Below are 55767 nucleotides of genomic sequence, written 5' to 3'. Positions count from 1 at the left end.
AAAAATTCAGGGCTGGGCTGGGTCACGGCGGAATATGGCATGCTGCCCCGCGCCACACATACACGAATGCGCCGCGAAGCAAAGAACGGCCAGTCGGGACGCACGCAGGAAATTCAGCGCCTGATCGGACGCAGCCTGCGCGCCGGTGTCGATCGTGTTGCGCTGGGCGAACGCCAGATCCAGATTGATTGTGATGTCATTCAGGCCGATGGCGGCACCCGCTGCGCGTCGATCACCGGTGGCTGGGTCGCCCTGAAACTGGCGGTGAATCAGTTGATGAAGGCGGGTCTGATCACCGCTGATCCGCTTGTTGATCCGGTCGCTGCTGTTTCCTGTGGGATTTACGCCGGTCAGGAGGTGCTTGATCTGGATTACCCCGAAGATTCCGAAGCCGGGGTCGACGGCAATTTCATCATGACCGGCGGCAAGCTGGTCGAAGTGCAGATGTCAGCCGAAGGCGCCACATTTACGCGCGGACAAATGGACACGCTGCTTGATCTGGCGGAATCCGGTATCACCGATCTGAACCGGATCCAGATGGAGGCCGTGTCTTGAGAAAATTCGACGGCGACCAGTTGGTCATCGCAACCCATAATACCGGCAAGCGCGACGAAATCGCGGACCTGCTGAAAGATTATGGCGTGACGTTGACCAGCAACGCCGATCACGGTTTGCCTGAACCGGACGAGACTGAAGACACATTTGCCGGCAATGCCCGGATCAAGGCGCATGCCGCGGCCAAGGCCACCGGGCTACCCGCGCTGGCCGACGACAGCGGGTTGGAAATCGCCGCCCTGAACGGTGCGCCGGGTGTCCTGACCGCTGATTGGGCCGAAACCAAATCTGGCCGCGATTTCCAGATGGCGATGCAGCGGGCGTTCGACGCATTGGAAGCCGTCAGCGCGCCATCTCCCCGCACTGCGCGGTTCTGCTGCACCTTGGTGCTGGCCTGGCCCGATGGTCACGACGAAGTGTTCGCGGGTGTCATGCCGGGCCAGATTGTCTGGCCCGGTCGCGGGGATCAGGGACATGGCTACGATCCTATTTTCCAGCCCGATGGCCATGAGTTGACGTTTGGCGAGATGGACCGTTGGGAAAAAAACCGGATCAGCCACCGTGCCGATGCGTTTCAAAAACTGGTGGCGGGCTGTTTTGACTGAAGATTGGCGGAACGGCGGGTTCGGTCTGTATCTGCACTGGCCGTTCTGTCAGGCAAAGTGCCCCTATTGTGATTTCAACAGCCATGTTGCGACCCGGATCGATCAAGATCGCTGGGGTCGTGCTTACATACATGAAATCAAACGGTTAGGCAAAGAAACACAAGGTCGGGTGCTACAATCCGTGTTCTTTGGCGGCGGCACGCCATCAATGATGTCGGTCCGACTAGTCGATGACATTCTGGCCACGATCCGCGCGACATGGCCGATCGCGAACGATATCGAAATCACGCTAGAAGCAAACCCAACCTCGACCGAGGCGGACCGCTTTGCGGGCTATCGTGCTGCGGGCGTCAACCGTGTGTCTCTTGGGGTGCAGGCCTTGAATGATGCCGACCTACGCCGACTGGGTCGCATGCATAGTGCGGCAGAGGCTTTGGCTGCGTTTGATATCGCGCGGACGACGTTTGATCGTGTCAGTTTTGATCTGATCTATGCGCGGCAGGATCAAACGCTAGCGCAATGGGAAACCGAACTGACCACCGCGCTCTCAATGGCGGTCGATCACCTGTCGCTCTACCAGCTGACGATCGAGGACGGAACGGTGTTTGGCGAGCGCGATGCATTGGGCCAGTTGCGCGGCCTGCCGAACGACGATCTGGGCGCGGACCTGTATTTTGCGACGCAGGCAATATGCGAGGCTGCCGGATTTCACGGATATGAGACGTCTAACCATGCGCGGATCGGTGCCGAAAGCACGCACAATCGGATCTATTGGCAGTCTGGGGATTACGTCGGGGTCGGACCGGGCGCGCAGGGCCGACTGACGTTGGACGGTGCGCGTTGGGAAACATCAACGCCGCTGGCACCGGGCGCATGGCTGGCGCAGGTCGAAAACCAGGGGCATGGGGAACTGCCGCGCGAACCCATTGGGCGTGCCGACGCACTGACAGAGATGTTGCTGATGGGCCTGCGCCTGTCAGAAGGCGTTTCGCGGGACCGTTTGCGCGATGCTGGCTATGAAAATGGCAACCCGCAAGAGACTGAACTGCTAGAATTGGGTCTGATTGCGCAAGATCCTGAACGCCTGCGCGTATCCGCCGAGGGGCGTCCTGTGCTGAACGGTATCCTGCGATCGCTGCTGGCCGACTAATTGCCTGCCAGCTGACGCATCAGATCATCAAGTTGGTTCAAGTCACTGTAACGAATGGTCATTTTGCCACTTTCCTGCCCGGCATCCTGATCAATGGACACTTGCATCCGGATTGCCGCTGACAATTCACGTTCCAAGGCAATTGTATCAGCATCCTTGCGCGGACGGGTCCGTTCACGCGCAGGCTTATCATCGGTGTCAGTTATCTTTTTCGTCAGACGTTCTGCATCGCGGACCGAAAGACCTTTTGCCATGATCTGGCGTGCCAGTTCGGTCGCCTTTGGATGACCGACGAGTGTTCGCGCGTGCCCGGCGGTCAGTTTACCCTTTCCAAGCCAATCCAGCACGTCTGATGGCAACGAAAGCAGACGCATCTGGTTGGCGATATGGCTCCGGCTTTTGCCAAGTGCTGTGGCTAGTTGTTCTTGGGTGTGTCCGAACCGATCCATCAACTGCCGATAACCCGCGGCCTCGTCTACCGGGTTGAGGTCAGCACGTTGAATGTTTTCGATGATCGCAATTTCAAGAACTTCAGTGTCATTGAAATCACGGATCAGGACTGGAATGTCGTGTCGGTTGGCCATCTGCGAAGCGCGCCACCGACGTTCGCCAGCGACAATCTGATATTCGTCGGTCGCGCCCGGTTGAAGCCGCACGATGAGGGGCTGGATCACGCCCTTTTCACGGATCGATTCCGCAAGTTCCGCCAGTGCATCATCGTCGAATGTGCGACGCGGCTGATCGGGATTTGGATGGACGCGTTCAATAGGAACATAAAGATCGGCACGCGGCGGCACCTCATCGGTGTCTGTTTGCGCCGGTTGCACATCTGCCATCAACGCAGAAAGACCACGGCCAAGACCACGGGTTTTAGGAGGTTGAGACATCAAGACACCTTTTTCAACGGGGCTTTGGCCTTGGCCAGGATTTCAGTCGCAAGCTTACGATACGCAACACTGCCAGCCGACTGACTGTCGTATGACAACGCAGGCATGGCAAACGATGGTGCCTCACTTAACCGGACATTGCGGGGAATGACCGTATCAAAAACGAGCGCACCCAAATTCTCACGAGCGTCCGCTTCGACTTGCTGGGACAGGTTGTTCCGCCGGTCGTACATCGTCAATACGACGCCCTCGATCCGTAGGGATTTGTTCGCTGACTGGCGGACTTCTCTGATTGTCAGCATCAGTTGAGACAGCCCCTCAAGCGCGAAAAACTCGCTTTGCAGTGGTACGATGACAGAGTGTGATGCGACCATCGCATTAACTGTCAAAATGTTGAGCGATGGCGGGCAATCAATCAAGATATAGTCAAACCGAAGCTGATCCATCGGTAATTGCCGCAACGCATCAAACAGCAGAAAGCTTCTTTTTTCGTTCGATATAAGTTCAATATCGGCAGAGCTGAGGTCCGTCGTTGCTGGTATGATCGACAGATTTGGAACCGTGGTCTGCTGAATCGCCTGATCCGGCGTCGCGTCACCCAAGATGAAATCGTACGTGGTGACCTGCCGCGCGTAGGGCGATACGCCAAGTCCGGTTGACGCGTTACCTTGGGGATCGAGGTCGATCAACAGGACGTTCTGATCGAGTTCCGCCAGCGCAGCGCCTAAATTGATGGTCGTCGTTGTTTTTCCGACGCCACCTTTTTGGTTGGCGACAGCGATAATTTTGGCGGTTTTTGGTGTGTTACGGTCAGGCACGCCGAATATCCTTTACAACAATGACCTGCCCGTCTGAATCAGTCAGACTAGGGTAGATCTGATGTCTGAAGTGCCACGCCTTTTGTGCATCCTCAAGTTCTGTTTCAAAATGCCGGCCTTTTGGCAGAATTGCCGTGCCTTCGGGCACCATCAGTCCAGATGCAAACGCCAGCAAATTCGACAAAGGCGCCAGTGCGCGGGCTGTCATACAGTCGGCGGGTTCGGCTGTCGTCTGTTCAATTCGTTCGCAAAATACGGTGGCATTTAACGACAGGGTGCAGACTGCAGTCCGCAAAAAAGCGGCCTTACGCTGATCACTTTCGATCAGTTGGAAATGTAACGATGGCTGTGTCTCAGCTTTGGCGATAGCCAAAACGATGCCGGGGAACCCGCCACCACTTCCAATATCTGTCAGCACCTTGGCGTCCGATGGGATATGTGGCAGAAGTTGCAGGCTGTCATCCACATGCCGTGTTTTCAAATCATTAATTTGAGATTTTGAAACAAGATTTATTGTCCTGTTCCACTTGATCAAAAGATCGGAAAACGCGGTCAAACGAGCAGATGTTTCACGTGAAACATCTGGCAGTTCAAAATCAGATGGCACGACGTAGCTCTTTTTTCTGCAAGGTCCCTTTGATCAGCAGAAGCGCTGCGGGAGTCATACCCTCAATTTGACTGCATTCATGTAGGTTTGTAGGACGCAGACGGGCAATTTTGGTCTTCAACTCATTCGACAAACCGGACAAATCGTCAAACGACATGTCCGATGGGATCAACAAATTTTCCGCAGCTTGTAACGCATCAATGTCCCGTTGCTGGCGTTTCGCATAATGGGCGTACAAGGCGTCGTTGCGAACCTGGGTGCCAATCAATGCGTCGATTGATTTAGCGCCGGGTACAAGCGTCCTTACCGTCTCAAATCCACAATCTGCGAGCGACAAGGCAGACAACGCAGTCCGCGCACCGGACCCAGAAGATAAGCGGACGCCGACGTTGTTCAAATCCGACGGCGTTAGCGTAACCTTTTCTAAGATATTTCTTGCCTTGTCGATCTCGTCCAGCTTATCGCAGAATCGCATCCAACGTGCATCTGATACAAGCCCAAGTTTTCGACCGATCGGAGTTAATCGCCGGTCTGCGTTATCCGCGCGAAGAATCAGCCGAAATTCCGCGCGCGAGGTGAACATCCGGTAAGGTTCTGTGACGCCCCTGTTTACCAAGTCGTCAATCATCACGCCGATGTAGCATTCACTCCGGCTGAAATAATGAGGATCACGTCCCAGGCTGCACAACGCGGCGTTCGTACCAGCGACAAGACCTTGCGCAGCCGCCTCCTCATACCCAGTGGTTCCGTTAATTTGCCCTGCAAGGTACAAACCGACGCAAGTTTTCAAAACCAGCGAAGGCGCCAGACTTCTGGGATCGACGTAGTCATATTCGATTGCATAGCCTGGTTGTAAAATCTCGACCTGTTCAAGCCCAGCGATTGACCTGACATAATCGTTCTGTACATCTTCTGGCAACGACGTACTGATCCCGTTCGGGTAGATCACATCGGAATCCAAGCCCTCTGGTTCCAGAAATACCTGATGCGAGGATTTATCCGCAAAACGCGTCACCTTATCTTCGATAGACGGGCAGTATCGCGGACCAACACCATCAATATGGCCGCCATACATTGCTGATCTTGCCAGATTGTCCCGTATGATTTGATGGGTGCGGTCGTTTGTATGCGTGATACCGCAAGCAATCTGCGGCACCTTCAAGGTGTCAGACAGAAAAGAAAAAAGCGATGGGTCGATGTCGGCATGCTGCATGTCCAGCGACGACCAATCAACCGTCGAAGATCGCAAGCGTGGTGGCGTTCCGGTTTTTAGTCGCCCCAGCGGTAGATCAAAGCTGCGCAGCTGTTGTGCCATCTTTTGTGACGCCGCATCACCCATTCGCCCGCTTGGGAATGACCGGTCCCCAATGTGGATAAGCCCGCCTAAAAAGGTACCCGTGGTCAAAACCACAGAATCCGCGACCAACTGGTCTATACCGTCAACTTCTGCCCCGGTAACACGCGTACCGGACATGATCAGTTGTGTGACTTCTCCGGTGATCAGGGTCAGATTAGCCTGCCCTGCTATCACCGCCTGCATCTCTTTTTGATACAACACGCGATCAGATTGAGTCCGTGGTCCCTGCACCGCTGGACCCTTCGTGCGGTTCAGTAGCCGAAATTGAATACCGGACGCGTCAGCAACCTGCCCCATAGCACCGCCTAATGCGTCAATCTCACGAACAAGATGGCCTTTTCCCAGGCCGCCGATCGCGGGATTGCACGACATAACGCCGATATCAGTGGATTTCATCGTAATCAGCGCGGTCTCAACGCCCAGACGTGCGGCAGCAAGCGCAGCCTCGCAGCCCGCGTGTCCGCCACCAATGACGACGACCTGATAATGTTTCACGTGAAACACCTACTTTCCGATGCAAAAACTGGAGAAGATTTCCCCCAGAAGGTCCTCTACATCTACGCGCCCAACGATGGAGTCAAGCGCCCTGACCGCGATCCGCAGATCTTCTGCCAGAAAATCAGCTGGTGCGGATTGCGCGATGGCGTCTTTCACTATTTTCAATTGCGTTTGGGCCAAAATCATCTGAACGCGATGACGTTCCCGTATGGCCATGCCCGCGTTGGCTGCGCGCTTCGAAAGCTCCGCTCCGATCTGGTCGATCATTTCTGTCACGCCGTGCCCATCGAGCCCAGAAACGCCGAGCGGCGGCTGCGACTTGCCCAGAAGGACAAGATCGCCAGCTACGGGCGCAAAGGGCGTCTGACGGTCCATGTCCGTCAAAAAAACACGAAGATCAGCAGCCTCCGCGCGCTGCCGGGCTAGATCGACCCCCAGTTTTTCGATCACATCTTTTGTCTCACGAATCCCGGCGGTATCCAGCAGCGTCACCGGCAAGCCAGAAATTTCCATACGGACTTCGATCACATCGCGCGTGGTCCCGGCAATGTCAGAGGTGATCGCCGCCTTTCGGCCCGCAAGCCGGTTGAGTAACGTCGATTTTCCGATGTTCGGTGGGCCAACAATAGCAACCTCGAACCCTGACCGCACACGTTCCGCCGCACCCGACCCCGCAATCTGACGTGCAAGCCCGTCTTCAACCGAAGACATCAATGACAGCACTTCGGGGTAGACATCGACGGGCACGTCTTCGTCAACAAAATCAATCGTTGCTTCGATCAAGGCAGCAGCGCGGATCAGCTTTGCCCGCCATTCATTGGCAAGGGCACCCAGTTCACCACTGAAAACACGAACCGCTTGTTTGCGCTGCGCTTCGGTTTCAGCGTCGATCAGATCCGCCAGACCTTCGACTTGCGCCAGATCCAGCCGTCCGTTGTCCAACGCCCGGCGGGTGAATTCGCCCGGTCCGGCGGGAACAGCGCCCAATTCAGAAAGACGACGACCGACCGCACCGACAATAGCGATGCTACCATGGCAATGCACCTCGACGACTGACTCACCGGTGAAGCTGTGACCCTTTGGAAACTGCAGAACCAACGCTTCGTCCAACAGGTCGCCGGTATTATCCAGCAATCGGCGGACGCCGCGATTTTTTGGCACGTCCGACATCAAACCAGACGCAATCGTGACCGCGTCCGGCCCGGACAGGCGCAAGACAGATACACCGGCCCGCCCCGGTGCAGACGCCAAGGCAAAGATCGTATCCATAGTCAAGCGCCTGATATTGCTAGGTATTCATCGAGTCAAAGAAATCTGCGTTGGTCTTGGTCTGCTTCAACTTGCCAATCAGGAATTCGATTGCGTCGGTTGTGCCCATCGGATTCAGGATGCGGCGCAGGACATAGGTTTTTGCTAGGTCCGTTTTGCCAACCAGCAGCTCTTCCTTGCGGGTGCCGGATTTCAGAATGTCCATCGCCGGGAACACACGCTTGTCCGCAACCTTGCGATCCAGCACAATTTCAGAGTTGCCCGTACCTTTGAATTCTTCAAAGATCACTTCATCCATGCGGCTGCCTGTATCGATCAACGCAGTTGCAATGATCGTCAGCGAACCACCCTCCTCGATGTTACGGGCGGCACCAAAGAACCGTTTTGGGCGCTGAAGTGCGTTCGCGTCGACACCACCGGTCAGAACCTTGCCCGATGATGGGACAGTCGTGTTGAATGCACGGCCCAGTCGCGTGATCGAATCCAGCAAGATCACGACATCGCGCTTGTGCTCGACCAGCCGTTTCGCCTTTTCAATCACCATTTCCGACACGGCGACGTGACGCGTTGCGGGCTCGTCAAACGTAGAAGAAACCACCTCGCCTTTCACGGATCGCTGCATGTCGGTGACTTCTTCTGGACGTTCGTCGATCAGCAGTACGATCAAATAGCATTCCGGGTGATTGCGTTCGATAGAATGGGCAATGTTCTGCAACAACACGGTTTTACCGGTACGCGGCGGTGCCACGATCAGGGAACGCTGACCTTTGCCGATAGGCGAAACAAGGTCGATGATCCGGGCAGACCGATCTTTCTTGTCATGCTCAGCGTCGACTTCCATCTTCAGACGTTCATCGGGATAAAGCGGCGTCAGGTTGTCGAACGCGACCTTGTGCTTGGTGCGTTCGGGATCTTCAAAGTTGATCATCTCAACCGTGTTCAACGCAAAATAACGTTCGTTGTCGTTTGGTTCCTTCATCGTCCCTTCGACGGTGTCGCCGGTGCGCAACGAATACTGCCGGATCATATCGGGCGAGACATAGATGTCATCGGGACCGGGCAGATAGTTTGCTTCTGGCGAGCGCAGAAAACCAAAACCGTCCTGCAGCACTTCCAGAACGCCATCCCCACCGATCAACCACTCTTCGTCGGCACGTTCACGCAGGATGGCGAACATCATGTCGCCTTTGCGCATCGTGGATGCGTTTTCAATTTCCAGCTCTTCAGCCATGGACAACAGGTCCTTGGGGCTTTGCGCCTTCAGGTCGGCAAGGTTCAGACGATGTTCGGACATGTTCAAAGGTTCCAGTCGCCAGCAAGTGGCGTTTCAATAGCACAGCGTTGGGGATGCGTTGATACCCGGACGGGTGACGCTTTGGCGCAGTTAAGCGCGGTCACCTGAAAAGTCAACGCAGCCTAGAACGGCTTGACGATAATCGCGACAACCGCAATCACCATCAGGATCGTCGGCGCCTCATTCGCGATGCGATAGGTGCGACCGCTGCGTGTGTTGCGACCTGCAGCAAAATCCTTGCGGCGCGCTGCCATCCACATATGTGCCACCGTCATGGCGATCACGGCTAGCAGCTTGGCCCAGCCCCAGACTGCGCCAAAATCAAGTCCACCCATTCCGATCAACAAAATACCACAGACCCAGGCGGTAATCATGGACGGGTTCATGATCAGACGCAAAAGCTTCTGTTCCATGATCTGAAATGTCTGGTCCAGCTCTGATCCCGTTTTTGCGCGTTCAGCATGATAGACGAACAGACGCGGCAGATAAAACAACCCGGCCATCCAGGCGATCACGGCGATCACGTGCAGTGACTTGATCCAGTCGTAATATGGTATGAGCCAGTCCATCGTTTATCCCCTGTCCGGTCTGCGCCCTTCTTTAATAAATAAGTAAAGAAAAGATAGATGATGATTATGTAGTGCGCCAAGAATCTGGGGATGGATTTTTTGCCCGCAGACTTATGCACAGGCCATAAGTCGACCCGTGCGAGAGATGGCGGGCCAGTTTTTTAAAAATCATATGTTATTCAGTAATTTAACGTCTATAAAAGTGTTACGTAGATGTTAAGAACGACTTGACTCTGCAAGATGCGATCAGTTGCGCACAGCGAAGATTTATCCCATTCACAAGAGGATGATATTCATGAATGATGATTTCTGTCCCGCGTTCGCCCTGCCGTGTCCGGGTCCTGCACGGGGGGTGTCGCCGCCGCCCGCATCCCGCACCTAATGTCCCAGAGTTATCCCCATGTCCGCTAACCTGATCCTTGCCAGTGGTTCTGCGATCCGCGCCACACTGCTGCGAAATGCCGGTGTGCCGTTCGATGTCGTGAAACCACGCGTTGATGAAGACGCGATGCGTCTGTCATTACAACAGTCCGACGCGACACCTCGTGATATTGCGGATGCGCTGGCCGAAATGAAAGCGTCCAAGGTGTCTGCGAAACAAGCGGGTGCATTGGTCATCGGGTGTGACCAGGTGCTGGCACATGGTACCGCGATCCTGTCAAAACCCGAAACGCCAGAACAGGCGTTGTCCCAGTTGCAGTCCCTGCGCGGCCAGCGGCATCAGCTTTTATCGGCGGCAGTCGTGTATCTGGATGGCGCTCCGCAGTGGCGGCATGTGGGTGTTGTACGGATGCACATGCGTGACGCCAGCGACGCCTATCTTACGGACTATGTCAGCCGCAACTGGGAGGAGATCCGACATTGCGTCGGTGCCTATCAGCTAGAGGCAGAAGGGGTGCGTCTCTTTGAGCGCATTGAAGGGAATTATTTCGATGTCCTTGGTCTTCCGCTGCTTGACCTCTTGTCATATCTGACGCTGCGCGGAACACTTGCCGGATGAACGTTCCTGCTATTCCTCTTGCCGGCGTGATCGGGTTCCCGATCGGCCAATCAGCGTCCCCGCGGATGCACAAATACTGGCTGGCCCGTTATGGGCTGGTGGGCGATTATGTCCCGCTTGAAGTCAGCGAAAGTCAGCTTCGCAACGTGATCCAAACGATGCCGCAGATGGGGTTTGTCGGCGCAAACGTCACGATACCGCATAAAACTGCCGTGATGCAGATTGCAGACCATCTAAGCGACCGCGCCATTCTGGTCGGCGCCGCCAACACGCTGATTTTCCGGCCTGACGGAAAAATTCATGCCGATAACACCGACGGTTACGGTTTCATGTCAAACCTGCGTCAGGGCGCCCCGCACTGGAATGCGAAATCCGGACCGGCGGTCGTGCTGGGTGCTGGTGGCGCCGCACGGGCGATCATCGTCGCACTTGCAGACGCCGGCGTGCCGCAAATCCTGCTTGCCAATCGCACCCGTCCCAAAGCAGAAGCGCTGCGATCTGAATTCGGCACCCGGATCAAGGTCGTGGATTGGGTCCAGGCCAACACGGCGTTGGAAGATGCTAACCTGCTGGTCAATACCACCTCGCTGGGGATGATCGGGCAACCGGAACTGCGGTTGTCGCTGGATTATCTGTCACCATCAACGGTTGTCACCGATATTGTCTACAAACCGTTGCGCACGCCGCTGCTGGAACATGCGGCCGCGCGCGGCTGCGTGACGGTCGATGGTTTGGGCATGTTGCTGCATCAGGGCGTGCCGGGTTTTGAACGCTGGTTCGGCCAGCGACCAGAGGTTGACGACGCGCTGCGTCAGGCCGTTCTGGAATGACCTATCTATTGGGCCTGACAGGGTCCATCGGAATGGGGAAAAGCACGACGGCAGGTATGTTCAAGGATATCGGTGTCCCGGTCTGGGACGCCGATTCAGCGGTTCACGCGCTTTATGCTGTCGGCGGAGAGGCGGTCGCGCCGATTGCCGATCGGTTTCCAGATGCCGTCGTGGATTGTGCGGTATCGCGTCCGGCGCTGAACACGATCCTCAAAGCAGATCCCGGCGCGCTGTCCGATTTGGAACGCATCGTGCATCCGTTGGTCGCCGCGGATCGTGCCGCGTTCATCGCGGCCCAGGATGCAGACCTATTGGTGTTCGACATTCCGCTGTTGTTTGAAACCGGTGCAGATGAATGGCTGGACGGCACATTGGTCGTGACCGCACCTGCCGAAGTTCAGGCCAAACGGGTGCTGGCCCGTCCTGGCATGACGCGGGCGCAGTTCGACATGATCCTGTCCCGCCAGATGCCGGATGCCGAAAAACGTGATCGTGCCGATTTTATGATACAGACCCTGACACTGGACGACACGCGCCGCGCGGTGCAACAACTGGTGCGCGATCTGACAGGCGGAAAAACAGGGGCTCATCATGCGTGAAATCGTTTTGGACACTGAAACAACCGGGTTCGAGCCTGCCGAAGGTGACCGTATCGTCGAAATTGGCGCCGTTGAGCTGATGAACCATATGCCGACGGGACGGACGTATCATCAATATATCAACCCGCAGCGATCGATGCCGCAGGGCGCGTTCGAAGTGCATGGGCTGGGCGATGATTTTCTGCGCGACAAGCCGGTGTTCAAGGATATTGCACAGGATTTCGTTGATTTCATCGGGACTGCCAAACTGGTGATTCACAACGCCAAATTTGACATGAAATTCCTGAATGCTGAGCTGGGCTGGGTCGGGCGGCCGTTGCTGCCGATGAATCAGGCTCTGGATACGCTGGACATTGCGCGCAAGCGTTTTCCGGGATCGCCTGCTTCGCTGGATGCGTTATGCCGCCGGTTCGGCATCGACAATACATCGCGCACGCTGCACGGCGCGCTGCTTGATTCCGAAATTCTGGCAGAGGTTTATCTGGAACTGATCGGCGGACGGCAGCCCGATCTGGTGTTGCAGGGCAAGACGACGCAAAGCAGCGATTCCAAAGACACGGTCTGGCGCGCCTATCCGCGTGAAACGTCGCTGGGGTCGCGGATTACTGGTGAAGAAACCGCCGCCCATGCCGAATTTATCGAACGGTTGGGCGACGGGGCTTTGTGGAAAAAACTGGCCTGACGGATCAGTTGACCGGTTTGTTTTCGGCTTCTTTCTTCTGCGCTTCGACGCGGGCGGCCAGTTGCGCACGGTACAGGGCGACAAAATCGATCTGTTCCAGATTCAATGCCTGAAACCCGCCTTCGCGTGTCATGTTCGCCACGATCTGGCGGATATACGGGAATGTCAGGCGCGGGCATTCGATCAGCAAAAACGGATGCATCTGGTCGTCTGGCACGCCTGCGATCTGAAACACACCGGCATATTCCAACTCGAGGATGAACAGCGGTTCACCGGATTCCTTGGTTTTGGATGTGATGTTCAGCTTGGTCAGCACTTCATACTGGTTTTCAGCACCGCGTTTGCGGGCGTCGACGTTCACCTGAACCTGAATTTCCGGAACTGCGTCGCCCTTGATCCCCTTTTGGGCCAGAATATTTTCGAACGACATATCCCGCACGTATTGCGTGATGATGCGGTTGGATACCTGCGGCGTTTGCTGCGCTGCATCACCGGTGGCGTTGGATTCCGGCGTCGTTTCGGGTGTAGCGGCCATGTAAACTCTCCATCATGCTAGGTTGCGGACGGCATAGCAGGGCGCAGGGCCGTGCTCAATGCTGCGTCCAGCCGGATGGCGGATGCGTTGGTTTCTTGTCTGTATCGACAGACGTGTATTCACCATCGATCACGGTATCGTCAGGGTGTCCGTTACGATGCGGTTCCCGTCCCTGCCCCGGGGGTGTTCCCATTTCGAACCGCTGGACGTTGATACGCGATTTGATCGCCAGAAAAACGCGGTGGCGCACACCGGGGATCAACAGGGAAAATCCGACGGCATCGGTGAAAAACCCCGGCGTCAGCAGCAGGGCCCCTGCAAACAGGATCATTGCGCCATTGGCCAGCGGTTCTGACGGGTCCGAAAGCTGCGAAAATGATGACCGCAAGCGGTTCAGTTCACGCGCGCCCTGCGATCTGACAAGCCAGCTGCCCAGAAAAGCCGTCATGACGACGATCAACAATGTCGGCCACAGGCCAATCGCACCGCCGATCTGAATGAACAGCGCAATTTCGATCAGCGGGACGGCGATGAATGCCAATAGTAGATACATCTTCGGTCCTTTGGTCACAGGGGGCGACCATAGGTGGACTTGGCCGCTGCTGACACCTACATAAGAACAGACCAAAAAGTTACCAGCTGCGCGCAGCGAGAGGACACAATGAACGGACCCATTATTCAGATCCTTGTTCTGGCAGGCATCGCAATTTTTCTCGTCCTGCGTTTGCGTGGCGTGCTTGGCACGCGGGAAGGGTTTGAAAAGCCGCCAATCCCGCAGGAAAAAGCCGCCCCAAAGCGTCCCGATTTCGAAGTCATCGAAGGTGGACCCGATCGTGATATTATCGACCATGCGGACGAAGGCACATCAACGGCCATCGCATTGGCCGACATGAAACGGATCGACCCGTCGTTCAACGTGGGTGAATTTCTGTCTGGCGCACGTCAGGCGTATGAAATGATCCTGATGGCGTTTGAACGCGGCGATCTGGACGAGGTCAAACCGTTCTTGTCCGAAGACGTCGAAGCCGCGTTTACATCGGTGATCCACGAACGCGCCGACAAGGGTCTGACGGTCGATGCCTCTTTTGTCGGGATCAGCGACCTGAAACTGAAAGACGCCGCATTGGATCGTGACACGAACGAAGCAGAAATGACGATCCGTTTCGGTGGCGAACTGGTCTATGTGGTACGGGATGACGGCGGTGACATCATCGACGGTGACCCCAATGCGATCAAAAAGCAAAAAGACGTCTGGACGTTCGCACGTGTCATGGACAGTGGCGATCCCAACTGGCGTCTTGTCGCGACCGAATGATCGGCGGGCTGGCGCGGGCCGTTGCCGCGTCCCTGACGTTAGTGGGGGCGGCAATGGCTGAACCGACCTTTACCATTTTGGACTATGCCGATCTGGATGGATGGGACGCCGACGATCATGTCGCGGCGTTGGACGTTTTTGTGCAGACCTGCGGCGACATCCCGCGCACCGACTGGGCGCAACTTTGCGCCTTTGCCAAAGATGGGCCAGCGGCGCGCGATTTCTTTGAAACGTTCTTTAAGCCGGTTCTGATCGAAGACGGCAGCCCGATGCTGTTCACAGGCTATTTCGAACCTGAATTGTCCGGGTCGCTTGTCCCGTCCGGCAGGTATCGGCATCCGATCTATGCCTTGCCGTCCGATGGATCGGAAACACGGTTTTCCCGCCGCGAAATCGAAGAAGATCAACCCTTTGCCGGGTTGGAAATCGCCTGGCTGTCCGATCCGGTCGATCTGTTCTTTTTGCAGGTGCAGGGGTCTGGCCGCATCAGGTTGCCCGACGGGCAGACCATCCGCGTTGGTTATGCGGGAAAGAACGGACGCGATTATACCTCTGTCGGTCGGACGCTGGTGGAACGTGGTGTGTTCACGCTGGATCAGGTGTCCGCATCGACGATCCGCGATTGGGTGCGCAGCAATCCGGACGCAGGCCAAGAGTTGTTATGGCAAAACGAATCCTATGTCTTTTTTCGTGAAGTATCTGAAGTGCCGTCAGATCTGGGGCCACTGGGTGCAATGAACCGGTCGATCACGACGTTACGGACGATCGCCGTCGACCCCGAAATCACCATTCTGGGCGCGCCCGTTTGGATCGAAAAGGATGGCCTTGATCCGATGCGTCGCCTGATGATCGCGCAGGATACCGGGTCCGCGATCAAGGGCGCGCAGCGCGCCGATATTTTCTATGGCACCGGGCGCGCTGCCGGTCAGGCTGCCGGGGCAATCAAGGACGGTGGCCGGATGGTGGTGTTGATGCCCATCGACTATGCCCTGTCCAAAACCGAACCCGATGTTGTGTTCTGATGCGGCGGCCCCGCAACCTGTCCAAGGAAGAGCGGGCGATGTGGGATCACGTGGCCCGCAAGACGGACGCGCTGCATCCCGAACATCAACAGCCTGCGCCGACACCTGCCCCCAGCCCCAATAAACAGCCGCCAGCACCGCGCGCGCCCATGCCGGATTTTACCGTGGGGATGAAGGCCGATGTCACGCGGCCCCACGATATTCTGCCGCCCCTGCGCGAACGGTTGCGCAGTGCGCCCGTGCGCATGGACGCCAAGAATTTTATGCGGATGAAATCTGGCAAGCTGAAACCCGAAGGACGGATCGACCTGCACGGCATGTACCGTGACGAAGCCTATCCTGAACTGATCACGTTCATTTTGAATGCGCAGACGGCAGGCAAACGGTTGGTGCTGGTCATCACGGGCAAGGGCCGTGCCGGCGATGATTGGACGGGCGGGCGCGGCGTGCTGCGGCGTCAGGTGCCGCAATGGCTGCAACTGCCCCCGCTAGGCCCGGCTGTGCTGGAAGTGCGGCCTGCCCATCTGAAACACGGCGGCGATGGTGCGTATTACGTCTATCTACGCCGTCGCAAGTGATCGTGCGGCCCGCGTGACGCCGATGGTGGCCAAAGCGGCGGCCACGGCGAAAAAGATGGCGTAACCGATCATTTGCGCAGGGAAATCAACGCCCCAGTCGATCAGATATCCCGATACACCTGGCCCGATGGCGGACCCGAATACCATGATGGCGGCGGCGGCGGCCTTGATCGCGCCGATATGGCGGGTGCCATAGAATTCGGCCCAGAACGCGCCCGGCAGCGTGGATTGCAGGCCCTGCCCGATCCCCATGATCGCCATGCCAACGGCCGCTATGCCGATCCCCGGTGCCAAGGAGATGATGACAAATGACAGGGCGAACGGCAGCATATAAAGCGGCACGATCCGCGCGGTGCCGAACCGGTCAATGGCCCAGCCGGTGCCGAAATTCGCCCCGATAGTGACCAATGTGAACAGCGGAAACAGCGCCACGAACGCGGCAAGGGTCCAGTCTTTGACCTCTGACAGGTGGACTTGCTGGAACCACAATGCGGTGCCCCATGCGGGCGGCCCCAGCAACGCGGGTACCATCAGCCAGAACAGCGGATGACGCATCACGTCCAGACGGGTCCAGTGACGGTTGTCCATGCCCGCCGCCTGTTCATCCTGCGCCAGTGACTGCGGGGTGCGTTCCTGTCGCAACAACAGAACAATCAGCGGGATGGTGGCAACCACGATAACCCCGGCGATGACCCAAAGCGACCGCCAGCCGGTTGTTGCCAGAAGTGCGACAAAGACGATGGGCAGCACGGCTTGCCCGACGGCAAACCCCATGGAAGCGACGGCCAGCGCCTTGCCCCGGCTAGCGACGAACCAGCGCGCCATCGACACAACGGCCAGATGGCTGGACATGCCCTGCCCGAACAACCGCAGGAAAAAGATTGCGGGGATCAGCAGCAGCGCATTTGGAACTGCCGCCATGAAGAAACACGCCGCCGCCAGCCCGGCAAAAACGACGGTGGCGATGACCCGCACGCGAAAGCGGTCCACCAGCGTACCCGCCCAGACCATCGTGCCAGCCGATGCCAGCGTGCCAATGGTATAGATCCCGCCCCATTGCCCGTCAGTCAGGGCAAAATCCGTCATGATTCCACCCGCAAAAAGCGAGATAAAGAACGTCTGTCCGTAAGACGATGTCAGCGTCAGCGTGAAGCCTGCCAACAGAAACAGCCAGTTGGCGCGCAGAAACGATAAAAAAACCATGCGCCATACGTCGCGCCGTGACGCGGGAAAGAAAAGCCCTAAAGCACGTAGCGCGACAAATCTGTGGACCTTGCCATTTCGCCCAGATGCTTTTCGACAAAGGCCTCGTCGATGGCGATTTCGTCGCCGCCACGGTCGGGTGCGTTGAACGACAGATCCTCGAACACGCGTTCGATCACGGTGTACAGCCTGCGGGCACCGATGTTTTCGATGCTTTCGTTCACCTCTGCGGCGATTTTGGCCAGCGCTGCGATGCCATCCGTGGTAAAGGTGACGGTGACGTTTTCGGTTTTCATCAGCGCGGAATATTGCAGGGTCAGCGCGTTGTCGGTTTCCGTCAGGATACGGACGAAATCGGATTCGGTCAGGGCGCGCAGGTTCACGCGGATCGGCAGGCGGCCTTGCAGTTCGGGCAGCAGATCAGATGGCTTTGCCACATGAAACGCGCCGGATGCGATGAACAGGATGTGGTCCGTCTTGATCGGGCCGTGTTTGGTGCTGACGGTTGTGCCTTCGATCAGGGGCAGCAGGTCACGCTGCACGCCTTCGCGGCTGACGTCGCCGCCGCGTGCTTCGGATTTTGCACAGACCTTGTCGATTTCGTCCAGAAACACGATGCCGGATTGTTCGACGGCTTCCAGTGCTGTCTTTGTGACGCTTTCGTCATCCAGCAATTTGTCGGCCTCATCCGCGATCAGCAATTCATAGCTGTCTGCGACGGTCATCCGCTTTTTCACGGTGCGCCCGCCGCCCATTTTACCGAACAGTTCGCCCAGATTCATCATGCCGCCCATCCCGCCGGGTTGGCCGGGAATATCGATCCCACCAAGCGGGTTAGAGGTATCCTTGATCTCGATCTCGATCATCGTGTCGTCCAGCAGCCCGTCTTTGAGCTTTTTGCGGAACATGTCGCGGGTGCCTTCACGCGCGCCGTCACCGGCGATGGCGTTGATAACGCGATCCTCTGCCGCCTTGTGGGCGGATGCCTTGACGTCCTCGCGCATGTGTTCGCGGGTGTCGATGATCGCGGTATCGACCAGATCGCGGATGATCTGTTCCACGTCCCGCCCGACATAGCCGACTTCGGTGAATTTTGTGGCCTCGACCTTGATGAACGGTGCGCGGGCCAGTTTGGCCAGACGCCGGCTGATTTCGGTTTTGCCGACGCCGGTGGGACCAATCATCAGGATGTTCTTTGGATAAACTTCGTCCCGTAGATCATCGCCCAGCTGCTTGCGCCGCCAACGGTTGCGCAGAGCGACGGCAACGGCACGTTTGGCTTCGGCCTGCCCGATGATAAAGCGATCCAGTTCGGACACGATTTCGCGTGGGGTAAGGTCTGTCATGGCTGCCTCCGGCAGATTTTGAGTATTTCGGGCAAGATGATGAAAATGTCAGTCTGCCGTGACTGTTTCGATCGTCAGGTTGCCGTTGGTGTAGACGCAGATGTCAGACGCGATTGCCATTGCCTTGCGCGCGATGGCTTCGGCGTCCAGATCGCTGTCCATCAGGGCACGACCGGCGGCCAGTGCATAATTGCCGCCCGATCCGATGGCGGTCACATCGTGTTCCGGTTCCAGCACATCGCCCGCACCTGTGATGACATACAAATCGGTGCCGTCGCTGACGATCAGCATCGCTTCGAGCTTTTGCAGATATTTGTCGGTGCGCCATTCCTTGGCCAGTTCGACGCAGGCGCGTGACAACTGGCCGGGCGTCGCTTCGAGCTTTTTTTCCAGCCGTTCGAGCAGGGCAAAGGCATCCGCCGTGGAACCGGCAAAGCCAGCCACGACATCGGTGCCTTCGACAGCAAGGCGACGGACCTTGCGCGCCGTGCCCTTGATCACGGTCTGGCCCAGACTGACCTGACCGTCGCCCGCGATGACAACCCGGCCACCCTTGCGCACGCCGATGATCGTCGTGCCGTGCCAGCCGGGGAATTGATCGTTATCCATCGTGTCATCCTGTCGTCTATGTGTTGGGGATTATATGGTCGGACGGTTCGCGCGCGACAACCCCGGCACTTGAATGTGGCCTTGGGGTAGGTCAAGTTTATGTCATGGATCAACCGGGCGACGTCGTATTCTACCTGGACCCCGGGTTGCTGCAAAGCGCGCGGGCTGGAAAGCATAATTTTCTGGGTCTGGTAGCAAATTGCCTGACAGACGCAGGTTTGCGGGTGTGTCATGAACCCAATTCGCCAAAGGCCCGTAAAGAGTCAGCCCAGCGGCCGGGGTATTCGCTGTTTCATATGGACGAACCGGATCATCCGCGCGCACTGACGCTGCGCCGCAATTATTATTACCCGTTCTGGCAAATTGAAAATTCGGCCCGGCGCTGGGAATGGACGGTCGCCCTGACAAAGTTTCAGGGCGCCACTATCGACCGGACCGAAGCGGCGCGGTTTTTTAATTTCTGGCGCAAGCGGCTGTTTCCGGGGTTGGCACCTGACAGCACCAAACACGGGCCGCTTTACATGCCTTTGCAAGGATTGGTGCGCGAACATCGATCATTCCAGACCTGCAGTCCCATCGAAATGGTCCGCCGCACCGCCGACAGATTTCCGGACCGGGACATCATTCTGACGCTGCATCCCAACGAACGCTATTCCACCGGGGATCACGACGCGCTGCAAAAGCTGGAAGATGCCTATGACAACGTCAGCATCAGCGCGCGCCCGATGGAAAGCATCCTGCCGGGATGTTCGGCGGTGGTGACACAGAATTCATCGGTCGCACTGTCGGGTTTTCTGTTTCGCAAGCCCGCCGTGCTGTTCGCGCAGATCGATTTTCACCATATCGCGGGCAATGTCCCCCAAGACGGTGAAGACAAGGCGTTCAAGACATTGGATCGCGTGCCAGATTTCGAAGGGTATTTCTGGTGGTTCCTGCAGCAGATGTCGATCAATGCAGGCCGCCCCGAAGCCCCGGAAAAGATCGCGTCCACCCTGCGCGGTCACGGCTGGCCGGTTTGACCGTCGCACCGTCGGCCCCGCAAAAAACAGGCCGCCCCGATCCGGGACGGCCTGCGATCATCACACCTGTACAGTGGTTCAGATGGAATCTTCGATCCAGCTTTGGATGGCGGCCTTGGGGGCTGCACCGGCCTTGTTCGATACGACTTCGCCGTTTTTAAAGACGAACAGGGCGGGGATGCCGCGCACGCCCATCTGTGCCGGGGAATTCGGGTTTTCGTCGACGTTGACCTTTACGATTTTCACGCGGCCTTCCATTTCGTTCGACAGTTCTTCGAGTGCCGGGCCGATCTGTTTGCAAGGGCCACACCATTCTGCCCAGAAATCCACCACGACGGGGATATCGGACTGTTTGACTTCGGCGTCGAATGTGGCGTCGGTGACGGCATGGGTTGCCATTGGACTTACTCCTGGGGTCAGTGTCAGGGATGGAACCTATGAACGCCCACGCCCCGCGTCAAGCGACAGACTGGCGTGACAGGGCGGTCCGCGCCGCATCGGTCGGCACATCCATCAGCGTCGCGGTCGCCGTCCACAGGATCGCCAGCTTGATCTGATGTGCAGGATAGATCAGCGCCAGCGCGTCGGCATACGCACCCATCTGCCGCAACAGACCTTCGGGAATGTGTGCGGGATCGTCGGGAACCAGACGGTTCGTTTTGAAATCAACCGCCGTCACGGTGTCGTTTGTGACGATCAACCGGTCGATGGTGCCGTTGATCCGGCGACCGTCCAGACCGGGCAGGGCGGCGGTGATCCCGACCTCTGCCAATGTGCCGTCAAAGACATGCGACAGATGCGACGCGTCCAGCAGCGCCAGCGCGTCGTCGACCAGCCCGTCCGTCGGCACGTCGTCGGCACCGGGATAAGACGCCAGCAGGGTTTGCCCGACCGCGCGGCGGTCGTTGGCGGGCTGTGCGGGCAGATGTTCCAGCAGCAGATGCATCAGGGTGCCGCGCATCATGGCCGTGTCCACGTCATCGTTGGACGGATCGCCGGGCAGAATTTTTGCACCGTCCATCTGTGACGGCGACAGCGTCGGCACCCGGATCGCGGGCGGGATCGGGCCAAGCGTCAGTGGCGGCGTGTCTGGCATAGCGTCGTGGGTGGCGGCTCGCATCGTACCGCTGCGCCAGTCACCATTGCAGACGCGCTGGATCGCCAGATCACCCGCCTGATCCAGCGCGGCACCAGCATGTTCCATGCCTTCGGCGACCAGATCGTACCAACCTGTGCCGTCCTTGCCGGGTTTGCCTGCAGATCCAACGATCAGCCATTTTTCCGCCCGCGTCATTGCCACATATAGCAGCCGCAGTCGTTCGCGCGCCTGTTTGTCGGTCAGGGCATCCAGCCGGGATTCAATGGCGGGGGGGATATCAGCCTTGATCGGTTTCCACAGCGGCGGCTGCCCCGGCAGGACGTCGCCCCGGATCAGTTCGGCACGCTCCTTGGCGTCGGGTAGGATCACGATGGGCGCTTCCAGACCCTTTGCGCCATGGACAGTCATCACCCGGATCTGATCGCCCTGCGCGTCGACCTGCCGCTTGATCGTCAGATCGTCGGCATCCATCCAGCCGATGAAACCTGTCAGACTGGGTACGCCGTCGCGTTCATAGGCCAGCGCCTGTGCGAGCAGAGCGTCGATCCCGTCCTCTGCCTCTGCCCCCAGACGGGCAAGCAGTTTGCGGCGTCCGTCATGGCGCACCAGCAACCGCGCGATCAGATCATAGGGCCGCAGGAAATCGGCGCGGTCCAGAAGACCGGTCAGCACATCATGGGTCGCCTGATACGCGGGGTCGGACCGCAGCGTCTGCCACAGGAATTGCCCGTCGGGACGGTGATGCGCCAGCGTGAATAGCTGCTGTTCCGACCAGCCGAACAGTGGCGATTTCAACGCGGCAGCCAGCGACAGATCATCCTCTGGCAACGCCAGAAAACGCAGGACGGCGGCAATATCCTTGACCGCCAGTTCCGCGCCGACGCGGAGCACGTCGGCACCGGCGATGGGCAGACCCGCAACCTTGCACGCACGGATCAGTTCGGGGAACAGCAGGCCCTGACGGCTTTGTACGAGGATGAGGAAATCGCCCGCCCGCACAGGGCGATGATCGTATGTGCCGGTATTGTCGATTTCGACCGGCAGGTATTCGTCCGCGATCATGCGTTTGATCTGGCCCGCCACCCGTTCGGCCATGCGGACCATGTGGTGGCTTTCGCTGACTTCATCCACCGGTTCGGTCCAGTCGCCTTCGGCGTCGGCATCGTCGTCTGACGGTTCGATCAGCGGCCACAGGTCCACGCGGCCGGGCATGTCGGATTTGAACGCAAGGTGGCGCACGTCCCCGCCCAAGGCATCGGCCCGGTCACGCACAAAGGTCTGATCGACCACCCGCAGGATCGACGGGGCGGACCGGAACGAATGTTCAAGCGTGCTGACGGCCAAAGGCGCGTCACTGTCGGTCAGGCCGGTGGCAAAATGATCGCGCATCCGCTGGAATTCCAGTGGGTCAGCGCCCTGAAATGAATAGATCGACTGTTTCACGTCACCCACGACAAAGATCGTGCGCCCCTCGTCGGCGCGCGCGCCTTCGCCGCTGACCAGTTCGCGCGTCAGGTGGCGGATCACGTCCCATTGCGCGGGGGATGTATCCTGCGCCTCGTCCACCAGCAGGTGGTTCATACCGCCATCCAGCCGGAACAAGACCCATTCCGACACCAGCGGATCGGCCAGCAGGGTCCGCGCCTTGGCAATCAGGTCGTCGAAATCTAGAACGCCCAGCGCCGTTTTCTGCGCGCGGTAGGCACGGGTAAAGACATGGCCGAAGCGATGCAGCGCCACCGATCTGTCCAGCGTCATCAGCGCCAGCCGCGTGCCGCGTGCCAATTCCACCTGTTCCATCAACCCGTTCAGCGCGTCGGTCAGGTCGGCATGCGCGGTCTGCACCGCCTTGGTCGGGAATTTGCCGATCTTGGCAGTGAACGGGTTGGCCCCGGATTTGGTCAGGCACACGGCTTCAAGCGTTTCAAGATCGCGGACACATGGCGCTGCCAGATCGATCAGGGACAGGGCATCGGCGGCCTTGTTATCGTTGACGCCACCTGTCCGCAGGGCGGGGATCAGATCGCGGATGATCTCGCATCCATCGGGGCCAAGGATATCCGCGACCAGTTGATCCGGTGTGGCCCCCGGCGTCAGGTCCAGCGTGTCGCGCAGTGCGGCAAGATCCGGCTGATCTGCAAAGGCATCGGGTGATTGGGCAATGGATTTGACCAGATCGTCCAGATCGGCCCCGGTAAAATAGCGCAGCACATCCACCACGACCGCGCGGGCATCGCCTTGCACCAGCGCGTCCATCACATCGGCGCGCATCAACGCGGCGGACCGGTCGTCAATTTCGCGAAAATCAGGGCTGACCCCCGCTTCGAGCGGGAAACGTCGCAGGATGCTGGCACAGAACGAATGGATCGTCTGGATCTTTAGACCACCCGGCGTTTCGATGGCAGAGGCGAACAGCGTGCGGGCGCGGTTCAGGTCATGATCACCGATATCCTGTGTCACGCCCAGCGTTCGCAATTCATCACGCAGGGGGGTGTCGTCCAGCATGGCCCAGCCGCCCAGACGTTTGAACAGGCGGTTCTGCATCTCTGCGGCGGCGGCTTTGGTATAGGTCAGGCACAGAATGTTCTGTGGGCTGACGCCTTCCAGCAGCAAACGCGCCACGCGGTCGGTCAGCACGCGGGTCTTGCCCGACCCTGCGTTCGCTGACAGCCAAGTCGACGCGTGGGGATCGGCGGCTGTGACTTGCCGCTGTGTTGCCTGATCGCGGATCATGTCAGCACCTGCGGCACGGATTTATCCGCGTCCGTCCATTCGCCACGCCGCGCCAGATGGTCATATTCGCTGTCGTAGGTCACGCGCTGCGGGGCACGTCGCGCGGTATAGGGCCAGTCTGCCGCCTGACACATGGTCAGAAATTTGATCAGCTGCGACCAGACGACATCGGGTGGGTGATCGTCCAGCGGTGCGCGCACTGTCGGCATTCCGCGTTTGATCCCCAGAAATTCGGCGGCCTGGACAGGACGTGCACCGACGGCGGCAAAAGCACCGCGTTCGATCATCGCGGCCTCGACCAGCAGCTGCTTGTCGAACAGCCCCTGTTCCTTGACCGATGGCAAGCGGCCCGTTTTGTAATCGTAGATCAACGCGCGGCCGTCGGGCGCGGCGTCGATCCGGTCGGCCTTGCCGTTCAACTGCAGGTTCGGGCCGGGCACGACGATGTCGCCCCAAGTTTCTGTCGCAATTGGGGTGCCCGCCGTCTGACGCGCGGTTTCGTGATGCAGGAATTGCGGCGCGATCTGGTCCATCAACACGCGCCATTGCAGCCGCACCGTTGGCCAGGGGCACATTTCGGCCAAAGTTTGATCCGCAAGCGTCAGCAGTCTGTGCAATGCTGTGGGGTCCGCCGCAGGCTGTCGGGTGTCGACAAAGCGTTCCAGTATCTTGTGGAACACATCGCCCTTCAGCGCGGCGTCGACATCCGCCGTCAGCGGGTTCAGGGCGTTCAGTTTCAGGACCTTACGGGCATAAATCGCATAGGGATCGCGGTAGAGCGTTTTGATCTGCGTGACAGAGATTTTGGAGGGCCGCGCGGTCACGGGCGGTTGCGGGGCAGGGCGCAGCGCACGCGCGACCGGGGCGTCGGGCTGTGACAGACGTGCCGCCTGACGTAGCCAGTCATTGCCCCGGTTACGCATGTTTTGCAGCGCGGTGGGGCCATCGCCATCCGGCAAGCCAGCCAGCAGGTTGGTCAGACGGTTCACCCAACGCGACGGCACGGTTTCGGCATCGGCATCGCGGCGCGCCCGCGTGATCCAGACATGCGGGGCACAGACTGCCTGTTGGTAGTCATGCGCAGACAACCCGATCTGGCGTTCCGGCAGCAGCAACCCGGCCTGTGCGCGCAAGGGGCGGTTCAACCATGGATCGGGGGTTGGGCTGGGTGGCCAGATCCCGTCGTTCATCCCGCCAAGTATCACCAGTTCCGCACCGCCGACCCGCGCCTCTAGCGTGCCAAGGATCAGGATATCGGGGCGTCCGGCGTCACGGTCACGCACGCTGCCTTTGGCCAGCAGGGCGCGGAACAGCGCGGCGTAATCGCGGGTATCCATCGGGTTGCCTGCGTCGGCATCGCGGGCCAGCGCGTCAACCACGCCGCGCGCCTTGCGTCCGGCCTGTTTCTGGAACAATTCGCCAGTGTCTGTGCCATTTGGGCCGGTCGCCAGCAAGGTCGCGGCGGCCATGTGCTGTGCCAGATGATCGGCGATCGGCAGCGTGCCGCTGTGATCCAGCGCCGCGATGACGCCACCGACCCAAGCGGTCCAACCGGCCAGACCGTACTTTGGCGTTTTCATGTTGCCGATCCATGTGGCGATCACGTCGGCGGTCAGAAACGGCGGGCCGCCCTGGCGCAAATGCAGTTCCAGATCGCGGGTCCACAGCAGGTGCTGGTTGCGGTCGGCACCGTTGTTGGTCAGCGGGTGCTTCAGCAGGACCAGCAGCGCCTCTGCCGTGACGGGACGGCCAAAGGCGCTGACGATATGTTCCAGAAACCGCCCCGGCGGTGACAGGCCCAACGGCAGACCGGCGCTGTCGTCGGGGATGATGTCCCAACGGTCCAGCGCCGCCGCGACCTGCCGTGTCAGCATCCGGTCGGGCGTGATCAGCGCGGCGGTCGTCCCTTCTGCCGCGGCTTGCCTTAGACGCAGGGCAATCGTCTCCGCCTCTCCCCGCGGGCTGTCGGCCTCGACGAGCGTGACTTGCGCCATCGCGTCCGGCAGGTTGGTCAGGCTGCGACCCGCTGTGCGCCATTGATCGGTGACGGGCGCGGGACGCAGCGATAGCGACACCAGCGCATTGCGCGCGGGCGTCGGGGGTGCATCAATGGTCCATGGAAAGACCTGCGCTGCGGTCATGTCCAGATCGTGCATCAGGCGGCGATAGCGGTACTGGGGGTGATCTTCGTGTGTCATGCCGGTCGCCATTCCGTCCCAGACGTCCTGCGGCAGATCGAAATCGAAACCCGGCAGCACAACGGCCCCTTGCGGCAGGCGCGCGACGGCCTGCATCAGCAGGCCCGTGGCCCCCCGTGATCCGGTGGAGCCCGCGACGATTACAGGCGTATCGGGTGGTGTGGTGGCCCATGTGTCGATCAGCGACAGGATGTGGCGTCGTTGTCGTGCGGCGGCATCGGGTTGTGCCGCATCGGCAATGAAATAGGGTTCAAGCAGTTTCAGAAACGCCAGTGACTGTTGCCAATGACCCGACACATCGCTGATATCCAGATGCGCCAGCGTGTCGAAATCCACGCCTTCACCGTGCATTTCGTCCATCAGGGCGGCCAGGCTGTCGGACAGATCATAGAGCGCGGCGCGCGGCAGGCCGGGGGTCGCGTCGATCAGTTTTTCGACTGCGCGGGACAGTTCCAGCCTGCGCCGCAGCGGCGATACCGGGACGTCAAGGGTGGACAGATCGCCTTCGAATGCAAGGTCAGTGACAAGCTTGATCCGGGGCAGCAGGCGGGGCGGGCCTGCATCGAATTCCGCCCTGACCTGCCGTTGCATCCGGGCAGAGTTCACGTAGATCCGCGCCTGTGCCAGATCATCGGTGCGGGTCAGCAGTCCGGCCACAAAGCCACGGGCAAAGTCGATGCCGGGAGCCAGACCGAACATGCGGGGACTGTCGCTGGGGTCAAACATCGGTGCGGTCCAACAAGGATTCGGCCAGCGGGATGCTGTCCGGTCGTCCGACGTCGCAGATATGACCGTCCCAGACCAGACCATAAAGCCCGCCATTTGCAATCATCTGGTCCCAGACGATGTTCAGCGAAAAGGCCGGATTGGGGATACCGGGCAGGCGATCCGTGCGGGTCAGTTGCAGTCCGGTATAGATCAGGTCGCGGCCCCGCGTCAGTCGCCCATCGGCCGCGCGGGCAAAATCGCCGGGGCCAGTGTGACCGTGGACATGGGATTTATCGACAAGCAGCAACAATGCTTCCATCCGGGGGTGCCAAGTGTCGCACAGGGTCGGGACCGGGTTTGCACCACGCCAGACCGCATCGGTGTTCAGTGTCACGACGGGTCCGGCGCCCAGCAATGGCAGGGCGTGGCGCAGACCGCCGCCGGTTTCCAACAGATCGGCCTCGTATGATACAGCGATGTCCCGACCGGCCAGATGATCGTCAATCATCGCGGATTTGTAGTGCGCGTTGACCACGCGATGACCGATACAGGGCACGTCCAACAGGGCCAGCGCATGGTCGATCAGGGCGCGGCCCGCGACATGAATCAGCGGTTTTGGCCGATCGTCGGTCAGGGGGGCCATGCGCGTGCCTTTGCCAGCGGCGAACAGAAGGGCGGGGAATGTTGGTGTCATGCGGGGACTGGTGGCAAATCGCGCAGGACGATTACGCGCAGGTCAGATAGTGCCGGATGGCCCAGATCGCGCATCAACACCGACCAGACGCGCGGCATCATGGTGCGGTAACGCGGCTTGCCGTTGGCGATCAGGCGGGCGAATACACCCAGAATCCGCAGGTTGCGCTGGGCGCTTAACACCGCCAGCCGCAGCGTGATCTGATCCATCGTCATGCCTGTGGCATCGGCAAAGCGCGAGGCGGCCCGGTCGCGGATCGAAGGCGGCATATCGCGGCGGATATCACCCAGCAGCGATGCCAGATCATAGCCGCGCGGAGCGATGAATGCGTCCTGAAAATCCAGCAGGCCGACCCGGTCCAGTCCGGTGCGGTCCGGTCGCCAGATCAGGTTTTCGGCGTGAAAATCGCGCAGGGCCAGATGGTCTGCCGCTGGTGCGTGACGGTCCAGCACGTCACGCACGGCGGATACCAGTGGGGCGGGGTCGCAGTTGGCATAGGCGGTGGCGGTAATCGCGACCATGTCCGCCCCGACCTGCGGCGTCATGCGGTGCAGCGCGGGAGGGTGCAGGCGATCCAGCGCGATCAGCACGTCGGTCGCGGCATCATACAGCACAGTTTCCTGTTGCGGCGCGCGCGATGCGGCTGCGGCCAGCGTTTCGTGCCCAAGGTCGGACAGCAGCACGAAACCATCGTCCGCATCGTGGTGCAGAATGTGCGGCGCGGTCAGGCCGCTGTCGGTCAGGTAACGGGCAATGTCGACAAAGGGGGCCGTGCGTTCGCCTGTGGCGGGGTCGGCATCCATCAGGATCACCGTGCCGCCATGGGCTGAAGTCAGTCGGTCATAGCGGCGGGCAGAGGCGTCGCCCGCAATCGGTGTGACCACATCCTTGCCATGCCCCGCGTGGGTCAGGAACGCGGTCTTTCGCGCGGCACGGTCAGTCATTGGACAGGTCCAGCCTTTGCGCCCAGGGTGCGGGACCAAACAGGGTCAGCAGATGATCGTCCTTGCGGGCCTGAAACCGGCAGGTCAACGCATCCACCGGTGTTGCATCACCCAGACGGTCAGGCCATTCGATCAGGCAGATCGCATCGTCAAAGGCATCGGACAGGCCCAGTTCCAACACCTCTTCCGGGGCGGTCAGACGGTAAAGATCACAGTGCCAGATTTCGAGTGTTCCGTCGTCATAGGTCTGCACCAGCGTAAAGGTCGGAGAGGGGACATCTTCCATCCGGCCCAGTCGTGCGCGGATAAGGGCGCGCGCGAATGCGGTCTTGCCCGCGCCGATGTCACCTTCCAGCAGCAAAGTATCACCAGCGGTCAGAACAGCGGCAAAGCGCGCAGCCCAGTGATCGGTCGCGGCAAGATCGGTCAGGGAAATTTCAGCAAGCGGGGCAGACATGCCGCCAGACTAAAGCACGTCCGCAGGGCCGCAAGCGCATTCAGCGGCCCACGGCCTTTGACGATTGATCCGGCAAGCTTTTGACCGCGCCCAACGTTGCGCGGTCTTCGATGGTGTGAAAGCGCACCATCATCATGCCGCATGCAATGGGGCGCGCATCAACCCGCAGCCTGCGCCCGTTCAACAGGGCGATTTCATCGGTGATGCGTGGCCGATCCACGCGACCCTGACCGAACGCTTCGATCTGGCGCCAGAATTCAGACGGTGCGCTGCGCGATTTCCAACGGCGCAATGCGGCGCGCAAATCCTGAAGATCAAGCTTGTCGCTGTCGCGTTCGCCCCACATGTCGCCATAGGCGGTGTTGGTCATGATCAGCGTCTGGGCGTCGGAAAAAACGGCGATGGCGTCTGGCAAGGCATCCAGAACGGATTGCCCGGTTTCGATCTCGACCCGAAAACGGCGGGTCAACGACACCTCTGCGCTGATGTCTTCGAACAGCAGTGCCATCGCGCCATTGGGATGGGGCCGTCCGCTGACCCGAAATGTTTGCCCGTCGGGCAGATCCCACCGTTCCGCATAGGCACCATCGCCGCCGTCGCGATCCAATGCCCGGAACTGGTCGCGCCATGACAGATAATTTTTTGGTTCCGGCAGCATTCGCATGTTCCGCAACCGATCCAGCACGGCTTCCAGTGTGGGGCGCGCTGCGACGAATTGCACAGGCAGGCCAAACATGTCGATAAACGCGGGGTTGAACATTGTCAGCTTGCGTTCGCGGTCAAAGATCACCAGCCCGGTCGACAACTGCGCGAATGTCTTGGCCAGCGTTTGCAGGTATTCCCGCTGCGTATTTTCCGCGCGCACGGTGTCATTGGCGCAATTCGCATAGAACAGCGTCGATCCGTCCAGCGATGTGGCGGTGATATCAAACCAATGTTCCACCGCTTCACCGTGCAGCCGGACCGACAGCCTGCCCCGGAACGGCGCCGCACCGTCGTTTGCCGAGAGTGGCAAATCGGTAAACAGGCGAGTGCCGGGCCAGACCCGCACCGTGTCCCCGCTGTCGGGACGCGTCCGTTCGGCATAGTCCAGATAGGCTGCGTTCGCCCAAATCAGGTTTCCGGACACGCTTTCTTGCCAGATCAACTGGGGCGATTGCCGTGCAACGGACCGCAAAAGGTGAAGCTCTTCGGCTTGGGCGGCGCGTTCCAATGCGCCGAACCTGTCTGCGCTGTCGTCGATCTGTACTGTTTCAAGGCTGATGCGGGTCAAGCCGTGCTGATTTTTCAACTGAATGCAAATCGCATCATCCTGCAGGGCCGGGACCTGCATTTCATCATTCCAGCCCAGTGTGCTGACAGCGTCGCGCAGGGTTGGGAATTGCCGTCCCAGAACATGGAACAGGGCGTCAAGGTCCCCCATTTCGCCCCTGTATTCCCCGATCAAGGCAGACCCACTGGGCGACGCATCAATCAGGAAATCACGATCAAACAGGAACACCGGCGCCTGTCCCCCAGTGTCGCGGCCCTTGTTCATTTGCAGTGCACCGGCTGATCCGGTGCGCGTATAAAAGAAAAGCGCAGTGATCCCGGTCAGAAACAGACAGCCGGCCATAAAGGCCAATACCGAATCGAATAGCATCGCATGTCACCCTGATTGCTTGCGTCGAGACTGCGGAACAGGGGTTAATGGCGCATTAATGAATTAACTCAGGGAAGAAATACCGGGTTATTTCCAAGGGATGGTCGTTTTTCGACATCGGGTTCGACCAAGGTCCGCATCGGCCATCTGACCGTGACAATGGCGCCGGAATCTCGGGCATTCCTGAAATCCAGCGTTGCCCCGGATCGTTCCAGCAATGTCTTGGCGATGAACAATCCCAGGCCCATCCCGTTATAGGCCGGGCGCAAAGATCCATCCAATTCCTGACGTCTGCGGCGGACATAGGGATCACCGATGCGCCCGATTACCGACTGGGGAAATCCGTGGCCGTCGTCGCTGATTTTGATGCTGACGTCTGTTGTGGTCCACGAAATCTGGACGGTGACGGTATCTTGGGAAAAATCGACTGCATTCTGGATCAGGTTCCGGATGCCGTGGATGATTTCAGGTTTGCGCTGGATGGTCGGTTGTGTGCCGGGGCCGGTCCCGATGTCGAACAGCACCGTAGCCTTGCGGTCGACGTGCGGTTCTGCGGCTTCGCGCACCACGGCTTCGACCGGGGCGGTTTTCAGCATCAGGTCATCCTTGCCGGCGCGGCCCATGGATTGCAGGATATCGCGGCAACGGTCGGCCTGTGACCGGATCAGCAGCACATCGTCCAGCAGTTCTGCGTTGTCAGAAAGCTCTTCTGCCAATTCGCTGCTGACAAGCTTGATCGTGGCCAGCGGTGTGCCCAGTTCATGCGCTGCAGCAGCGACGACACCGCCCAGATCGGTCAGTTTCTGTTCGCGTTCCAGCGCAAGCTGGGTTGCAAGCAGTGCTTCCCTCATGTTGTGCATTTCGGTGGTGACGCGTCGGGCATAGATGCCTAGAAACAGCACACCGATGATCAGCGCGACGCGGTAGCCAAAGCCAAAAAGCGGCGGCAGCACCAACAGCGATCCGTCGGGTAATTGCAACGGAATCCATGCGTATCCGATCAGGGTAATCATGGCGATGGCCAGTGCGCCCAAAGCGACGAAACTGATAAGGTTCAGCACCGACGCGGCGATGGTGACGGGTGCGAGGATCAGCAAGGCAAACGGGTTATTCAGCCCGCCTGTCAGGTACAACAGCAGGCCAAGCTGCAGGATGTCGAATGCCAGCATGGCGCTGGCTTCCGATTCGGACAGACGCTTGTTCTGGGGGTATTTGATATGCGTGATCAGGTTCGTGACGGCGGCCACGCCGATCGTGGCGATGGTGGGCATCAACGGGATGGTCAGATCAAAAAACCTGACCGCCACAATGATGGCGACGGCCTGCCCGCAGACCGCAGCCCACCGCAGGGTCAACAGCGTTTGCATCCGCAGCCAGTTGCTGCGTTCGTCCTGCGCGAGAATCGATGTATCGTAACGCGCCATGAATGACCCTATGTGTGCAGTTGTGACCCATTGTTATGTTTGGCCCGGCGCGCAATCAATGCGACGCTTTCGAAAGGACCCCTAGATGAACCGTACGACCATGCTTATTTCTGCCGCTGGGATCGCCGCTGTTGCCGGGCTGACGGCGTCCCTGACGTTTGGCAGGGGGCAGGATCTGGCGTCGTGTTTCAGCACGAACGCCGACGGGGCAGAGATCGGTGGACCGTTCACGCTTGTCAATCAGACCGGAACGGAGGTTACGAACAAAGATGTGATCACCGCGCCGTCGTTGATCTATTTTGGCTACGGCTTCTGCCCGGACGTCTGCCCGATCGACAACGCGCGTAATGTCGCGGCTGTCGATCTGCTGGATGACCGCGGGATCGAAGCGACTCCTGTTTTCATCACCGTCGATCCGGCGCGCGACACACCGGAATTCATGGCCGATTACACCGCGAATTTCCATCCTCGTATGGTTGGTTTGACCGGGACAGATGCACAGGTAAAGGCTGCTGCGGATGCATATAAGGTCTATTATGCCAAGGCGGACGACGATCCTGATTTCTACCTCGTGGATCATTCTGCTTTTACCTATCTGATGTTGCCGGACACCGGATTTGCCACCTTTTTCCGCCGCAACACTCCGGCCGAACAAATCGCGGACGAAGTCGCGTGCGCGCTTAACATAGATTGACGCTGACCCAAGAGGTCCTACCATCACTTCGTAGATTACAAGGCAAATGACATGAGCAATGAAACATTCGACTTAGGCCCCGACCCGTCGCTTTTGCTGGTCGATGATGACGAAGCATTTGTAAAACGTCTGGCAAAGGCGATGGAAAAGCGTGGTTTCGTCGTCGAAACTGCCGAAACGGTAGCGCAGGGCAAAGCCATCGCATCGTCGCGCCCCCCCGCCTATGCGGTCGTCGATCTGCGGCTGGAAGACGGCAACGGTCTTGATGTTGTGGAAGAGCTGCGTGAACGCCGCCCCGACGCGCGGATCGTTGTTTTGACGGGCTATGGCGCGATTACGACCGCAGTTGCCGCGGTCAAGATTGGGGCCACGGATTATCTGGCAAAGCCCGCGGACGCCACCGATGTGACCAACGCACTACTGGCGCGTCAGGACGGTCTGCCGCCCCCACCCGATAACCCGATGAGCGCGGACCGCGTGCGCTGGGAACATATCCAACGGGTGTATGAACTGTGTGACCGCAACGTGTCGGAAACCGCGCGCCGGCTAAGCATGCACCGCCGGACGTTGCAGCGCATTCTTGCGAAACGCAGCCCGCGTTAAGCGCAAAAAACAGCTTGTCGGAACGTGACAGGCCGACGAAAACATCTGTTCAACGTGCGACAAATACGCGCATTTTGACCAAGTGGTCCGTTAGATCTGCGCCAACAGCGCTGCGGTGCGCGCCGCGAAATCGGCCCGGACAGTGACCGGCGCGCGCAGCGCAACCTGAAGCCCGTCTATCACCTCTGGTTTCTGGCGGCCGAAAATCCGGTTCGCCTCTGCAACGGAAAATCCGGCGATCTGCGTGGCTTCGAGCCATGCTGATACGGTATCGGCGGCCTTGATCTGTTTTTTCACGGCTGCAGGGATCTGTGCAGGCAGTCCAAACCGCAGATGAATTGCGCCGGTCAGGCGGCTGTCCAGTTCTTCGTATCCTGGACCAACGGCCGCTTTGACAGGGCTGATCATGTCGCCGATCACGTATTCAGGCGCATCATGCAAAAGTGCGGCCAGCCGCCATTTGGCCGGAGCGGACGGAACCATCCGTTCAAATAATGCTTCGACCAGCATCGAATGTTCAGCGACCGAATACGGGTATTCGCCGCGCGTCTGACCATTCCAGCGCGCAACGAAAGCAAGACCGTGGGCGATATCCTCGACCTCGATATCCACGGGGGTCGGATCCAGCAGGTCAAGCCTGCGACCCGACAGCATCCTTTGCCATGCGCGGGGTTGTTTCATTCGGGAATCCTGTCGTTTTCTAACTGGGCTGGATCATGACGCATCATGTAATTGATGCAACGTCGAGAATTCGTCGGCAAAGCGCGCAACGTATTTGCGAAAGGCACGCACGTCGCGCAAATGGCGCAGCGTCCGCCGTGTCAAACGCCTGCTGCGGGTGGTCTGCATTGGACCGTATCGCTGCGGACGGTCGGGGAAGTGGCGGTTCAGGAACAACCGGAATTCGGCCTTTACGCGACCGGGAATCCGTCCTTCGGGATCGTCCCACGGTTTATGCGGGCCGTAAATGTGCAAAAGCGCGGGATCGAACAGCGACTCTGACATCGGATGATAGAACACCCATTGCCAGTTCCAACTGGGGTGGATCTGCGCCCAATTGCGGTACAGGGCATAATTCAGCAACGATTGATCGTGGTACTGAAACAGGTCGCCATGCTGTTTTGCCGCCTTCAGGCAGGCATTCAACACATCGGCGCTGACCCATGCCGCGGTGTCGATCAGCAACAAACCAGAGTTGAAGTATGGCGCGCGCGCCATGTTCAGCCGCCGCTGGTCACGCACCCGCCTGTATGGTCGGGCCCACAGCGGGCGTTCCAGAACGGCGCCCACGGGATGTGCGCCCAGATCTGCGTCAAACAGCTGATCCAATCCGTTACGCTGCAACCACATATCGGTATCCAGATAGATCAACCGGGCATATTCGCCCGCCAATCGCTGTGGCAACCACAGGCGCAAATAGGCAGTGCGTGGCAGACGGCTGGATTTCAGCTTTTGCATGTCGTCTGGCGGGGTCATTCGCAAAACGCGCACGCCCATGTCGTCCAGAATGGGCGGCACGGCAAAATCGGCATCGGTCGCAAGGATCAGGTCAAAATCCCGGTCGGGATGAAACCGGCAGATCGAATGGAACACCGTGGCGGCATAGGGCAGATGGTTGTTGTCGCAGGTGATGATGATCGCCTTGCGGACGGGTGGCCGAACGTGCTGCACCATTACTCCTTTGCGTTGTCCGGACACAGACAACGACACAACGCCGCACCCCACGGGTCCGGTTCCCTGTGGTTCGAGCTGCGCGTTGTGCGATGGCGGTGCCGGTGCTAAGGACAGCATCAAATGAATGATCCCGTGGAGCGTCGGATGACCCAGGACTATACCGTCAAAGATATTTCACTTGCCGCTTATGGCCGCAAGGAATTGGATATCGCGGAAACCGAAATGCCGGGGCTGATGGCGCTGCGCGAAGAATACGGCGCATCCCAGCCCCTGAAGGGTGCGCGCATTGTCGGTTCGCTGCACATGACGATCCAGACCGCCGTGCTGATCGAAACGCTGGTCAAACTGGGTGCCGATGTGCGCTGGGCGTCCTGCAACATCTTTTCGACGCAAGACCACGCCGCTGCCGCGATTGCCGAAGCGGGCATTCCCGTTTTTGCGATCAAGGGTCAAAGCCTGGAAGAGCATTGGGATTATCTGGATAAGTCGTTCATGTTCCCCGAAGGCGCGAACATGATCCTGGACGACGGCGGCGATGCGACGCTGTATGTGCTGCTGGGCGCGCGCGCCGAAGCGGGCGAAGACATCATCCCCGTACCGCAGTCCGAAGAAGAAGAAGTCATCAAGGCGCAGATCAAGAAGCGGATGGAAGCGTCCCCCGGCTGGTTCACCAAGGTGAAGGCCGCGATCAAGGGCGTGTCCGAAGAAACCACCACGGGCGTGCATCGCCTGTATGATCTGCACAAGAACGGCCAACTGCCATTCCCTGCGATCAACGTGAACGACAGCGTCACAAAGTCGAAATTCGATAACAAATATGGCTGCAAGGAATCGCTAGTTGATGGCATCCGCCGCGCCACAGATACCATGATGGCCGGCAAGGTCGCCGTCGTCTGCGGTTACGGCGATGTCGGCAAAGGCTCTGCCGCATCGCTGAGCGGTGCAGGTGCCCGCGTGAAAGTCACCGAAGTCGACCCGATCTGCGCGCTGCAAGCCGCGATGGACGGTTTTGAGGTTGTCCTGCTGGAAGACGTGCTGGACAGCGCTGACATCTTTATCACCACCACCGGCAACCGCGATGTGATCCGGATCGAACACATGCGCGAAATGAAAGACATGGCCATCGTTGGCAATATCGGCCATTTCGACAACGAAATTCAGGTCGCCGCGCTGAAGAACCACAAATGGACAAACATTAAAGAACAGGTCGACATGATCGAGATGCCGTCCGGCAATCGTCTGATCCTGCTGTCCGAAGGTCGTTTGCTGAACCTTGGCAACGCAACGGGCCACCCGTCGTTCGTGATGTCCGCGTCGTTCACCAACCAGGTTCTGGCGCAGATCGAATTGTGGACCAAGGGCGACGAATACGCGCCCGGTGTTTTCATTCTGCCCAAGCATCTGGACGAAAAGGTCGCGCGCCTGCACCTGAAACGGATCGGCGTCAAACTGACAGAGCTGCGCAAGGACCAGGCAGATTACATCGGCGTCACCGTCGAAGGCCCGTTCAAGCCGGAACATTATCGCTACTGATCCAGCCAGCCTGATGGCAATTTACGGCGCCGTGACCACATCGGTCATGGCGCCGTTTTTCGTAGAAACTTGTCATAGGTTCTTTTTTCTTGTCCCGTGGGTCAGCCACACGTTAGCGTGATCGCGCGGTCGGCAAGGGCCGGGAACAAGGAAGGACACGACTATGGGCAAACGCGACGATCTGATTCAGAAATACGCCGAAGACCTGCGCAACGATTGCGGCATGGAACCGGACATGGATCTTTTGACAAAGGTCACCATCGGCTGCGGTCCGTCGATCTATAATGCCGACGCCAGCACCGTGGCGAGTAGTGACACCGAAGAACTGCAGAGGGTCGTCGATGGGTTTCTGCGCAAGAAGCTTGGCCTGCCCGATGGGCCGGAATTGATGGGCGGCGTCCAAAAGGCAATCGAAACCTATGGTCGATCGAACCGCAACAAATATCGGGCCGTCATCTATTATTTGCTGACAAAACACTTTGGCAAAGAATCCGTTTATTCCTGATCGCCACGCACCATTGCAAAGGCCCGCTATCGTAGCGGGTCTTACAGATGTGACGGTGCAGCCCTGACCCGGTATTTTCCGGGTCCAACAGCGTCTGATCGGTGATGCCGACACCGTACGCGTGTATCAAGTGCTGGGCTGTTCCGCCAGTTTCAGCACCAAAGCCCATTCCAGATCGGTTACAGGCTGCACGGATAGGCGCGGGTTCTTGACCAGTGCCATATCGGCTAGCCGCACGTCTGCCTTTATCTCGTCCAGCGTGACGGGGCGGGGCAGGGCGCGCAGCGCCCTGACATCGACGCAGTCCCAGCGGTCGTCGGTTGCGGTGCTGTCGGGATGCGCCGTGGCAATGACCTCGACGATACCGACAATTTCCAGCCCGCTGCGCGAGTGATAGAAAAACCCGGTGTCACCGATCACCATGTCGCGCATCGCATTGCGCGCCTGATAGTTTCGGACGCCGTCCCATTCCGATCCAGCGTCACCTTTGGCGACCAGATCGTCCCAGCCAAAGACATCGGGTTCGGATTTGAAAAGCCAATGGGCCATGTTATTCCTCTTTGAGTGGGCGAGAAAGTAGGGTCTGCAAGGCAGCTTCGACACTGATTTTCTGTGCGCACAAGTCAGCAACTACAGCGCAAACCGGCAAATCGACGGCGCGCAGGCGGCCCAGATTGGCGACTGCGATAGATGTGGCCGCGCCTTCGACCGTGACGCCATCCGTCACACTGGTCTTTGACCCAAGTGCGATGCCGTGCCGGTAATTGCGCGACAGGTCCGATGTGCAGGTCAGCGCCAGATCGCCAAGTCCGGACAACCCGTTAAGCGTTTGGGGATCAGCGCCAAGGATCGCAGCAAGCCGCTGCATTTCCGCAAAACCGCGTGTCATCAGCGCCGCGCGGGCGCTGTCGCCCAACCCGGCACCGATCGCAACACCGCACGCGATGGCGATAACATTTTTCAGCGCCCCGCCCAGTTCCGCCCCGATTGTGTCAGTTGTGCGATACAGTCGCAGCGTGCGGGTCGATAAAACGGATTGAAGTGCTGCACCCACCTGTCCGTCAGCGCAGGCCAGCGTCAGTGCCGTCGGAAGCCCCCGCGCAATATCGGCGGCAAACGATGGCCCGGTCAGGATCGCGGCGGTGGCGTCGGGCAGCGTCGCGCGGATGCCCGCAACCGGACCGGTCAGCGTTTCCAGATCAATTCCCTTGCAACACGCGACGATACGTTTCCGGCATAACACGGTGGCATGGGTTTGCAGCAACGGACGCAGGGTCTGTGCGGGAATGGCCATCAGAACACATTCAGCCGAACCAAGCTGTTCAACGTCGTCGGTGATCCGCACCGTGTCGGGGATCGGGACATCCAGCTTTGCGCTGCGGCGGGTGCTGATCAAATCCTGCGTTGTGCGGGCCCACAGAGTCACATCGCGGCCATCCTGCGCCAGCGCGATGGCCAGTGCCGTACCAAATGCACCCGCGCCCATGATACCGATCATGCCTTGGCCCCCTTTTTCCCCGATCCCAGCATCGCGGGGGCGGTTTCGTCCAATGGCCAGCGCGGCCGGGCGGTCAATGTCAGGTCGTCCTGTTCGCCCGCCGCGAACCGCGTCAGACCAGCATAGGCGATCATCGCGGCGTTGTCCGTGCAAAGCGGCAGGGGCGGGGCAAGAAAGGCCGTTCCGCGCTGTGCGCACAGGTCGGTCAAAGCGCCGCGGATTGCCATGTTTGCGGCGACGCCACCCGCAACGGCCAGTGTCGGTGTGGTCGGTTGCAACAGCAGATACAGATCCAGCGCGCGGGCAGTTTTGGCTGTCAAAACATCTGTGACAGCGGCCTGAAATCCTGCTGCCAGATCGGACTGATCGCGCTGTGTCAGGGTCTGTTCCGGGCCAATGACGCTGTCACGCGCGCGCAGCAGCGCGGTTTTCAGCCCCGAAAAGGACATATCGCAATCATCGCGGTCCAAAAGCGGACGGGGCAGTTTGAATCGTTTTGGATCACCGGCGTGTGCGGCGCGTTCCACCGATGGCCCGCCCGGTTGCTGCAGGGCCAGCAGTCGGGCGGTTTTGTCAAAGGCTTCGCCGGGGGCGTCGTCGATGGTGCCGCCGATCCGTTCGAACCGGTCGCGGGCGTGGGCAATCAGGAACTGGCAATGCCCGCCGGACACAAGCAGCATCAGATAGGGAAACGGCACCGCATTGGTCAGTCGGGGCGTCAATGCGTGCCCGGCCAGATGGTTGACCCCGATCAGCGGCAGGCCGGTCGCGGCGGCCAGACCCTTGGCGCACATGACACCCGACAGCACACCGCCAATCAGGCCGGGACCGGCGGTCACGGCGATGGCGTCACAATCGGTCAGGGTCAATCCGGCCTGCGTCAGGGCCGCTTCGACGCAGTGGTCGATCTTTTCCGCATGGGCGCGGGCGGCGATTTCCGGCACGACACCGCCGAAATCCGCGTGCAGATCGGTTTGGGCAAAGACGATCGACGACAGGACCTGTGCTGCCTCTTCCGTGCCGCGTACGACGGCTGCGGCGGTGTCGTCACAGCTGCTTTCGATACCAAGGATGGTCAGGGGTCGGGTCATGGGGGCCTGTTGCGCTAACTGAAGGTGCAGGTAACACTTGCCCGCAGCTTCAACAACAACGGCGCGCCATGCCCCCTGTTCTGATCATCAGCCGACCCGCACCAAAGGGGGCCGAATTTGCCGCGGCGGTCACTGCCGGACTGGGTTGGACGCCGCGCGTGATCCTGGCACCTGCGTTTCGTGTTGTATCGACGGGTGCAGACGTTCCTGATGCGGACGCCATGATCTTTACCTCGGTCAATGGGGTGATGCTAGCGCCCGCTGGCATGGGCAGGGTGGCGTGGTGCGTCGGTCAGGCGACGGGGCAGGCGGCCGCGACGCGGGGCTATGCGCCCATGGTTGCCAATGGTGATGCACAGGCACTTGTGGCGCTGATCCTGGCGGATCGTCCGGGTGGCCGATTGGTACATCTGGCGGGCGCGCATAGGCGGGGGGCCGTGGCCGAAACGCTGACGCATGCGGGTCTGACCTGCGATACCGTCGTTGTTTACCGTCAGATCGCCTTGCACCCGCCAAAGGCGTTATTGGCAGCCGCGCACGCAGATGCGCCGCTTGTCGCGCCCCTGTTTTCGCCGCGATCCGCCGGTATCCTGAATTTGCCGGATCGCACCGCGCCGGTATACGTCGTCGCAATGAGTGATGCCGTGGCGCAGGCGGCTGCTAAATTTGACCCAACCCAAACCTTGACCGCAGCGCATCCCAGCGCAGATGGGATGTTAGAGACGACGTTGAAGCTATTTTCAGCAATCTGGCCAAAGCCCGGCAGTGCTTGAGGCTGGCGAGTGAGCAGGCTAACGTCGCAGAGTTGGCGCGAAAGACAGGCGTATGGCAGCAAGAAAGGGTTAGATGTGGCGAAGACACCGACGCAGGGGGCATCCCCAGATACCACATCGGCAAAAACGACAATGCCACCCCCAACGATTCCAGCGCAGAAAAACGACCTGTCAAACACCCCGGCACCTGCTGCACCTCAGCCGGCGGCCGCACAAACCCAGCCGTCACAGCAAGCCGCCGCGCCGCGCCGTCCTGTGTTTTTGCCCATGGCGATGGGGGGTCTGGTGGCCGGACTGATTGGTTATGGTCTGGCATGGGTGCAGATCAGTGCTAGTCCGACGTTTCCCGCTGACACGGTCGCGGCAGAAAACGACGTGGCAGCGGACGATGTGCAAACGCAGCTGGATCAGATACGCGCCGATATCGACGCGATGCCTGCGGCAGACACCAGCAATCTGGAAACAGCGATTGCCGATCTGCAAAGCGGATTGACGGATTTGCAAACACAGTTTTCCGAACTGCCAACCGCTGTGACCGATCCCGCAACCCCGATCATCGGAGAAGACGCGCAAGCCGAAGCGGTGCAGGTGCTAAGCCAGCAAATCGCGAATCAAACCGCAGAACTGCAAGCACAGCGCGATGAATTGCAGGCGGAACTGGATACGATCCGTGACGAAGCGGAAAGCATCCGCAACGATGCCATCGAAGGCGCACGCACAGAAACGGCCAAGGCCGCGCTGGCCCGCGTGCAGGGTGCCATCGAAAGCGGTGCGCCCATGACCACGGCGCTGAACGATCTGCAAAACGCGCTGGACGCGTCCATACCGGATGCCCTGACGGCCGTTGCGCAGGACGGTGTGCCGACCATGGAATCACTGCGCGAAGCATATCCCGAAGCAGCACGTCTGGCACTGGATGCCGCGCGCACGTCTGGCGAAGACGGCGATGATGCGGGTGGTCTGGGTGCATTCCTGCGGACCCAGATGAACGTCAGGTCAACTGCGCCCCGCGAGGGAAATTCTGCGGATGCCATCCTGAGCCGGGCCGAAGATGCGCTGCGCAACGGGCGCCTGAACGATGCCTTGGCAGAGCTGGAAACACTTTCCGAAGCGCCGCGCGCCGCCATGTCCGACTGGATCGCGCTGGCCGACCAACGCGCCGCTGCCGTCGAAGCTGTCAACCAGCTTGACACCAACCTGACCGCAAATTGAGGGCTGACCTATGATTTCGACACTTCTTAAGATCGCGGTCTTTGTCGCTATCGTCACGGCCTTGACGTGGGGCGCGGTGCAACTGATGGACATGCAGGGCGGTGCGATCCTTGCCATCGGCGGCTACGAAATCGCATTGAGCGCGCTGCAAATGGTATTCGCCTTGATCTTCTTGGTCGTGCTGGTCTGGGTCGGTCTAAAATTGCTGAAGCTGCTTTACGCAGTCTTTCGTTTCCTTAACGGCGATCAGACAGCTATTTCGCGCCATTTCGATCGCAACCGCGAACGCAAGGGTTTCGAAGCCTTGTCCGACAGCCTGTTTGCAATGGCCGGAGGTGAGGGCCATCTGGCAATGACCAAGGCAAAGCGCGCCGATAAATATCTTGATCGCCCGGACCTGACCACCTTGCTGAAAGCGCAGGCTGCGGAAATGACTGGGGACAGTCGCACCGCCGAAGAAAGCTATCGCGCTTTGGTGGCCAAGGATTCGACCCGATTTGTGGGGGTGCACGGCCTGATGCAGCAAAAGTTGCGGGCGGGTGACAACGACACGGCGCTGGGCCTTGCCCGCAAGGCGTTCGACATCAAGCCGCAGCACGAAGGCGTTCAGGATACCTTGCTCAAGCTACAGGCAGAGAAATCGGACTGGTCAGGCGCGCGCGAAACGCTGGGCGCGAAACTGAAATCTGGCAACCTTCCGCGCGACGTCCACAAGCGACGCGATGCCGTTCTGGCCCTGTCCGAAGCCAAGGATGTCATGGACGAAGGTCAGGACATGAAAGCACGCGAATCCGCGATAGAAGCAAACCGGCTGTCACCCGATCTGGTGCCCGCGGCCATCATGGCCGCACGTGCCCACATCGAAAAAGGCGAACAACGCAAGGCGTCCAAGATCCTGTCAAAGACGTGGGGCGTGACACCGCATCCTGACATCGCCGCCGCCTTTGCCGAAATCGAACCGAAGGAAACGCCAGAAGCGCGTTTGAAACGATTCCGCACCCTGACAAAACAAAATCCCGATCATCCCGAAACCCGGATGTTGCTGGCGGAACTGCACATCGCCGCCGAAAATTTTCCCGAAGCGAAACGCGCCTTGGGCCATTTGGTCACTGATGATCCGACGGGTCGCAGTCTGACGCTGATGGCGGCCATTGAACGTGGTGAAGGGTCGGACGACGCTGTTGTGCGTGGCTGGTTGACCCGCGCGCTGACGGCGCCGCGTGGGCCGCAGTGGATCTGCGAAAACTGCCAACATATCCATGCGAACTGGTCGCCGGTCTGCGAAAACTGTTCGGCCTTTGATACGTTGGCATGGAAGAGACCCCCGGCCGGTGAAGTCGCCATGCCGACGGGCACCGAAATGCTGCCGCTGATTGTCGGACAAAAGCCCGCGCCCGTGAATACGATGACGGTGACCGACGCTGACGTGCTGGACCCGATTCCAGGCAAGACCGACGACCGCACAACCGAAAAATAGGTCTTTCCCGAACGCCAACGGGGTGCTAATTGGCATCCCGAAAGCCGCATTAGCTCAGTCGGTAGAGCACATCATTCGTAATGATGGGGTCGGGGGTTCGAATCCCTCATGCGGCACCAAATCTTCCGTCTGCCTTTGTTTTCGCCCCAGCTTTTATCCATTCCTGGCAGCCGTAGATCATGTCGGAGATCTTTTTTTCCAGTTTCGCCTTCGTCAAAGGTGGAACTTTCTATGTCAGTCGTAGTTTCCCTAAAAAACTACGTGGCCACTATACCTCTCCTTGGATTGCATCTTCCTTGCGAACAACGTGGGCCACCTGTTGGGAATTGCGATAGGTACGCGGATCATTCGCGCGATTGGCGACGGGTCAAAAACCTAAAACGTGATCTTGTTTCAAGCCGCGAGCCAGCAAAGAAAGACCGTTACAATTCCAAACAGCATCTGGGTCGGGCGGAGGTTCCTGAAATACAGCGGCACTTCTGCGCGTGAGGCTGCTGACACGTCTTCCCAAGCAAGCGCAGCAAATGCACCAGCTAAAATGCCGAGTGCGATCCCAAGGGGCGAGATCAGGACAAGCAGCCCGGCACAGAACAACAACGCAAAACTAGCAAGCTGTCGCAGCGTAGGTCCGCCTTTGGTTCGGAAACTCAACCCCCGGCGCACCCCTGAAAAAAACAGCAATAATGCGCCGCCCCAAAGCTGCGCGAGCGCTGCAGCGGGTTCAGGGTCCAAGCCAAACAACCATATACCCGCAGCGAGAACCGCAAATGGTAACATCGCCGCCCACCCAAGGATGAAACCATCCCACGGAATGCGCGCTGTTTCAGTCAGCTGGATATGGCGTCTGATCTGCTTCATTCTTTCTATCAACCGTCGCAGGATCGCTGAGCGCCGCAAGCGTTTGTCCTCCGCAGCACGAAAAGCTGATCAGTGACTGTCACGCATGCCGTTGCCTCGAAGGCCGTTGCGCAGGTGTCAGTTATTCTTCTTGCGAAACCATCCGACGGCCAAGCCAATGGCCCCGAACAGCATCAGAAAGTAGGCCAAAGGGACGAGCCAGTGCAGGCCTTCGTCACCCAGGTTGGCACGCAGGGGGAGGGTCAGGATGCCTGTGCCAATCAAAAGAATGGCGACTGACCCCCATAGGATGACACGCGGAGACATGGTTTTTACCCTTTCGCTATGTCGAGCCAAACCGATGTGACGGCAGGGAGGTTCCGCCCCGCGCACGGTCACCTTGGTAATTGTGAAAGCGGCCTACGGCCCGAGGCGAGAGGACAGTTGCCTAAGCGTAGATTCTTTGAACCCGCTTTCGAGCGCGTGCCAGGGTTTCGTCGATGCTGCCGTATTCACCCGAAGCGTTGCGGAAAACCCGGCCAACAGAGACGTTGACTGGGTTATTGTCGCTCTCTGGATAGCGCAGGTCTGCGCGCGAAAGCTCTTTCTTGACCAGAAACTCGACCTCGTTTTGGAACTTCGGTTTGTCGGGGGCAAGTTTGACGACAAGAAAGCATCCGGACCCGCCGTAGGTGAAGTGGCAATCTTCGAATTTCAACGCGATTGAAAGAACATCGCTCATTTCGACAAGGAGACCGAGAAAACTTTGGGGTGTCGAACAGTCGAACAGGTCCGACGCGTTCTGCAGCTTGACCGACGCGACCCCGCCATAGCGAAACTGGCTTCGTTCCATCCGTTCAATGTAATTTCTGAATGTCGGCTGCTCCAGGTATCCAGGGGTGCCGTCGAAACTGATGGCGTCCTCAAACTTTAACCCCAAGGGCGTTGCCTGACCCTGACATGCCGAAGCGATCTGACGTACAAGCCGGTCAGCGGATATGATCTGGCGGCTCAGACGTGCGGCAGAGTCTATTCTGCTCATCAGGTCATTGATCTGAAAAGGTTTCACGATGTAATCGGTCGCACCGGCAGAAAATGATCGTTCGATGTGGGCTCGATCCGACATCGCGGTCAGCATCACAATCGGGACGCGCTTGTAGGCTGGATCGGTCCGAAGCTGTTGGCACAACGCGATGCCGTCCATGTCCGGCATTTGAATATCAAGCAAAAAGCAATCGAACGGATCGTTGGCTTTTTTGACGATGGCGAGCGCTTCGCTGGCGCTGTTTGCCGACTCCAGATTTGTGAAACCGAAAGCTTCGAGTGCCATCCTTAGAAATTCGACGGTGAAAGGCTCGTCATCGACGATCAGAATCTTCATTTCGTGACCGCGTCTGCACCGCTCGTTGACTTCATTTCGAAACATCGAAGCCTCCACCCAACTCTAAACACTTATGCCCAGATCGCAGTCTATGTGCAAAACATGGCCGGATTTGGGCAATATTGAGGAAGGCCTGCTGACGCGTCTACGTCCTGGTCACGAACCGCGACTGATGGCTCGCAGGGCCGACTCTGATCGCAACGATAGCCGTTTTGCTGCTGGTATCCACCCCCCGCGCCCGGCCGCTACGGTCATTCTGCGGCCATCGCTGCGTCAAATGCATCTACATCAAGCTGCAATTTCCAACTTCGAAGATGTGCCCTTTGGCAGTGACAAGGTGAATACACTGCCCGCGCCCGTCTTGCTGCGCACATGAATTTCCCCGGATTCGAGCCGGGCAAGCTCTTTTGCGATCGAAAGGCCAAGCCCGGTCCCTGGTGCCGTCCGGGAAGACGATATGTCAACCTGATGAAACGCTTCGAATATATTTTCAAGTTCGCTTGGCGCGATACCCGGTCCTGTATCGCCGACCGCGATATGGACCTTATCCTGTGATTGGCTCACTGAAACAGACACTTTGCCTGCATCGGTGAACTTGATCGCATTTCCCATCAGGTTTATTATGATCTGACGCGTTCTGTTAATATCTGCCAACATTAGGCACGACGGGATCTCTGTCTCAAGCGTCAGACCCTTCTGGTCCGTCAGTACTTTCATTTGTTCCATGACGGGCTGAAGGACGTCCTGCACATTGCAGATCTCTGGCGCAACTTCGAGCCGGCCCGTTTCCATTTTGGCATAATCGAGCAACTCGTTGACGAGGAACAACAGATGCTCGCCTGACTTTTCGACTTTGGCCATTCCGGTGTTGGCAGAACGAAGCAATTCTTCGATCTGGCTTTGGACAAGCTCACGATTGATCTCTTGCTCAAGCAGCAGGCTTTCCAGCCGTTTTGCAGCAGGCATCTTTTGCAGGTTTTTTCCAAGCCGGGCGTAGCCCAGAATGACGGTCAAAGGCGTCCTGAGTTCATGGCTGACGATGCTCATAAAGTTTACCTTTGCGCGGTTTCCGGCGTCAGCTGCTTTCCTTGCCTGTACGAGCGTCTCGACATCCATGAGGGCCTGCGCTTCACTGGCCTGTAACTTGCGCGAGAGCTGCACCAATCGGCGGACGATCCAGAAAAACAGGGCTAAGCCCAATGCGCCGACGACCAACAGCACTGGCAACATCTTCAAGAAAAGGTCCGTACCCGGCCGCTCTGGTGTCCAGGAGAGCCAGGACAGAACTTGGCCCCTAGGCCCAGATACCGGCACCCCTGCCTGCACTCCGCTTGGTTCAGACGTTGTAAAGGAAACGTCTGCAAGTTCCGTTGCCGCGCCAATCGAGCTTGCAAGTGCGTCGTCGAGAAACCGCATTGCGACGTGCAGATTTTCTGTACCCGGCACCTGAATGATTTCGCCTGAATCAGAAATGACAGGCACAATACTGACGATTGCAACTTTGTCATCAATCCGAAGCGGCTTTACGATCTCAGCTTCGGTCAATGCCTCATTGGGATTGCTTTGACCCAAGCTGATGTCAGCCACAATTTTTTGAAGTTCTGCCACAAGCGGTGCGACAGCGCTGGCACGCGTGGAATAGGTATCAACTGATCTGATGTCCCCCAGCACAGAAACGAATATAGGGTCACCAACTTCATTCAGGACGTAGTTTTCGTGATGCCCAAAATATTCCTGCATCCAGCTTCCAAGGTTTTCGTCCATCCACTCCTCGTCAAAGTTTTGAATGTTTTCAATCGCGTCATCCCAGAAGGTCGCGCTTCGCTGTTGTTCAGGAATCGAAGCAATGACGCTTGACAGGCTGCGCGTTGCGGCACGCTCCTCTCTGGAAAAAGCGGCTTCGTCAGCCATTCTTATGGCGTTATTTCCGACGATGATAAGGTTCAGAAAGCCCGCAACAAAGACAAAGAGCAAGGAGCCGGTAATCTGCAGCGACAAGTTTTTCTGTTGCGACGACACGCTGAACTGACCCCTACTCATACAACCGTCTTCGACAAAGTTTGCGACGTCACTGACTGATAGCACGCCAGCACCCACCGATCACGAAGATATGAGCGTGGTTAATTATTGATTGTGGCCAAGATTGGACAAGATCGTCGTTGCCGTTTTTAAGCCGACTGAAGCGGCACTGTATTGACTCTGCTGCTTCGCTCACATCCTCGCCCAGTTCTGAAAGTCGGCTCGTCGCTTTTCGAGGAGGTTTATTGCTAGCAATGATAAGACCTGAGAACTTTGATGAGATTATGGATTTGGCGAGGCGCCTTTCAAAGCCGTTTCCACACGTACGAGTGGATCTGATCACCGTTGGGCGCAAGCTGTATGTTGAAGAGCTGACTTTTTACACGGCAAGCGGGGCGGGACGGTTTGACCCTGTGGAATGGGACTACAAACTGGGGGACCTGTTCGTGTTGCCAAAGGCCAATGTGGATGATTTTGAAGCCACGGAGCAACACGCGCCCTGACCCGGGACGGGGTATCCCGCAAGCCAACCGATTGCCGGAAATCCGCTGGTCGTTTGTGTCTGCTATCGCATATCGGTGGGAATCCGTCCTATGTCTGCGGAAATCTAACCGGTCGAGGATTCCATGCTGAAATTCGTTCTTTCTGTCGTCGCGCTGATGGCGGCACAGCCGGTCATAGCGGACAATTACGCGATGATGCTGGGCAGTCGCCAGATCGGGACACTAGTCACCAATGGCGACGCGCTGACGTCGACACTGGACAACACACCGCTGGGTGTCGCGGACGGGACGTTTCAGGCGTCAGTGAATCCTGTGGAATTGCCCGATGGCACGCTGGCGGACCAGTTTCTGGGGATCAACCGGGGCGGCAAGACGCGCGACATTTCGGTGATCCGGCAAGATGGTCGTGCGGTCGACGTCACCGTTGTTCCCGCCAACGATGCAACCGACCTTAGCAAACCTGAAGCTGTGCCTGCGGGCGTGCTGTTCCCATCCGAACTGTTTTCGCGTTTGGAACGCACGGGCGGCTGTCCCGGCGCGATGACGATGTATGACGGGCGGCGTGTCGTTTCGATTGCGACCGCGTCGTCTGCCGTGGTCGACGGCGTAACGGTCTGCACAATGGACTACCGCGTCACAGCGGGCAAAGGGCATTTGTCGCCGTTCAATTTCAAATCGTTGAACATGCAGTTGGCGTATGCCGGGGGCGCGCTGGCGCGTGTCACCGTCAGCGCGGGCGGGTTCGATGTGTCGATGGTGCGCCAGTAGCCGCTACAGGCTGCGCCCGTCCAGATCCTCGACCAGTTCGAAGAATTCGAACACCAGCGGCATGTCGTCGGACCAGCCACCGTTGCGCTTGAAATAATGTTCTTTCTGCGTCCGCCAGCCCTGCAGGGTGTAGCTGCTGCTTTCGGCTTCTGCCATCTCCTCGGTCACGTCGCAGAACCGGACGTGTTCCACACGCGTGGTCCGCACGACCAGCGCGGGCGACCCGCCCCAGTTCGCCGCGATATCGCAACGGCCCACGACGGGCATGGCATCGGGGTCGTCCTTTAGGTCGCGGTAGGGCGCGCAGTTGGCTGATTTTTCGCCCCGTCGGACAAGGTCGATCTGCTGCTGGCATTCTGCCTTTGAGTTACCAAAACGAAACGTCCCCGCGCCGGGGTAGGTATCGTTCAGGTCCACGATGGCATCGTAGTCGTCTTTGTCTGTCATATCGGAAACCTCCGGGGTCGGCCTAGCGGCTCAACCCGCCCCTTAGCGTCGGCACGTCGAGCGCGGAAAAACCGTAGTGGCGCAGCCAGCGCAGGTCGCTGTCAAAGAAGGCGCGCAGGTCGGGGATGCCGTATTTCAGCATCGCAATGCGGTCGATACCCATGCCGAATGCAAACCCCTGCCACTGGGTCGGATCGACGCCAGCGGCTTGCAGCACCTTTGGGTGGACCATGCCAGAGCCAAGGATTTCCAGCCAGTCATCGCCTTCGCCGACCTTGAGCGTGCCGCCTTCCCATGAACAGCGGATGTCGACCTCTGCCGAGGGTTCGGTGAACGGGAAATGCGAGGCGCGGAACCGGATGTCGACGTTGTCGACCTCGAAATACGATTTGACGAATTCTTCCAGCACCCATTTCAGGTTGGCCATGGAAATATCGCGGTCGATGGCCAGACCTTCGATCTGGTGGAACATGGGCGTATGCGTCTGGTCATAATCGGCGCGATAGACGCGACCGGGGCAGATGATGCGCGTGGGGGCACCCGACGCTTCCATGCTGCGGATCTGGACGGGGCTGGTGTGCGTGCGCAGCACGGCGGGCGGGCGGTCGTCGCCATCGGCGCGGGCCATGTAAAACGTATCCATTTCGGCCCGTGCGGGGTGGTGGCCGGGGATGTTCAGCGCGTCGAAATTATACCAGTCGGACTCGATCTGTGGGCCTTCGGCCACCGCAAAACCCATGTCGGCAAAAATCGCTGTGACCTCTTCCGTGACCTGGCTGATCGGGTGGATGGTGCCCGTGCGCTGGGGGCGTGTCGGCAGCGTGACGTCCAGCCATTCGGTACGCAGGCGCGCATCAAGGGCCGCATCGCCCAGTGCCGCCTTTTTCGCGGCGAGGGCGCTGTTGATTTCGTCCTTTAGCGCGTTCAGGGCGGGGCCAGCGGTCTGGCGTTCTTCTGGCGTCATCTTGCCCAGTTCGCGCATCTGAAGGCTGATTTCGCCCTTTTTGCCAAGCGCCTGCACACGCAGCGTTTCGACCGCTGCCTCGTCCTGAGCGCCGGAAATCAGGTCAAGATATTTCGACTTGAGATCGGTCATGTTCGGTCCTTCCGGTGTCGCGCCTGTGCTATATCCTGCTGCCGTGTGAAGCAAGACAGTGGGACGTGACCGCGGCGGCATCGTGGCGGGGGTTATGGATACAGTGGGCGACCGTCGCCCCCGTGCTGTGCGAGGTTGAAGCGAGGGTCAGTAACGGAAAAAGCCGCCCTGTCATGGGGCGGCTTTTATCTTATTCGTGACACGCTTTGCTTAAGCAGCAAGAGCATCCTTTGCCTTGTTGACGATGGCTTCGAAAGCCTGCGGTTCGTTCACGGCCAGATCAGCCAGAACCTTGCGGTCGACTTCGATGCCGGCCAGCGACAGGCCATTGATGAACCGCGAATATGTCAACTGTTCGTCGATCGCGCGCACACCAGCGTTGATACGCTGAATCCACAGGCTGCGGAAATTGCGCTTGCGGTTGTGACGGTCGCGGGTTGCATACTGCTGCGCCTTGTCGACGGCCTGCGTTGCGACCTTAAAGGTCTTGGAACGGCGGTCGTAATAGCCCTTTGCTTTATCAAGGACTTTTTTGTGGCGACGGTGGGTGACGGGTCCGGATTTAACGCGCATGAGTGGTCCTCCTGATTAGCGTGCGTAGGGCATCATCGGCTTGATGATCTGTTCATCAGCCTTGGCGAGGACCGTGGTGCCGCGTGCATCACGGATGAACTTTTTGTGGCGCTTGATCATGCCGTGGCGCTTGCCAGCCTGACCTGCCTTGATCCGGCCAGAGGCCGTGATCTTGAACCGCTTTTTGCAGCTCGATTTCGTCTTCATCTTCGGCATTTCCATCTCCTCTAAGGGTGGTTGGACGCACGACTCGGCATGCCATATCGGCCGGACGCGCGGTTAGAGCGGGCCTTTTAGGCCGGACCATCTGGATTGGCAAGCAAGATTACAGACCGAAGCCGACCAAAACACGCATCAGAACATCCGGCGCCGTATCAAACGTATAGGCCGCCGGACGGGACTGAACCGCATAGCCCACCATCAGCGCCGCCAGCATGACGATCAGCGCGGGCGCGCGTGGGACGCGGCCATCGACAAAAGCACTGATAATGGCGGGAATTGCCAATAATCCGAACAGGACACCCACGACAAAGATCAGATCCGTATCCATCGCGCATCCTGACTAATTATGGCAATGCTGTAACTCTATTCCCTATCGGCGCTGTGAATCAATCTTTCCTGACAGGGCGCGACGCGCAAGATGTTTGTGGAACCCGGCGTATTGAACGGGACACCTGCGGTAATGACGATCATGTCGTCTTCGGTTGCCATCCCTTCTTTCAACGACGTGCGGACCGCTTCGATCACGGCGTCCTTGAACCGATCAACCGGGCCGGTCAGCACGCAGTTCGTTCCCCATGTCAAACACAACTGGCGAGCGGTGCGGATGTGGTTCGTCAGCGCCAGAATCGGCACCCGGGGACGTTCCCGCGCAACCAATGCGGCGGTGCTGCCGGTTTGCGAAAAGCAGCAGATCGCCTTGATGTCCGATTTTTCCGCGATTTCACGGGCAGCTGCGACGATCCCGTCAGCGACAGATCGGCCCGATGTCTTGCGGCTGCTTTCGATGATTTCTGTATAGGTCGGGTCTGCTTCGACTTCGACCGCGACGTTATCCATCGTGGTGACGGCCTCGATCGGGAACGATCCGGCGGCGGATTCGGCGGACAGCATGATCGCGTCAGCGCCTTCGTAGATGGCGGTGGCAACGTCGGACACCTCTGCCCGGGTGGGCATCGGCGAATCGATCATCGATTCCAGCATCTGTGTCGCTACAATCACCGGTTTGGCTGCGGCACGGCATTTACGGACAAGCTGTTTCTGAATCGGGGGCACATTCTGCACGGGCAATTCGACGCCCAGATCACCACGGGCAACCATGATTCCATCGCTGACGGCAAGGATGTCGTCGAAATTCTTGACCGCAGAGGGTTTTTCGATCTTCGACAGGATGTTCGCGCGACCGTTGCACAGGACGCGCGCTTCTTCGACATCGGATGGACGCTGCACGAATGACAGCGCCAGCCAGTCGATGCCCAGTTCGCAGACGAATTCCAGATCCTTGCGATCCTTGTCCGACAGCGCGGCCAGTGGCAGCACCACGTCGGGCACGTTCACACCCTTGCGGTTGGAAATGGTGCCGCCGACGATGACTTCGGTGTCGGCAAAGTCGCGGCCGCAATCCTTGACCCGCAGCTTGATCTTGCCGTCGTTCACCAGCAGGTGGCTGCCGGGTTCCAGCGCGTCAAAGATTTCCTTGTGGGGCAATTTCACACGGGTTGCGTCGCCTTCTTCGTCGTTCAGGTCCAGACGGAAGCTGGCACCGACTTCCAGCTCTTCTTCGCCGTTCTTGAAGGTGCCGACACGCAGCTTCGGTCCCTGAAGGTCGGCAAGGATTCCGATGGGTGAACCCATATCCTTTTCGATCTGCCGAATGGTTGCGTGGCGCACGCGGATTTCGTCGTGGCTGCCGTGGGACATGTTCAGGCGAAACACGTCGGCGCCGGCTTCATGCAGCTTACGGATCATCTCGTAATCGTCGGACGCAGGTCCAAGGGTTGCAACGATCTTTACATGGCGGTTGCGTTTCATTCGTTCGATCCTTTCACCGGGGTGACAATGGTCGTTAGCGGTAACGCCGGTTTCGTTGCGCTTATTACGCAATTCACTTCCTGCCACAACTATACTAGGTGGGGTGACGTAAAAATGACGGTTCCCATGACACATGATGCCTATCAAATAGACGGTGCCGACCGCCCTGGCCGTTGGATCATAACTTGCGATCACGCCACCAATCTTGTGCCTGCATGGGTCAGCGGTGGTGATCTTGGCTTGCCCACGGCGGACATGAATCGCCACATCGCATACGACATCGGGGCAGAAGGTTTGTCGCGCCACATTGCGGCGGCACTGGACAGTCCGATGATTTCATCACGGTTTTCGCGGCTGGTGATCGACCCGAACCGGGGCGAACAGGACCCGACGCTGTTGATGCGGCTATACGATGGCACCGTGATCCCGGCGAACCGTGCGGCGGATGCCGCCGAACTGACACAGCGGCTGGAACGGCTTCACCGTCCCTATCACAGTGCCATTGCCGATCTTGTCGATCAGCGCCCTGATCCGGTTTACTGTGCGATCCACAGCTTTACGCCCAAACTGACCGGACGAGAGGCGCGTCCATGGGAAGTCGCGATTCTTTATGGTCAGGATGCACGCTTGGCTGTGCCGTTGGTGCAGGCTTGCCGTGCGGCGGGCTGGGTCACGGGCGATAACCAGCCCTATACCGGCAACTTGCCCGGCGACAGCGTTGATCGCCACGCGATACAACGCGGTATCCCCAACATCCTGATCGAGGTGCGGCACGATCTGATCGACACGCCGGATGGTCAGGCGTTGTGGGCGGGGCGTCTTGCCCCCATCTTGGAACAAGTATTGGCCAACAGCGGCCTTTGACAGGAGACAGGATCATGGACGACGCCACCCGTACTGAAATCGAAGCCGCCGCATTTCGCCGCCTGCAACAGCACCTGATGGACGATAGGCCCGATGCGCAAAACATCGACATGATGAACCTTGCCGGGTTCTGTCGGAATTGCCTGTCGCGCTGGTATCAGGAAGCAGCGAACGAACGGGGCATTGCGATGACCAAGGACGAAGGACGCGCCGCGTTCTATAAAATGCCGTTCGACGAATGGAAAGCAAAGCATCAGACGGATGCCACGCCAGAAGCAAAGGCGGCTTTCGCAGACAGTCACAAGCACTGAACATCAAAAAGGGCGGCCACCGGGGCCGCCCTTTGTTCATCTGTGGAAAGTGGTCAGTCTTCGGATTTTGGCGTGCCGTCTTCGTCCTTCAGCTCGTGGTGCTGGGCTTCTTCGGGACGTTCCTTTTGACGCTTGGTGGCTTCGACGGCCTTGCCGTCACCCGTCATGTTGTCATTCGTGCCGCTCATTGGACTCTCCTTTTCGCTTGAAAAGACAACGCGACGGCCCCGGAAATGTTCCGCACCGATACAGGGCTTTCGTGATTTTGGATATCTGGTCGGGCTGAGAGGATTCGAACCTCCGACCCCCTGCTCCCGAAGCAGGTGCGCTACCAGGCTGCGCTACAGCCCGACCGTGGCGGCGTCGTAAACCCGCCGTGCCAATTTGACAAGACTAATCGGTGTCCTTCCGGCGCGGCTCTGCCACGGGGGGAACCCGACCGGGGACGCCGCGCAGATGCGGGCGGGGCTGCACGGACGGTGCGTTTGTCGGGGTCTTGCGCTGCGCTGGTATCTCGGGTGCGATTTCACGCGGGCGGGGCCGCAGAAACGTCCCCGTTTCGAACCGCAACCGCATCCGCAGGTTCGGCGTGCCGCTGGTGTCGGATCGGCTTTCGCGCAGAACGATGTAAAGCCCGCTGGCGATGATGATGGCAGCGCCCAGAATGGTCGTCCCGTCCGGCACCTCGTCAAAGAACAGCGCGCCAAACAATGTGGCCCAGATGATCTGGCTGTATTGCATGGGGGCGACGATGACCGCTTCGCCAGCCTTATATGCGCCGATGATCAGCAGACCGGCCGCAAAGGCAAAGGCTGAAATCACGAACAACATGCCCATGTGTTCGACCGGCATGGGTTCATAGACGAAACCCAGCGCCGCCCCCATCACAATGAAGTTGCCCGCCATCGGATACAGCATCAACACCACGGGGCGTTCATCGGCCCCGATCTTGCGGACAATCAGCCCGGTCAGTGCTGCACCAAATGCCCCGATCAGGGCGGCGGCGTGACCCAGTTCCAACGCTGTGCTGCCGGGGCGCAGCACGACCATGACGCCCGCCAGACCGACCAAAACAGCCATCCAGCGCCGTAGGCGGACCTGTTCGCCCAGAATGGGAATAGCAAGGATGGTGATCAGCAGCGGGGTTGCGAACAGGATCGCATAGACCTGCGCCAGCGGCAGGACGGAAAACGCGTAGAACACGCAAAAACCGGTCGACACCGCCGCGACCGTCCGCACCGCCATCCAGTAGGGATGGCGCGGGACCAGCGTGCCGGGGTTCGCGTCGCGCATCAACTGGAACGTCGCCAGCGGGAACGACAGCAAGACAGAGAAAAAGACGATCTGGACCGGTGAATAGCTGGCCCCAAGCACCTTGATGAAAACGTCGTGTGTGGAAAAGATGGCGTAAGCCATGACGGCCAGCAATGCGCCCCGGGCGTTGGATGACATGGTCAGTGTCCTGCATAAAATCGAAGTGTATCTGACGGATGGTCGCACTTGCGCCGAGCGTCAAGCCGTCGCGGCCAATGAACGGCAGCAAACCGCGTCCCACATTCCGCCTGCAGGGTCGCAGGTCGTGTTTCGCCCAAGACCCCCGGCAATGCGGCAGTCTTGGGCTTTGCAGTATC

At 58.9% G+C, this 55767-nt stretch carries 60 protein-coding genes and 2 tRNA genes (1 of these 62 only partly in view); 24 read left to right on the top strand and 38 right to left on the bottom strand.

The annotated features are described in order from the left end of the window. The 3 genes in view from rph to hemW are tightly spaced (each overlapping or abutting the next) and all read left to right on the top strand, a layout consistent with a single transcriptional unit that may run on beyond the window. Positions 1-555, top strand: the 3' portion of a protein-coding gene (gene rph / locus GZH79_RS08905) for a ribonuclease PH (protein WP_211643427.1). It extends 153 nt beyond the left edge of the window; 555 of the gene's 708 nt are visible here — the last part of the coding sequence; its start codon lies beyond the left edge, outside the window; it ends in the stop codon at positions 553-555. Then, on the top strand, positions 552-1160 hold the full coding sequence (gene rdgB, locus GZH79_RS08900; protein ID WP_211643426.1) for an RdgB/HAM1 family non-canonical purine NTP pyrophosphatase: 609 nt from the start codon (positions 552-554) through the stop codon (positions 1158-1160). The genes rph and rdgB overlap by 4 nt, the downstream gene beginning before the upstream one ends. Next, on the top strand, positions 1123-2310 hold the full coding sequence (hemW, locus tag GZH79_RS08895; RefSeq protein ID WP_211643497.1) for a radical SAM family heme chaperone HemW: 1188 nt from the start codon (positions 1123-1125) through the stop codon (positions 2308-2310). The genes rdgB and hemW overlap by 38 nt, the downstream gene beginning before the upstream one ends. Here hemW and GZH79_RS08890 read toward each other — a convergent pair. The 7 genes from GZH79_RS08890 to hemJ form a co-directional block, all read right to left on the bottom strand. Then, positions 2307-3197 (bottom strand): ParB/RepB/Spo0J family partition protein, encoded by an 891-nt coding sequence (locus GZH79_RS08890; protein WP_211643425.1) that lies wholly within the window; start codon positions 3195-3197, stop codon positions 2307-2309. The genes hemW and GZH79_RS08890 overlap by 4 nt on opposite strands. Next, a complete protein-coding gene (locus GZH79_RS08885) occupies positions 3197-4015 on the bottom strand; it encodes a ParA family protein (protein WP_211643424.1) in 819 nt (272 codons plus the stop codon). The genes GZH79_RS08890 and GZH79_RS08885 overlap by 1 nt, the downstream gene beginning before the upstream one ends. Continuing rightward, entirely contained in the window at positions 4008-4622 is a 615-nt protein-coding gene (gene rsmG / locus GZH79_RS08880; protein ID WP_211643423.1) for a 16S rRNA (guanine(527)-N(7))-methyltransferase RsmG, read from the bottom strand. Before rsmG ends, GZH79_RS08885 begins: the two co-directional genes overlap by 8 nt. Beyond that, a complete protein-coding gene (gene mnmG, locus GZH79_RS08875; protein WP_211643422.1) occupies positions 4612-6483 on the bottom strand; it encodes a tRNA uridine-5-carboxymethylaminomethyl(34) synthesis enzyme MnmG in 1872 nt (623 codons plus the stop codon). The genes rsmG and mnmG overlap by 11 nt, the downstream gene beginning before the upstream one ends. Further along, positions 6484-7746, bottom strand: coding sequence for a tRNA uridine-5-carboxymethylaminomethyl(34) synthesis GTPase MnmE (mnmE, locus tag GZH79_RS08870; protein WP_211643421.1), 1263 nt, complete (start codon positions 7744-7746; stop codon positions 6484-6486). 19 nt (positions 7747-7765) lie between these two features. Next, positions 7766-9040, bottom strand: a complete 1275-nt coding sequence (gene rho, locus GZH79_RS08865) for a transcription termination factor Rho (RefSeq protein WP_211643420.1) — start codon at positions 9038-9040, stop codon at positions 7766-7768. 122 nt (positions 9041-9162) lie between these two features. Next, entirely contained in the window at positions 9163-9609 is a 447-nt protein-coding gene (gene hemJ, locus GZH79_RS08860) for a protoporphyrinogen oxidase HemJ (protein WP_211643419.1), read from the bottom strand. 400 nt (positions 9610-10009) lie between these two features. Here hemJ and GZH79_RS08855 point away from each other — a divergent pair, with 400 nt between their 5' ends. From GZH79_RS08855 to dnaQ, 4 genes are read left to right on the top strand one after another with little or no spacing between them, the layout of a single operon-like run. Further along, on the top strand, positions 10010-10609 hold the full coding sequence (locus GZH79_RS08855; protein ID WP_211643418.1) for a Maf family nucleotide pyrophosphatase: 600 nt from the start codon (positions 10010-10012) through the stop codon (positions 10607-10609). After that, positions 10606-11439 carry a shikimate dehydrogenase gene (locus tag GZH79_RS08850; RefSeq protein WP_211643417.1) on the top strand — a complete coding sequence of 278 codons (834 nt, stop codon included), beginning with the start codon at positions 10606-10608 and terminating at the stop codon, positions 11437-11439. Before GZH79_RS08855 ends, GZH79_RS08850 begins: the two co-directional genes overlap by 4 nt. Further along, positions 11436-12038 carry a dephospho-CoA kinase gene (gene coaE / locus GZH79_RS08845; RefSeq protein ID WP_211643416.1) on the top strand — a complete coding sequence of 201 codons (603 nt, stop codon included), beginning with the start codon at positions 11436-11438 and terminating at the stop codon, positions 12036-12038. Before GZH79_RS08850 ends, coaE begins: the two co-directional genes overlap by 4 nt. Further along, positions 12031-12720 (top strand): DNA polymerase III subunit epsilon, encoded by a 690-nt coding sequence (dnaQ, locus tag GZH79_RS08840; protein ID WP_211643415.1) that lies wholly within the window; start codon positions 12031-12033, stop codon positions 12718-12720. The genes coaE and dnaQ overlap by 8 nt, the downstream gene beginning before the upstream one ends. 4 nt (positions 12721-12724) lie before the next feature. On the opposite strand, the gene secB is transcribed toward dnaQ, so the two are convergent. Beyond that, entirely contained in the window at positions 12725-13255 is a 531-nt protein-coding gene (gene secB / locus GZH79_RS08835; protein ID WP_211643414.1) for a protein-export chaperone SecB, read from the bottom strand. Between the two features lie 55 nt (positions 13256-13310). Then, a complete protein-coding gene (locus GZH79_RS08830) occupies positions 13311-13808 on the bottom strand; it encodes an FxsA family protein (RefSeq protein WP_211643413.1) in 498 nt (165 codons plus the stop codon). 108 nt (positions 13809-13916) lie between these two features. On the opposite strand from GZH79_RS08830, the gene GZH79_RS08825 reads away from it, so the two are divergent. The 3 genes from GZH79_RS08825 to GZH79_RS08815 are packed head-to-tail and all read left to right on the top strand — an operon-like array spanning position 13917 to position 16170. Further along, on the top strand, positions 13917-14570 hold the full coding sequence (locus GZH79_RS08825; RefSeq protein ID WP_211643412.1) for a Tim44/TimA family putative adaptor protein: 654 nt from the start codon (positions 13917-13919) through the stop codon (positions 14568-14570). A 53-nt stretch (positions 14571-14623) separates the two neighbouring features. Continuing rightward, positions 14624-15592, top strand: a complete 969-nt coding sequence (locus GZH79_RS08820; RefSeq protein ID WP_249219048.1) for a murein transglycosylase A — start codon at positions 14624-14626, stop codon at positions 15590-15592. Beyond that, complete coding sequence (locus GZH79_RS08815) at positions 15592-16170, top strand: Smr/MutS family protein (RefSeq protein WP_211643410.1); 579 nt, start codon at positions 15592-15594, stop codon at positions 16168-16170. Before GZH79_RS08820 ends, GZH79_RS08815 begins: the two co-directional genes overlap by 1 nt. Here the strand turns inward: GZH79_RS08815 and GZH79_RS08810 are convergent. Genes GZH79_RS08810 through hslV form a run of 3 tightly spaced genes read right to left on the bottom strand, consistent with a single transcriptional unit; the run spans position 16153 to position 19328 of the window. Continuing rightward, positions 16153-17373 carry an MFS transporter gene (locus GZH79_RS08810; RefSeq protein ID WP_211643409.1) on the bottom strand — a complete coding sequence of 407 codons (1221 nt, stop codon included), beginning with the start codon at positions 17371-17373 and terminating at the stop codon, positions 16153-16155. The genes GZH79_RS08815 and GZH79_RS08810 overlap by 18 nt on opposite strands. 38 nt (positions 17374-17411) lie before the next feature. After that, positions 17412-18719 carry an ATP-dependent protease ATPase subunit HslU gene (hslU, locus tag GZH79_RS08805; protein WP_211643408.1) on the bottom strand — a complete coding sequence of 436 codons (1308 nt, stop codon included), beginning with the start codon at positions 18717-18719 and terminating at the stop codon, positions 17412-17414. Positions 18720-18767: 48 nt separating this feature from the next. Next, positions 18768-19328, bottom strand: a complete 561-nt coding sequence (gene hslV, locus GZH79_RS08800; RefSeq protein ID WP_211643407.1) for an ATP-dependent protease subunit HslV — start codon at positions 19326-19328, stop codon at positions 18768-18770. A 104-nt stretch (positions 19329-19432) separates the two neighbouring features. Between hslV and GZH79_RS08795 the strand changes: the two genes are divergently transcribed. Beyond that, complete coding sequence (locus GZH79_RS08795) at positions 19433-20347, top strand: hypothetical protein (RefSeq protein ID WP_211643406.1); 915 nt, start codon at positions 19433-19435, stop codon at positions 20345-20347. Positions 20348-20425: 78 nt separating this feature from the next. Here GZH79_RS08795 and trxA read toward each other — a convergent pair whose 3' ends face one another. The 8 genes from trxA to regB all read right to left on the bottom strand — a co-directional run bounded on the left by trxA (position 20426) and on the right by regB (position 32246). Then, positions 20426-20746 carry a thioredoxin gene (gene trxA / locus GZH79_RS08790; protein ID WP_211643405.1) on the bottom strand — a complete coding sequence of 107 codons (321 nt, stop codon included), beginning with the start codon at positions 20744-20746 and terminating at the stop codon, positions 20426-20428. Between the two features lie 58 nt (positions 20747-20804). Continuing rightward, on the bottom strand, positions 20805-24179 hold the full coding sequence (gene addA / locus GZH79_RS08785) for a double-strand break repair helicase AddA (RefSeq protein WP_211643404.1): 3375 nt from the start codon (positions 24177-24179) through the stop codon (positions 20805-20807). Then, the gene (addB, locus tag GZH79_RS08780) at positions 24176-27103 is read right to left on the bottom strand and encodes a double-strand break repair protein AddB (RefSeq protein ID WP_211643403.1); all 2928 of its coding nucleotides are present in this window, start codon (positions 27101-27103) and stop codon (positions 24176-24178) included. Before addB ends, addA begins: the two co-directional genes overlap by 4 nt. Next, positions 27096-27779, bottom strand: coding sequence for a nucleotidyltransferase family protein (locus GZH79_RS08775; RefSeq protein WP_211643402.1), 684 nt, complete (start codon positions 27777-27779; stop codon positions 27096-27098). Before GZH79_RS08775 ends, addB begins: the two co-directional genes overlap by 8 nt. Further along, complete coding sequence (locus GZH79_RS08770) at positions 27776-28723, bottom strand: phosphotransferase (RefSeq protein ID WP_211643401.1); 948 nt, start codon at positions 28721-28723, stop codon at positions 27776-27778. The genes GZH79_RS08775 and GZH79_RS08770 overlap by 4 nt, the downstream gene beginning before the upstream one ends. Then, positions 28716-29180, bottom strand: a complete 465-nt coding sequence (gene tsaE, locus GZH79_RS08765) for a tRNA (adenosine(37)-N6)-threonylcarbamoyltransferase complex ATPase subunit type 1 TsaE (RefSeq protein ID WP_211643400.1) — start codon at positions 29178-29180, stop codon at positions 28716-28718. Before tsaE ends, GZH79_RS08770 begins: the two co-directional genes overlap by 8 nt. 40 nt (positions 29181-29220) lie before the next feature. Continuing rightward, on the bottom strand, positions 29221-30822 hold the full coding sequence (locus tag GZH79_RS08760; RefSeq protein ID WP_211643399.1) for a PAS-domain containing protein: 1602 nt from the start codon (positions 30820-30822) through the stop codon (positions 29221-29223). Positions 30823-30890: 68 nt separating this feature from the next. Further along, entirely contained in the window at positions 30891-32246 is a 1356-nt protein-coding gene (regB, locus tag GZH79_RS08755; protein WP_211643398.1) for a sensor histidine kinase RegB, read from the bottom strand. Positions 32247-32331: 85 nt separating this feature from the next. Between regB and GZH79_RS08750 the strand changes: the two genes are divergently transcribed. Further along, on the top strand, positions 32332-32940 hold the full coding sequence (locus GZH79_RS08750) for an SCO family protein (RefSeq protein ID WP_211643397.1): 609 nt from the start codon (positions 32332-32334) through the stop codon (positions 32938-32940). A 51-nt stretch (positions 32941-32991) separates the two neighbouring features. Continuing rightward, a complete protein-coding gene (locus tag GZH79_RS08745; RefSeq protein ID WP_211643396.1) occupies positions 32992-33543 on the top strand; it encodes an ActR/PrrA/RegA family redox response regulator transcription factor in 552 nt (183 codons plus the stop codon). Between the two features lie 90 nt (positions 33544-33633). Here GZH79_RS08745 and GZH79_RS08740 read toward each other — a convergent pair whose 3' ends face one another. Both GZH79_RS08740 and GZH79_RS08735 read right to left on the bottom strand, forming a co-directional pair. After that, positions 33634-34224 (bottom strand): HD family hydrolase, encoded by a 591-nt coding sequence (locus GZH79_RS08740; protein WP_211643395.1) that lies wholly within the window; start codon positions 34222-34224, stop codon positions 33634-33636. 33 nt (positions 34225-34257) lie between these two features. Beyond that, positions 34258-35214: a glycosyltransferase family 8 protein gene (locus GZH79_RS08735; RefSeq protein WP_211643394.1), complete on the bottom strand. Its 957-nt coding sequence runs from the start codon at positions 35212-35214 to the stop codon at positions 34258-34260. Positions 35215-35361: 147 nt separating this feature from the next. Between GZH79_RS08735 and ahcY the strand changes: the two genes are divergently transcribed. Together ahcY and GZH79_RS08725 are read left to right on the top strand one after the other, a co-directional pair. Beyond that, positions 35362-36750: an adenosylhomocysteinase gene (ahcY, locus tag GZH79_RS08730; RefSeq protein WP_211643496.1), complete on the top strand. Its 1389-nt coding sequence runs from the start codon at positions 35362-35364 to the stop codon at positions 36748-36750. Between the two features lie 163 nt (positions 36751-36913). Beyond that, positions 36914-37255 carry a DUF2853 family protein gene (locus tag GZH79_RS08725; protein WP_211643393.1) on the top strand — a complete coding sequence of 114 codons (342 nt, stop codon included), beginning with the start codon at positions 36914-36916 and terminating at the stop codon, positions 37253-37255. A 126-nt stretch (positions 37256-37381) separates the two neighbouring features. Here the strand turns inward: GZH79_RS08725 and GZH79_RS08720 are convergent, their stop codons facing one another. The 3 genes from GZH79_RS08720 to tsaD are packed head-to-tail and all read right to left on the bottom strand — an operon-like array spanning position 37382 to position 39844. Further along, the gene (locus GZH79_RS08720; protein WP_211643392.1) at positions 37382-37804 is read right to left on the bottom strand and encodes an EVE domain-containing protein; all 423 of its coding nucleotides are present in this window, start codon (positions 37802-37804) and stop codon (positions 37382-37384) included. A 1-nt stretch (position 37805) separates the two neighbouring features. Next, positions 37806-38753: an NAD(P)H-dependent glycerol-3-phosphate dehydrogenase gene (locus tag GZH79_RS08715; RefSeq protein WP_211643391.1), complete on the bottom strand. Its 948-nt coding sequence runs from the start codon at positions 38751-38753 to the stop codon at positions 37806-37808. Next, positions 38750-39844 (bottom strand): tRNA (adenosine(37)-N6)-threonylcarbamoyltransferase complex transferase subunit TsaD, encoded by a 1095-nt coding sequence (gene tsaD, locus GZH79_RS08710; RefSeq protein WP_211643390.1) that lies wholly within the window; start codon positions 39842-39844, stop codon positions 38750-38752. The genes GZH79_RS08715 and tsaD overlap by 4 nt, the downstream gene beginning before the upstream one ends. Positions 39845-39912: 68 nt before the next feature. Here tsaD and GZH79_RS08705 point away from each other — a divergent pair, with 68 nt between their 5' ends. From GZH79_RS08705 to GZH79_RS19320, 5 genes are all read left to right on the top strand, one after another. After that, positions 39913-40617, top strand: coding sequence for a uroporphyrinogen-III synthase (locus GZH79_RS08705; RefSeq protein WP_211643389.1), 705 nt, complete (start codon positions 39913-39915; stop codon positions 40615-40617). Between the two features lie 285 nt (positions 40618-40902). Continuing rightward, a complete protein-coding gene (locus tag GZH79_RS08700; protein WP_211643388.1) occupies positions 40903-41829 on the top strand; it encodes a hypothetical protein in 927 nt (308 codons plus the stop codon). Between the two features lie 10 nt (positions 41830-41839). Next, entirely contained in the window at positions 41840-43306 is a 1467-nt protein-coding gene (locus GZH79_RS08695; protein WP_211643387.1) for a heme biosynthesis HemY N-terminal domain-containing protein, read from the top strand. 43 nt (positions 43307-43349) lie between these two features. After that, positions 43350-43425 (top strand) — tRNA-Thr (locus tag GZH79_RS08690). Between the two features lie 60 nt (positions 43426-43485). Continuing rightward, positions 43486-43641 (top strand): DUF6538 domain-containing protein, encoded by a 156-nt coding sequence (locus GZH79_RS19320; protein ID WP_349291177.1) that lies wholly within the window; start codon positions 43486-43488, stop codon positions 43639-43641. A 58-nt stretch (positions 43642-43699) separates the two neighbouring features. Here the strand turns inward: GZH79_RS19320 and GZH79_RS08685 are convergent, their stop codons facing one another. From GZH79_RS08685 to GZH79_RS08670, 4 genes are all read right to left on the bottom strand, one after another. Further along, complete coding sequence (locus GZH79_RS08685) at positions 43700-44164, bottom strand: DUF3429 domain-containing protein (protein WP_211643386.1); 465 nt, start codon at positions 44162-44164, stop codon at positions 43700-43702. A gap of 117 nt (positions 44165-44281) precedes the next feature. Continuing rightward, the gene (locus tag GZH79_RS08680) at positions 44282-44470 is read right to left on the bottom strand and encodes a hypothetical protein (protein ID WP_211643385.1); all 189 of its coding nucleotides are present in this window, start codon (positions 44468-44470) and stop codon (positions 44282-44284) included. Positions 44471-44591: 121 nt separating this feature from the next. Then, a complete protein-coding gene (locus GZH79_RS08675) occupies positions 44592-45524 on the bottom strand; it encodes a response regulator (RefSeq protein ID WP_211643384.1) in 933 nt (310 codons plus the stop codon). Between the two features lie 288 nt (positions 45525-45812). Continuing rightward, positions 45813-47522, bottom strand: coding sequence for an ATP-binding protein (locus GZH79_RS08670; RefSeq protein WP_249219045.1), 1710 nt, complete (start codon positions 47520-47522; stop codon positions 45813-45815). Between the two features lie 275 nt (positions 47523-47797). On the opposite strand from GZH79_RS08670, the gene GZH79_RS08665 reads away from it, so the two are divergent. Both GZH79_RS08665 and GZH79_RS08660 read left to right on the top strand, forming a co-directional pair. Continuing rightward, on the top strand, positions 47798-48046 hold the full coding sequence (locus GZH79_RS08665) for an ATP-grasp fold amidoligase family protein (protein WP_249219064.1): 249 nt from the start codon (positions 47798-47800) through the stop codon (positions 48044-48046). 123 nt (positions 48047-48169) lie between these two features. After that, a complete protein-coding gene (locus GZH79_RS08660) occupies positions 48170-48814 on the top strand; it encodes a hypothetical protein (RefSeq protein ID WP_211643381.1) in 645 nt (214 codons plus the stop codon). A 3-nt stretch (positions 48815-48817) separates the two neighbouring features. Here the strand turns inward: GZH79_RS08660 and GZH79_RS08655 are convergent, their stop codons facing one another. From GZH79_RS08655 to pyk, 6 genes are all read right to left on the bottom strand, one after another. Next, complete coding sequence (locus tag GZH79_RS08655; RefSeq protein WP_211643380.1) at positions 48818-49261, bottom strand: ASCH domain-containing protein; 444 nt, start codon at positions 49259-49261, stop codon at positions 48818-48820. Between the two features lie 22 nt (positions 49262-49283). Further along, a complete protein-coding gene (gene pheS / locus GZH79_RS08650) occupies positions 49284-50357 on the bottom strand; it encodes a phenylalanine--tRNA ligase subunit alpha (protein WP_211643379.1) in 1074 nt (357 codons plus the stop codon). Between the two features lie 210 nt (positions 50358-50567). After that, positions 50568-50930: a 50S ribosomal protein L20 gene (rplT, locus tag GZH79_RS08645; protein WP_211643378.1), complete on the bottom strand. Its 363-nt coding sequence runs from the start codon at positions 50928-50930 to the stop codon at positions 50568-50570. Positions 50931-50945: 15 nt separating this feature from the next. Next, entirely contained in the window at positions 50946-51146 is a 201-nt protein-coding gene (gene rpmI, locus GZH79_RS08640; RefSeq protein ID WP_129762355.1) for a 50S ribosomal protein L35, read from the bottom strand. Between the two features lie 109 nt (positions 51147-51255). Then, the gene (locus tag GZH79_RS08635) at positions 51256-51480 is read right to left on the bottom strand and encodes a hypothetical protein (protein WP_211643377.1); all 225 of its coding nucleotides are present in this window, start codon (positions 51478-51480) and stop codon (positions 51256-51258) included. Positions 51481-51515: 35 nt separating this feature from the next. Then, on the bottom strand, positions 51516-52961 hold the full coding sequence (pyk, locus tag GZH79_RS08630; RefSeq protein ID WP_211643376.1) for a pyruvate kinase: 1446 nt from the start codon (positions 52959-52961) through the stop codon (positions 51516-51518). Between the two features lie 126 nt (positions 52962-53087). On the opposite strand from pyk, the gene GZH79_RS08625 reads away from it, so the two are divergent. After that, positions 53088-53825 carry an N-formylglutamate amidohydrolase gene (locus GZH79_RS08625; protein ID WP_211643375.1) on the top strand — a complete coding sequence of 246 codons (738 nt, stop codon included), beginning with the start codon at positions 53088-53090 and terminating at the stop codon, positions 53823-53825. Positions 53826-53839: 14 nt separating this feature from the next. Continuing rightward, on the top strand, positions 53840-54136 hold the full coding sequence (locus tag GZH79_RS08620; protein ID WP_211643374.1) for a DUF1244 domain-containing protein: 297 nt from the start codon (positions 53840-53842) through the stop codon (positions 54134-54136). 53 nt (positions 54137-54189) lie between these two features. On the opposite strand, the gene GZH79_RS19215 is transcribed toward GZH79_RS08620, so the two are convergent. The 3 genes from GZH79_RS19215 to GZH79_RS08610 form a co-directional block, all read right to left on the bottom strand. Then, a complete protein-coding gene (locus tag GZH79_RS19215) occupies positions 54190-54324 on the bottom strand; it encodes a hypothetical protein (RefSeq protein WP_283094792.1) in 135 nt (44 codons plus the stop codon). An 86-nt stretch (positions 54325-54410) separates the two neighbouring features. Next, positions 54411-54487: transfer RNA gene (locus tag GZH79_RS08615), tRNA-Pro, on the bottom strand. A 42-nt stretch (positions 54488-54529) separates the two neighbouring features. Next, positions 54530-55588: a DMT family transporter gene (locus GZH79_RS08610; RefSeq protein WP_211643373.1), complete on the bottom strand. Its 1059-nt coding sequence runs from the start codon at positions 55586-55588 to the stop codon at positions 54530-54532. Between the last annotated feature and the right edge of the window lie 179 nt (positions 55589-55767).

The sequence above is a fragment of the Loktanella sp. SALINAS62 genome (genome assembly GCF_018263905.1).
GTDB lineage: Bacteria > Pseudomonadota > Alphaproteobacteria > Rhodobacterales > Rhodobacteraceae > Loktanella.
Note: the sequence above shows the minus strand (reverse complement) of the source record. Positions and strands in the feature narration are given on the sequence as shown.

Bases quoted from the DNA above. Each gene is read 5' to 3' on its own strand.
- hemW (WP_211643497.1), top strand. From the start codon at position 1,123: ATGCGTTTCAAAAACTGGTGGCGGGCTGTTTTGACTGAAGATTGGCGG.
- GZH79_RS08890 (WP_211643425.1), bottom strand. From the start codon at position 3,197: ATGTCTCAACCTCCTAAAACCCGTGGTCTTGGCCGTGGTCTTTCTGCG.
- mnmE (WP_211643421.1), bottom strand. From the start codon at position 7,746: ATGGATACGATCTTTGCCTTGGCGTCTGCACCGGGGCGGGCCGGTGTA.
- rho (WP_211643420.1), bottom strand. From the start codon at position 9,040: ATGTCCGAACATCGTCTGAACCTTGCCGACCTGAAGGCGCAAAGCCCC.
- hemJ (WP_211643419.1), bottom strand. From the start codon at position 9,609: ATGGACTGGCTCATACCATATTACGACTGGATCAAGTCACTGCACGTG.
- GZH79_RS08855 (WP_211643418.1), top strand. From the start codon at position 10,010: ATGTCCGCTAACCTGATCCTTGCCAGTGGTTCTGCGATCCGCGCCACA.
- GZH79_RS08850 (WP_211643417.1), top strand. From the start codon at position 10,606: ATGAACGTTCCTGCTATTCCTCTTGCCGGCGTGATCGGGTTCCCGATC.
- coaE (WP_211643416.1), top strand. From the start codon at position 11,436: ATGACCTATCTATTGGGCCTGACAGGGTCCATCGGAATGGGGAAAAGC.
- dnaQ (WP_211643415.1), top strand. From the start codon at position 12,031: ATGCGTGAAATCGTTTTGGACACTGAAACAACCGGGTTCGAGCCTGCC.
- secB (WP_211643414.1), bottom strand. From the start codon at position 13,255: ATGGCCGCTACACCCGAAACGACGCCGGAATCCAACGCCACCGGTGAT.
- GZH79_RS08830 (WP_211643413.1), bottom strand. From the start codon at position 13,808: ATGTATCTACTATTGGCATTCATCGCCGTCCCGCTGATCGAAATTGCG.
- GZH79_RS08825 (WP_211643412.1), top strand. From the start codon at position 13,917: ATGAACGGACCCATTATTCAGATCCTTGTTCTGGCAGGCATCGCAATT.
- GZH79_RS08820 (WP_249219048.1), top strand. From the start codon at position 14,624: ATGGCTGAACCGACCTTTACCATTTTGGACTATGCCGATCTGGATGGA.
- GZH79_RS08815 (WP_211643410.1), top strand. From the start codon at position 15,592: ATGCGGCGGCCCCGCAACCTGTCCAAGGAAGAGCGGGCGATGTGGGAT.
- GZH79_RS08810 (WP_211643409.1), bottom strand. From the start codon at position 17,373: ATGGTTTTTTTATCGTTTCTGCGCGCCAACTGGCTGTTTCTGTTGGCA.
- hslU (WP_211643408.1), bottom strand. From the start codon at position 18,719: ATGACAGACCTTACCCCACGCGAAATCGTGTCCGAACTGGATCGCTTT.
- hslV (WP_211643407.1), bottom strand. From the start codon at position 19,328: ATGGATAACGATCAATTCCCCGGCTGGCACGGCACGACGATCATCGGC.
- GZH79_RS08795 (WP_211643406.1), top strand. From the start codon at position 19,433: ATGGATCAACCGGGCGACGTCGTATTCTACCTGGACCCCGGGTTGCTG.
- trxA (WP_211643405.1), bottom strand. From the start codon at position 20,746: ATGGCAACCCATGCCGTCACCGACGCCACATTCGACGCCGAAGTCAAA.
- addA (WP_211643404.1), bottom strand. From the start codon at position 24,179: ATGATCCGCGATCAGGCAACACAGCGGCAAGTCACAGCCGCCGATCCC.
- addB (WP_211643403.1), bottom strand. From the start codon at position 27,103: ATGTTTGACCCCAGCGACAGTCCCCGCATGTTCGGTCTGGCTCCCGGC.
- GZH79_RS08775 (WP_211643402.1), bottom strand. From the start codon at position 27,779: ATGACACCAACATTCCCCGCCCTTCTGTTCGCCGCTGGCAAAGGCACG.
- GZH79_RS08770 (WP_211643401.1), bottom strand. From the start codon at position 28,723: ATGACTGACCGTGCCGCGCGAAAGACCGCGTTCCTGACCCACGCGGGG.
- tsaE (WP_211643400.1), bottom strand. From the start codon at position 29,180: ATGTCTGCCCCGCTTGCTGAAATTTCCCTGACCGATCTTGCCGCGACC.
- GZH79_RS08760 (WP_211643399.1), bottom strand. From the start codon at position 30,822: ATGCTATTCGATTCGGTATTGGCCTTTATGGCCGGCTGTCTGTTTCTG.
- regB (WP_211643398.1), bottom strand. From the start codon at position 32,246: ATGGCGCGTTACGATACATCGATTCTCGCGCAGGACGAACGCAGCAAC.
- GZH79_RS08750 (WP_211643397.1), top strand. From the start codon at position 32,332: ATGAACCGTACGACCATGCTTATTTCTGCCGCTGGGATCGCCGCTGTT.
- GZH79_RS08745 (WP_211643396.1), top strand. From the start codon at position 32,992: ATGAGCAATGAAACATTCGACTTAGGCCCCGACCCGTCGCTTTTGCTG.
- GZH79_RS08740 (WP_211643395.1), bottom strand. From the start codon at position 34,224: ATGAAACAACCCCGCGCATGGCAAAGGATGCTGTCGGGTCGCAGGCTT.
- ahcY (WP_211643496.1), top strand. From the start codon at position 35,362: ATGACCCAGGACTATACCGTCAAAGATATTTCACTTGCCGCTTATGGC.
- GZH79_RS08725 (WP_211643393.1), top strand. From the start codon at position 36,914: ATGGGCAAACGCGACGATCTGATTCAGAAATACGCCGAAGACCTGCGC.
- GZH79_RS08720 (WP_211643392.1), bottom strand. From the start codon at position 37,804: ATGGCCCATTGGCTTTTCAAATCCGAACCCGATGTCTTTGGCTGGGAC.
- GZH79_RS08715 (WP_211643391.1), bottom strand. From the start codon at position 38,753: ATGATCGGTATCATGGGCGCGGGTGCATTTGGTACGGCACTGGCCATC.
- tsaD (WP_211643390.1), bottom strand. From the start codon at position 39,844: ATGACCCGACCCCTGACCATCCTTGGTATCGAAAGCAGCTGTGACGAC.
- GZH79_RS08705 (WP_211643389.1), top strand. From the start codon at position 39,913: ATGCCCCCTGTTCTGATCATCAGCCGACCCGCACCAAAGGGGGCCGAA.
- GZH79_RS08695 (WP_211643387.1), top strand. From the start codon at position 41,840: ATGATTTCGACACTTCTTAAGATCGCGGTCTTTGTCGCTATCGTCACG.
- GZH79_RS19320 (WP_349291177.1), top strand. From the start codon at position 43,486: ATGTCGGAGATCTTTTTTTCCAGTTTCGCCTTCGTCAAAGGTGGAACT.
- GZH79_RS08685 (WP_211643386.1), bottom strand. From the start codon at position 44,164: ATGAAGCAGATCAGACGCCATATCCAGCTGACTGAAACAGCGCGCATT.
- GZH79_RS08680 (WP_211643385.1), bottom strand. From the start codon at position 44,470: ATGTCTCCGCGTGTCATCCTATGGGGGTCAGTCGCCATTCTTTTGATT.
- GZH79_RS08675 (WP_211643384.1), bottom strand. From the start codon at position 45,524: ATGAAGATTCTGATCGTCGATGACGAGCCTTTCACCGTCGAATTTCTA.
- GZH79_RS08665 (WP_249219064.1), top strand. From the start codon at position 47,798: ATGATAAGACCTGAGAACTTTGATGAGATTATGGATTTGGCGAGGCGC.
- GZH79_RS08660 (WP_211643381.1), top strand. From the start codon at position 48,170: ATGCTGAAATTCGTTCTTTCTGTCGTCGCGCTGATGGCGGCACAGCCG.
- GZH79_RS08655 (WP_211643380.1), bottom strand. From the start codon at position 49,261: ATGACAGACAAAGACGACTACGATGCCATCGTGGACCTGAACGATACC.
- pheS (WP_211643379.1), bottom strand. From the start codon at position 50,357: ATGACCGATCTCAAGTCGAAATATCTTGACCTGATTTCCGGCGCTCAG.
- rplT (WP_211643378.1), bottom strand. From the start codon at position 50,930: ATGCGCGTTAAATCCGGACCCGTCACCCACCGTCGCCACAAAAAAGTC.
- rpmI (WP_129762355.1), bottom strand. From the start codon at position 51,146: ATGCCGAAGATGAAGACGAAATCGAGCTGCAAAAAGCGGTTCAAGATC.
- GZH79_RS08635 (WP_211643377.1), bottom strand. From the start codon at position 51,480: ATGGATACGGATCTGATCTTTGTCGTGGGTGTCCTGTTCGGATTATTG.
- pyk (WP_211643376.1), bottom strand. From the start codon at position 52,961: ATGAAACGCAACCGCCATGTAAAGATCGTTGCAACCCTTGGACCTGCG.
- GZH79_RS08625 (WP_211643375.1), top strand. From the start codon at position 53,088: ATGACACATGATGCCTATCAAATAGACGGTGCCGACCGCCCTGGCCGT.
- GZH79_RS08620 (WP_211643374.1), top strand. From the start codon at position 53,840: ATGGACGACGCCACCCGTACTGAAATCGAAGCCGCCGCATTTCGCCGC.
- GZH79_RS19215 (WP_283094792.1), bottom strand. From the start codon at position 54,324: ATGAGCGGCACGAATGACAACATGACGGGTGACGGCAAGGCCGTCGAA.
- GZH79_RS08610 (WP_211643373.1), bottom strand. From the start codon at position 55,588: ATGTCATCCAACGCCCGGGGCGCATTGCTGGCCGTCATGGCTTACGCC.